The organism is Agrobacterium vitis (genome assembly GCF_037039395.1).
GTDB classification, from domain to species: Bacteria; Pseudomonadota; Alphaproteobacteria; order Rhizobiales; family Rhizobiaceae; genus Allorhizobium; species Allorhizobium vitis_E.
Genome location: NZ_CP146242.1, coordinates 2,126,344 through 2,180,000 on the forward strand (window position 1 = coordinate 2,126,344; position 53,657 = coordinate 2,180,000).

At 58.9% G+C, this 53,657-nt stretch carries 48 protein-coding genes, 1 tRNA gene and 1 pseudogene (2 of these 50 only partly in view); 28 read left to right on the forward strand and 22 right to left on the reverse strand.

All coding sequences use genetic code 11. The features are described from left to right. The 4 genes from V6582_RS12520 to argH form a co-directional block, all read right to left on the reverse strand. Positions 1-115, reverse strand: partial view of a TIGR02302 family protein gene (locus V6582_RS12520; RefSeq protein ID WP_234889728.1) — the 5' end (the start) only. Its footprint begins 2,594 nt before the window's first position; the window shows 115 of its 2,709 coding nt (coding positions 1-115); it begins with the start codon at positions 113-115; the stop codon falls past the left edge of the window. A 188-nt stretch (positions 116-303) separates the two neighbouring features. Next, positions 304-1,575, reverse strand: coding sequence for a diaminopimelate decarboxylase (gene lysA / locus V6582_RS12525; RefSeq protein ID WP_337739301.1), 1,272 nt, complete (start codon positions 1,573-1,575; stop codon positions 304-306). Between the two features lie 10 nt (positions 1,576-1,585). Then, positions 1,586-1,777, reverse strand: a complete 192-nt coding sequence (lptM, locus tag V6582_RS12530; protein WP_156632525.1) for an LPS translocon maturation chaperone LptM — start codon at positions 1,775-1,777, stop codon at positions 1,586-1,588. 94 nt (positions 1,778-1,871) lie between these two features. After that, the gene (gene argH / locus V6582_RS12535) at positions 1,872-3,275 is read right to left on the reverse strand and encodes an argininosuccinate lyase (RefSeq protein WP_156632526.1); all 1,404 of its coding nucleotides are present in this window, start codon (positions 3,273-3,275) and stop codon (positions 1,872-1,874) included. 24 nt (positions 3,276-3,299) lie between these two features. Here argH and tlpA point away from each other — a divergent pair, with 24 nt between their 5' ends. Continuing rightward, the gene (tlpA, locus tag V6582_RS12540) at positions 3,300-3,962 is read left to right on the forward strand and encodes a thiol:disulfide interchange protein TlpA (protein WP_156632527.1); all 663 of its coding nucleotides are present in this window, start codon (positions 3,300-3,302) and stop codon (positions 3,960-3,962) included. A 31-nt stretch (positions 3,963-3,993) separates the two neighbouring features. Continuing rightward, entirely contained in the window at positions 3,994-4,614 is a 621-nt protein-coding gene (locus V6582_RS12545) for a glutathione S-transferase family protein (protein WP_156632528.1), read from the forward strand. Between the two features lie 11 nt (positions 4,615-4,625). Here the strand turns inward: V6582_RS12545 and V6582_RS12550 are convergent, their stop codons facing one another. Then, positions 4,626-5,498: a 3-hydroxybutyryl-CoA dehydrogenase gene (locus V6582_RS12550; RefSeq protein WP_070153043.1), complete on the reverse strand. Its 873-nt coding sequence runs from the start codon at positions 5,496-5,498 to the stop codon at positions 4,626-4,628. 459 nt (positions 5,499-5,957) lie between these two features. Here V6582_RS12550 and V6582_RS12555 point away from each other — a divergent pair, with 459 nt between their 5' ends. Next, positions 5,958-8,405: a methyl-accepting chemotaxis protein gene (locus V6582_RS12555; protein WP_156632529.1), complete on the forward strand. Its 2,448-nt coding sequence runs from the start codon at positions 5,958-5,960 to the stop codon at positions 8,403-8,405. 188 nt (positions 8,406-8,593) lie between these two features. Here V6582_RS12555 and V6582_RS12560 read toward each other — a convergent pair whose 3' ends face one another. The 5 genes from V6582_RS12560 to V6582_RS12580 all read right to left on the reverse strand — a co-directional run bounded on the left by V6582_RS12560 (position 8,594) and on the right by V6582_RS12580 (position 12,625). Then, complete coding sequence (locus tag V6582_RS12560; RefSeq protein ID WP_156632530.1) at positions 8,594-9,523, reverse strand: electron transfer flavoprotein subunit alpha/FixB family protein; 930 nt, start codon at positions 9,521-9,523, stop codon at positions 8,594-8,596. A gap of 24 nt (positions 9,524-9,547) precedes the next feature. Beyond that, positions 9,548-10,297 carry an electron transfer flavoprotein subunit beta/FixA family protein gene (locus V6582_RS12565; RefSeq protein ID WP_071202881.1) on the reverse strand — a complete coding sequence of 250 codons (750 nt, stop codon included), beginning with the start codon at positions 10,295-10,297 and terminating at the stop codon, positions 9,548-9,550. A gap of 449 nt (positions 10,298-10,746) precedes the next feature. After that, positions 10,747-11,325, reverse strand: coding sequence for a cob(I)yrinic acid a,c-diamide adenosyltransferase (locus V6582_RS12570; protein WP_156632531.1), 579 nt, complete (start codon positions 11,323-11,325; stop codon positions 10,747-10,749). Between the two features lie 131 nt (positions 11,326-11,456). Continuing rightward, the gene (locus tag V6582_RS12575; protein ID WP_070164376.1) at positions 11,457-11,654 is read right to left on the reverse strand and encodes a twin transmembrane helix small protein; all 198 of its coding nucleotides are present in this window, start codon (positions 11,652-11,654) and stop codon (positions 11,457-11,459) included. 137 nt (positions 11,655-11,791) lie between these two features. Further along, a complete protein-coding gene (locus V6582_RS12580) occupies positions 11,792-12,625 on the reverse strand; it encodes an SDR family oxidoreductase (protein ID WP_156632532.1) in 834 nt (277 codons plus the stop codon). Positions 12,626-12,734: 109 nt separating this feature from the next. On the opposite strand from V6582_RS12580, the gene V6582_RS12585 reads away from it, so the two are divergent. After that, a complete protein-coding gene (locus tag V6582_RS12585) occupies positions 12,735-13,631 on the forward strand; it encodes a YihY/virulence factor BrkB family protein (protein WP_070164378.1) in 897 nt (298 codons plus the stop codon). Here the strand turns inward: V6582_RS12585 and gluQRS are convergent. Beyond that, positions 13,590-14,492 carry a tRNA glutamyl-Q(34) synthetase GluQRS gene (gluQRS, locus tag V6582_RS12590; RefSeq protein ID WP_156632563.1) on the reverse strand — a complete coding sequence of 301 codons (903 nt, stop codon included), beginning with the start codon at positions 14,490-14,492 and terminating at the stop codon, positions 13,590-13,592. The genes V6582_RS12585 and gluQRS overlap by 42 nt on opposite strands. A 38-nt stretch (positions 14,493-14,530) precedes the next feature. Between gluQRS and V6582_RS12595 the strand changes: the two genes are divergently transcribed. Together V6582_RS12595 and V6582_RS12600 are read left to right on the forward strand one after the other, a co-directional pair. After that, positions 14,531-15,184, forward strand: coding sequence for a DNA-3-methyladenine glycosylase family protein (locus V6582_RS12595; RefSeq protein ID WP_156632533.1), 654 nt, complete (start codon positions 14,531-14,533; stop codon positions 15,182-15,184). 98 nt (positions 15,185-15,282) lie between these two features. Beyond that, positions 15,283-15,840, forward strand: a complete 558-nt coding sequence (locus V6582_RS12600) for an HNH endonuclease (RefSeq protein WP_156632534.1) — start codon at positions 15,283-15,285, stop codon at positions 15,838-15,840. Here the strand turns inward: V6582_RS12600 and V6582_RS12605 are convergent. Both V6582_RS12605 and V6582_RS12610 read right to left on the reverse strand, forming a co-directional pair. Further along, entirely contained in the window at positions 15,837-16,349 is a 513-nt protein-coding gene (locus V6582_RS12605) for a disulfide bond formation protein B (protein WP_156632535.1), read from the reverse strand. The genes V6582_RS12600 and V6582_RS12605 overlap by 4 nt on opposite strands. Positions 16,350-16,372: 23 nt before the next feature. Beyond that, positions 16,373-16,963: a YqaA family protein gene (locus V6582_RS12610; protein WP_156632536.1), complete on the reverse strand. Its 591-nt coding sequence runs from the start codon at positions 16,961-16,963 to the stop codon at positions 16,373-16,375. Positions 16,964-17,200: 237 nt separating this feature from the next. Here V6582_RS12610 and V6582_RS12615 point away from each other — a divergent pair. Further along, positions 17,201-17,285 (forward strand) — tRNA-Leu (locus V6582_RS12615). Positions 17,286-17,360: 75 nt separating this feature from the next. Here the strand turns inward: V6582_RS12615 and V6582_RS12620 are convergent. Further along, positions 17,361-18,251: a GGDEF domain-containing protein gene (locus V6582_RS12620; protein WP_197434409.1), complete on the reverse strand. Its 891-nt coding sequence runs from the start codon at positions 18,249-18,251 to the stop codon at positions 17,361-17,363. Positions 18,252-18,604: 353 nt separating this feature from the next. On the opposite strand from V6582_RS12620, the gene V6582_RS12625 reads away from it, so the two are divergent. Then, complete coding sequence (locus V6582_RS12625; RefSeq protein WP_197434410.1) at positions 18,605-18,976, forward strand: hypothetical protein; 372 nt, start codon at positions 18,605-18,607, stop codon at positions 18,974-18,976. Between the two features lie 360 nt (positions 18,977-19,336). Further along, a complete protein-coding gene (locus V6582_RS12630) occupies positions 19,337-20,992 on the forward strand; it encodes an AMP-binding protein (RefSeq protein ID WP_156632538.1) in 1,656 nt (551 codons plus the stop codon). Positions 20,993-21,004: 12 nt separating this feature from the next. On the opposite strand, the gene V6582_RS12635 is transcribed toward V6582_RS12630, so the two are convergent. The 3 genes and pseudogenes from V6582_RS12635 to secA all read right to left on the reverse strand — a co-directional run bounded on the left by V6582_RS12635 (position 21,005) and on the right by secA (position 26,577). Beyond that, positions 21,005-22,288 carry a GNAT family N-acetyltransferase gene (locus V6582_RS12635; RefSeq protein ID WP_156632539.1) on the reverse strand — a complete coding sequence of 428 codons (1,284 nt, stop codon included), beginning with the start codon at positions 22,286-22,288 and terminating at the stop codon, positions 21,005-21,007. A gap of 20 nt (positions 22,289-22,308) precedes the next feature. Next, positions 22,309-23,713 (reverse strand): annotated as a pseudogene (locus tag V6582_RS12640) (lipopolysaccharide biosynthesis protein). 164 nt (positions 23,714-23,877) lie between these two features. After that, positions 23,878-26,577 carry a preprotein translocase subunit SecA gene (secA, locus tag V6582_RS12645; RefSeq protein WP_156632564.1) on the reverse strand — a complete coding sequence of 900 codons (2,700 nt, stop codon included), beginning with the start codon at positions 26,575-26,577 and terminating at the stop codon, positions 23,878-23,880. Positions 26,578-26,839: 262 nt separating this feature from the next. On the opposite strand from secA, the gene V6582_RS12650 reads away from it, so the two are divergent. The 6 genes from V6582_RS12650 (at position 26,840) to V6582_RS12675 (ending at position 31,402) form a co-directional block, all read left to right on the forward strand. After that, positions 26,840-27,715, forward strand: coding sequence for a peptidylprolyl isomerase (locus tag V6582_RS12650; protein ID WP_070164389.1), 876 nt, complete (start codon positions 26,840-26,842; stop codon positions 27,713-27,715). Between the two features lie 88 nt (positions 27,716-27,803). Continuing rightward, the gene (gene argJ, locus V6582_RS12655; RefSeq protein WP_156632541.1) at positions 27,804-29,045 is read left to right on the forward strand and encodes a bifunctional glutamate N-acetyltransferase/amino-acid acetyltransferase ArgJ; all 1,242 of its coding nucleotides are present in this window, start codon (positions 27,804-27,806) and stop codon (positions 29,043-29,045) included. Beyond that, positions 29,045-29,848: a GNAT family N-acetyltransferase gene (locus V6582_RS12660; protein WP_156632542.1), complete on the forward strand. Its 804-nt coding sequence runs from the start codon at positions 29,045-29,047 to the stop codon at positions 29,846-29,848. The genes argJ and V6582_RS12660 overlap by 1 nt, the downstream gene beginning before the upstream one ends. After that, positions 29,845-30,252: an 8-oxo-dGTP diphosphatase MutT gene (gene mutT, locus V6582_RS12665; protein ID WP_156632543.1), complete on the forward strand. Its 408-nt coding sequence runs from the start codon at positions 29,845-29,847 to the stop codon at positions 30,250-30,252. Before V6582_RS12660 ends, mutT begins: the two co-directional genes overlap by 4 nt. 510 nt (positions 30,253-30,762) lie before the next feature. Next, positions 30,763-31,083 (forward strand): hypothetical protein, encoded by a 321-nt coding sequence (locus V6582_RS12670; protein WP_156632544.1) that lies wholly within the window; start codon positions 30,763-30,765, stop codon positions 31,081-31,083. Between the two features lie 130 nt (positions 31,084-31,213). Next, on the forward strand, positions 31,214-31,402 hold the full coding sequence (locus V6582_RS12675; protein WP_349508869.1) for a Flp family type IVb pilin: 189 nt from the start codon (positions 31,214-31,216) through the stop codon (positions 31,400-31,402). A gap of 42 nt (positions 31,403-31,444) precedes the next feature. Here the strand turns inward: V6582_RS12675 and V6582_RS12680 are convergent, their stop codons facing one another. Continuing rightward, a complete protein-coding gene (locus V6582_RS12680) occupies positions 31,445-32,314 on the reverse strand; it encodes a methyltransferase domain-containing protein (protein ID WP_349508870.1) in 870 nt (289 codons plus the stop codon). Between the two features lie 316 nt (positions 32,315-32,630). On the opposite strand from V6582_RS12680, the gene V6582_RS12685 reads away from it, so the two are divergent. The 5 genes from V6582_RS12685 to V6582_RS12705 are packed head-to-tail and all read left to right on the forward strand — an operon-like array spanning position 32,631 to position 35,570. Further along, positions 32,631-33,392 carry a ComF family protein gene (locus tag V6582_RS12685; RefSeq protein ID WP_156632565.1) on the forward strand — a complete coding sequence of 254 codons (762 nt, stop codon included), beginning with the start codon at positions 32,631-32,633 and terminating at the stop codon, positions 33,390-33,392. A 47-nt stretch (positions 33,393-33,439) separates the two neighbouring features. After that, positions 33,440-33,694 carry a glutaredoxin 3 gene (gene grxC / locus V6582_RS12690; RefSeq protein WP_156632547.1) on the forward strand — a complete coding sequence of 85 codons (255 nt, stop codon included), beginning with the start codon at positions 33,440-33,442 and terminating at the stop codon, positions 33,692-33,694. A 9-nt stretch (positions 33,695-33,703) separates the two neighbouring features. Beyond that, positions 33,704-34,561 (forward strand): carbon-nitrogen hydrolase family protein, encoded by an 858-nt coding sequence (locus tag V6582_RS12695; RefSeq protein ID WP_156632548.1) that lies wholly within the window; start codon positions 33,704-33,706, stop codon positions 34,559-34,561. Continuing rightward, positions 34,558-34,986 carry a DUF1178 family protein gene (locus V6582_RS12700; RefSeq protein WP_156593015.1) on the forward strand — a complete coding sequence of 143 codons (429 nt, stop codon included), beginning with the start codon at positions 34,558-34,560 and terminating at the stop codon, positions 34,984-34,986. The genes V6582_RS12695 and V6582_RS12700 overlap by 4 nt, the downstream gene beginning before the upstream one ends. A 2-nt stretch (positions 34,987-34,988) precedes the next feature. Continuing rightward, positions 34,989-35,570 carry a DUF3291 domain-containing protein gene (locus V6582_RS12705; RefSeq protein ID WP_156632549.1) on the forward strand — a complete coding sequence of 194 codons (582 nt, stop codon included), beginning with the start codon at positions 34,989-34,991 and terminating at the stop codon, positions 35,568-35,570. Between the two features lie 5 nt (positions 35,571-35,575). Here the strand turns inward: V6582_RS12705 and ubiG are convergent, their stop codons facing one another. Then, a complete protein-coding gene (ubiG, locus tag V6582_RS12710; RefSeq protein ID WP_156632550.1) occupies positions 35,576-36,334 on the reverse strand; it encodes a bifunctional 2-polyprenyl-6-hydroxyphenol methylase/3-demethylubiquinol 3-O-methyltransferase UbiG in 759 nt (252 codons plus the stop codon). Positions 36,335-36,725: 391 nt separating this feature from the next. On the opposite strand from ubiG, the gene V6582_RS12715 reads away from it, so the two are divergent. Beyond that, positions 36,726-37,604 carry an SH3 domain-containing protein gene (locus V6582_RS12715; protein ID WP_156632551.1) on the forward strand — a complete coding sequence of 293 codons (879 nt, stop codon included), beginning with the start codon at positions 36,726-36,728 and terminating at the stop codon, positions 37,602-37,604. A gap of 154 nt (positions 37,605-37,758) precedes the next feature. Here V6582_RS12715 and V6582_RS12720 read toward each other — a convergent pair whose 3' ends face one another. Together V6582_RS12720 and mprF are read right to left on the reverse strand one after the other, a co-directional pair. Further along, positions 37,759-39,186 (reverse strand): virulence factor family protein, encoded by a 1,428-nt coding sequence (locus V6582_RS12720; RefSeq protein ID WP_156632552.1) that lies wholly within the window; start codon positions 39,184-39,186, stop codon positions 37,759-37,761. Continuing rightward, the gene (gene mprF, locus V6582_RS12725) at positions 39,183-41,795 is read right to left on the reverse strand and encodes a bifunctional lysylphosphatidylglycerol flippase/synthetase MprF (protein WP_156632553.1); all 2,613 of its coding nucleotides are present in this window, start codon (positions 41,793-41,795) and stop codon (positions 39,183-39,185) included. Before mprF ends, V6582_RS12720 begins: the two co-directional genes overlap by 4 nt. A gap of 506 nt (positions 41,796-42,301) precedes the next feature. On the opposite strand from mprF, the gene V6582_RS12730 reads away from it, so the two are divergent. The 7 genes from V6582_RS12730 (at position 42,302) to clpB (ending at position 52,132) form a co-directional block, all read left to right on the forward strand. Further along, entirely contained in the window at positions 42,302-43,576 is a 1,275-nt protein-coding gene (locus tag V6582_RS12730) for an aspartate kinase (protein WP_156632554.1), read from the forward strand. Between the two features lie 85 nt (positions 43,577-43,661). Further along, a complete protein-coding gene (gene ptsP, locus V6582_RS12735) occupies positions 43,662-45,926 on the forward strand; it encodes a phosphoenolpyruvate--protein phosphotransferase (RefSeq protein ID WP_156632555.1) in 2,265 nt (754 codons plus the stop codon). Between the two features lie 27 nt (positions 45,927-45,953). After that, complete coding sequence (gene prfA, locus V6582_RS12740; RefSeq protein WP_337739302.1) at positions 45,954-47,033, forward strand: peptide chain release factor 1; 1,080 nt, start codon at positions 45,954-45,956, stop codon at positions 47,031-47,033. After that, a complete protein-coding gene (gene prmC / locus V6582_RS12745) occupies positions 47,030-47,911 on the forward strand; it encodes a peptide chain release factor N(5)-glutamine methyltransferase (RefSeq protein WP_156632556.1) in 882 nt (293 codons plus the stop codon). The genes prfA and prmC overlap by 4 nt, the downstream gene beginning before the upstream one ends. 426 nt (positions 47,912-48,337) lie before the next feature. After that, complete coding sequence (locus V6582_RS12750; protein ID WP_156632557.1) at positions 48,338-49,210, forward strand: DUF4167 domain-containing protein; 873 nt, start codon at positions 48,338-48,340, stop codon at positions 49,208-49,210. A gap of 41 nt (positions 49,211-49,251) precedes the next feature. Beyond that, the gene (locus V6582_RS12755; protein ID WP_272950787.1) at positions 49,252-49,374 is read left to right on the forward strand and encodes a hypothetical protein; all 123 of its coding nucleotides are present in this window, start codon (positions 49,252-49,254) and stop codon (positions 49,372-49,374) included. Positions 49,375-49,525: 151 nt separating this feature from the next. Further along, positions 49,526-52,132: an ATP-dependent chaperone ClpB gene (clpB, locus tag V6582_RS12760; protein WP_156632558.1), complete on the forward strand. Its 2,607-nt coding sequence runs from the start codon at positions 49,526-49,528 to the stop codon at positions 52,130-52,132. 53 nt (positions 52,133-52,185) lie between these two features. Here clpB and V6582_RS12765 read toward each other — a convergent pair whose 3' ends face one another. Next, positions 52,186-53,657, reverse strand: the 3' portion of a protein-coding gene (locus V6582_RS12765) for a peptidoglycan DD-metalloendopeptidase family protein (protein WP_156632559.1). The gene runs 475 nt beyond the window's last position; 1,472 of the gene's 1,947 nt are visible here — the last part of the coding sequence; its start codon lies beyond the right edge, outside the window; the stop codon is at positions 52,186-52,188.

Sequence of the window (53,657 nt, forward strand, 5' to 3'; positions counted from 1 at the left end):
ACCGCTCACAAAACAGCACGAGCCTTGCCGTCCAGCGGTTCACGGCCAGCCTGCGGGCCAGCTTTTGATCGCTGTTCAAAGCCCCTTGGCTCTTTTTCGTGCCGGAAGCGGTCATGGGCAGTCTCCGGTTTCCTGTCATCTCAACGCTTATAGTGGGTATCGCAACCAATACGGTTCACGACAGCGTTGACATGTTAGGATAGCATTGTTTGTGGCGAAGACGAGGGGCAGGCCCGGCGCAGGGATGGTTTTTTCAGTCCTACCAGTAAATTGTGAACGCCGCGTCCCGCAAAAACACCCTGCTCAGGATGCCAGCCAATCGGGCAGGCTGTCCAACCGGATCATATCCTCATAGCTCGGCCTTGGCCGGATCACGTGGAATTGGTCGCCCTTGACCAGCACTTCGGGGACAAGCCGTCTGGTATTGTAAGTGCTCGATTGCACCGCGCCATAAGCCCCAGCCGAGCCGATGGCGATCAGGTCGCCGGGCCTTGGCATGCTCATTTCGCGGTCCAGCGCCAGATAATCGCCGGTTTCACAGACCGGCCCGACCACATCGGCGCGGATGCGCGGGGCGCTGGCCGCTGACAGCAGCACCGGGCGAAGCTCGTGATGGGCGTCATAGAGCGTCGGGCGGATCAGATCGTTCATGGCGGCATCGACGATGACGAAGGTCTTGTTGCCACCGTCCTTCACATAGATCACTTCGGTCACCAGAATACCGGCATTGCCGACGATCAGCCGGCCCGGCTCGGCCACGATCCGGCAGTCCAGCGAGGCCAATTGCTGCTTGACGATCGCCGCATAGGCCGCTGGGTCAGGCGGCGGATTGTTGTCGTCCTTGTAGGGAATACCAAGTCCACCGCCGACATCGACGTGGTCGATGGTATGGCCTTCAGCCCGCAGCGTGGTCACCAGGTCGCGCAGCAGCTTGAAGGCCTCGGCGAACGGCTGGAGATCGGTGATCTGGCTGCCGATATGCATGTCGATACCGGTGACCTTGATACCTTCGAGACTGGCGGCGCGGGCATAGACGGCGCGGGCGCGCTCATAGGAAATGCCGAATTTGTTTTCTTTCCGACCGGTGGAAATCTTCGCATGGGTACCGGCGTCGACATCCGGGTTGATGCGGAAGGAGACATGCGCCGTCTTGCCGGCTTTCAGCGCCCTTTGATTGAGAATGTCCAGTTCAGGCTCAGATTCGACATTGAAACAGTAAATCCCGACCTCCAGCCCGAGATCCATTTCCGACGGGGTCTTGCCAACGCCGGAAAACAGGATGCGGCTGGGAGGAATGCCGGCGGCCAGCGCCCGGCGCAATTCGCCTTCGGAGACCACATCGACACCAGCGCCCAATTGCCCAAGTGTTTTCAACACCGCCTGATTGGAATTGGCCTTGACCGCGTAGCAGACCATGGAATCGACGCCGTTGAAGGCCTCGGAAAACACCCGGTAATGGCGCTCCAGCGTTGCGGTGGAGTAGCAATAGAAGGGTGTGCCGACCGCCTTGGCGATCTCTGGAACGGACACATCCTCGGCATGAAGAATGCCATCGCGATACTGGAAATGGTTCACGGTGCGCCTGTCACAGAAGCGGATCGAGGAAGAATTTCTTCTCCGGCACCTTGGTCTGGGTCGGTGCGTCCGCCTTGTTCTGCTGGGCAACCGGCGTGCTCGGCTTGTCCAGATCGCCCTTGCGGCCACAGCCGGTGACCAGAATGCTGGCGGCACCGAGCAGGGCGGCGGAAATCATCAGTCTTCGATAGGAAACAGCCATAATATCCTGTCCAACGTAGTGGTGAGCCAATGTCTAGCCAAAAAACGTGACGTGTGCATCCCGATTTTTGTGATGGATCGATCGGGTTTGACGATCAGTTGCGGCTACGCCACCATTTGATCTGCTTGCGCACCTCGTCCGGTGCCGTGCCGCCATAGCTTTTGCGGCTGGCTACCGACGCTTCCACCGTCAATACCGAATAGATGTCGGCAGTGATGGCGGCATGAATGGCTTGCAAGTCCTCAAGCGGCAGATCGGAGAGATCGCAGCCTTTTTCCTCCGCCAGGGCGACAACCCGGCCCGTGACATGATGGGCATCGCGGAAGGGAAGTCCTGCCTCGCGCACCAGCCAGTCGGCCAGATCGGTGGCGGTGGAAAAACCGGAGCCTGCTGCGGCTTTCATCCGGTCGGCGCGCACGGTCAGGTCGCGGATCATCCCGGTCATGGCGGCCAGCGCCAGTTCCAGGCTTTCGGCAGCGTCGAAGACCTGTTCCTTGTCTTCCTGCATGTCCTTGGAATAGGCGAGCGGCAGGCCCTTCATAATGGTCAAAAGCGCGATCAGCGAACCATTGATCCGGCCCGTCTTGGCGCGCACCAGTTCAGCGGCATCCGGGTTCTTCTTCTGCGGCATGATCGAGGAGCCGGTCGAAAAGGCATCCGACAGCCGGATAAAGCCGAATTGCGGGGTCGACCAGATGACGATTTCTTCCGCAAGCCGCGACAGATGCACCGCCGAAATGGCGGCAATCGACAGGAATTCCAGCGCAAAATCGCGGTCTGACACGGTGTCGATGGAATTGCGGGTCGGTTCCCGGAAACCGAGCGCCTTGGCGGTCATGTGGCGGTCGATGGCATAGCCGGTGCCGGCAAGAGCGGCAGCACCGATCGGGCTTTCATCCAGGTGTTCGATAGCGTGGCGCACGCGTTGGCGATCCCGGCCGAACATTTCCACATAGGCCATGCAGTGATGGCCGAAGGTGACCGGCTGCGCTGTCTGCAAATGGGTAAAGCCGGGCATGACCGTGTCGGCATGTTCTTCGGCGCGGTCGAGAAAGGCGGCGATCAGGTCGGTCAGCAGGCTTTCGGCTTTTTGCAGCTCTTCCTTGACCCAGAGGCGGAAGTCCAGCGCCACCTGGTCGTTGCGTGAGCGGGCGGTGTGCAGGCGACCGGCGGCGGGACCGATCAGGTCGGCCAGCCGCGCCTCGATATTCATGTGAATGTCTTCAAGCTTGCGGGAGAAGGTGAATTTTCCCGCTTCGATCTCTGACAAAATCGTGTTCAGCCCGGTGACGATCTTGTCTTTGTCTTCGCCGGAAATAATGCCTTGATGGGCCAGCATGGTGGCATGGGCAATCGAGCCGCGGATATCCTGGGCATAGAGCTTCTTGTCGAAACCGATCGAGGCGTTTATCTCCTCCATGATGGCCGCAGGGCCGGAGGCAAAACGGCCGCCCCACATCTGGTTGGAGGATGTCGTGTCTTTGGTGTCCTCGGCCATGCTCAATAGATCCTGGAGACGTCGATGACGAAAAAAAGACCGCTGGGACTTCCTTCCGCCAAGCTGATTGCGTTTGCGGCGATTGCCGGTGTGTTGGCCGGCGCGGTTGCGGTATACGTGAAGGAGACGGGGTCTGGCAATGGCTCTGAAATCGCTGCCGCCCAAGGGTGTGAGACGGCGGCACAGGCGATCAAGACGCTTGACCCGTTGATCAAGGGCCAGGTTGCCGCCGTGGTGGCGGCCAATCCGCCGCGCCCGATTACCGGTCTCACCTTCAAGGATGCCAGTGGCGCCGACAAGAGCCTCCAGGATTTCAAGGGCAAGCCCCTGCTGGTCAATCTCTGGGCGACCTGGTGCCTTCCCTGCCGGGAGGAAATGCCCGCCCTCAATCGCCTGCAACAGGCCAAGGGCGGCGATACATTCGAAGTCGTGGCGATCAATATCGACAGCGGCAGCGACGAAAAGCCGAAAGCCTTTCTCAGTGACAACGGCATCGATCATCTCGGCTTTTACCGCGACAGTTCCATGGGCGTGTTCAATGCGCTAAAAAAACAGGGCCTGGCTTTCGGCCTGCCGGTGACGCTGGTTCTCGATGGCAAGGGTTGCCTGCTCGGCTCCATGAACGGTCCTGCCGTATGGGACGGTGAGGATGCCAAAACCCTGATCGATAAAATCATGTCTCTTTGAAAATGCTGGTAAAGATGGAAAGGGGGATGACATGTTGAAAATCTGGGGTCGGGCAAATTCGACCAACGTCAAGAAGATCCTATGGGTCGTTGAAGAGCTGGACCTCGTTTATCAGCGGATAGACGCTGGCGGCGCGTTCGGAGTCGTCAACGATCCCGCGTTTCGTGCCATGAACCCCAATGGGCTGGTGCCTGTGCTGGAAGACGGCGATGTGGTGCTGTGGGAATCCAACACTATTCTCCGGTATCTCGCGGCTCGGTATGGCGATGCTGCGTTCAATCCGATTGATCCGGTCGCCCGCGCGCAGGCGGAAAAGTGGATGGACTGGGTGACATCCACCATTGCCACACCCTTTCGCGATGTGTTCTGGGGCATGATCAGAACACCGGCAGCAGACCGCGATACGGCGAAAATCGAAGCGGCGGCCAAGGTTGTGGCCGGGCACCTTTCCATCGTCGATACGGTGCTGGCCAAACAGGATTATCTGTCCGGCGAGACGTTCGGTGTCGGCGATGTTCCGCTCGGATGCTTCATCTATGCATGGTTTGAAATGCCGATTGCCCGGCCTGAGCATCCACATCTGGCCGCATGGTATGAGCGGCTGAAAAGCCGCCCCGCCTATCAGAAAACGGTGATGAAGCCGCTGAGCTGAATGCCCTTGGATTACCGAGTCGGAACCGGGATTTCGCCGCGGTAATCATAGAAGCCGCGACCGGATTTGCGACCGAGCCATCCCGCTTCAACATATTTGACCAGCAGCGGGCAGGGGCGATATTTGCTGTCGGCCAGCCCGTCATGCAGCACCTGCATGATCGACAGGCAGGTGTCGAGACCGATGAAATCGGCGAGCTGCAAGGGGCCCATCGGATGATTGGCGCCGAGCTTCATCGCCGTATCGATGGCCTCGACCGAGCCCACACCTTCATAGAGCGTGTAGATCGCCTCGTTGATCATCGGTAGCAGGATGCGGTTGACGATAAAGGCGGGAAAATCCTCGGCGACGGTAATGGTTTTATCCAGCGACCGCACAAAATCCTTGGCAGTTTCGAAGGTTTTTTCACCGGTGGCAATGCCGCGCACCAGTTCCACCAGCTTCATCACCGGCACCGGGTTCATGAAATGGATGCCCATGAAGCGTTCCGGGCGGTCCGTGGATGCCGCAAGCCGGGTGATGGACAGTGAGGACGTATTGGTGGCGAGAAGCGCTTCCGGCTTCAGCACCGGGCAGATCTGGCCGAAAATCTTGCGTTTGACGCTTTCATCCTCGGTGGCCGCCTCGATTACCAGATCCACCTGTGCCAGGTCCTGCACGTCGGTGACGCCGGAAATGCGGGCCAGCGCCGCCTTGCGCTCGCTATCCTCCATTTTGCCATTGGCAACCTGTCGCGCCATGTTGCCGTTGATGGTGGCAAGCCCGGCTTCGATCCGTTCCTTGCTCAGGTCATAAAGCGTGACATCGTAGCCGGAGAGCGCCGATACATAGGCAATGCCGCAGCCCATCTGTCCCGCGCCGACAATTCCAACATTCTTGATCATCACGTCTCCCATCCCTGCCTCGGGGCTTTACCAGCACCCGCTTCCCATGTCGCTGCCGGGCCTTAAGCCTTGCAAGCCGTGGCTCACACGGAGTGTGCCTATGGCTCCTCCGGCGTGTCCTGGTCGACAGTGATAAAGCCATGTATCGGCGTTTTCCAGTCCTGATCGCAGCCCGTTGCTTTATTCCTGCCGCTACTTGGCCTCAGCCCCGGGGTTGTCCCGCTCCTGTCGGCTGAGCAGCCAGCGCTATCCCCAGCGCTTTAGGGTTATTTTAAGCCGCGACGATTAAAGTGGCAAAAGGGTGGCGGGGCTTTTTCAGGTAACGTCATAAGGATGCCTACAGCGCTCTGACGCATTCACTTCGTTCATGCTGTCATACGCTCACATTTTTTTATGTATCGATTGTTCAAACTCGGCTGAGGCCTTCGTTTGGATCGATGCACCAGGGGGAGAAATCACATGCGCATTGCGCGTAAGTTGCCACTGTTTGTCTGTTTGATCACGATTTTGTCGATCGGAGCAGCCAGCTGGGCCACGTTGATTCAAAGCTCCACCCTGGTCAAAAAAGAAGTAATGCAGAAGCTGGAGGCGACGGCTGACGGTCGACGTAACGAGGCCAGGCTTTATTTCGAAAATCTGGTCACCAATCTGCGGGCTTTTTCCAGCGTCGCCACGACGGGTGAGGCTCTTTACAAGTTCAAGGCGGACTGGCGCTATCTGGGCGAAAAGCCGCGCGACGCCCTCGTTGATCGCTACATCACTCAGAACCCCAATCCCGCCGGGCAGCGATTGCAGCTGGAGTCGGCCCGTATCGACACCTATGACAGTAACCATGCCAAGTTTCATCCTCTGCTACGCATGGCTTTGCAGCAATATGGCTATGCGGATGTGTTCCTGATCGATCCGAAGGGCAATATCGTTTATTCGGTGCAGAAAAACGATGAATATGCCGGAAATGTTGCCGATCCCACGCTGAAAGACGGTCCTTTGGCCCAGGCCTATGCCCAGGTCGCCAAGAGCGACGACCGGCAATTCTATGCGCTGTCCGATTTTACCCTGTATGGTCCGTCGCGTCAGTCGGTGGCCTTCCTGTCGACGCCGCTGTTCATGGGCGATATCAAGATGGGCGTGCTGGTCGTTGCCATTCCCTCGGAACGGCTGACCGCGATGTTTTCCAACCGGACAGGGCTTGGCGATACGGGTGAGACCATTCTCCTCGATTCCAATAGCATGATGGTCAATGATTCCGCGCTAACAGGTGAAAAAGATTCGCTTGTCACCAAGGTTGCCGCACCGATGCTGGCCGATGTCTTGAAGGGCGCCAAGGCGAGTGGTCATATCGATGGCTATCGCAACATGGTGAGCTATGCTGCGGCTATTCCTCTGTCCTTTGCCGGTCATAACTGGGCTGTCGTCGCGCTGATGAGCGAGAACGAGGCACTGGCCAATGTCGCGCATTTGCGTGATATCGTCCTGTTGATTGCCGCCGGTCTGCTGGTTCTGGCGATCACTGGCGCGGTCCTGTTTTCCCGCTCGCTGACCGGGCCGATCAACCAACTGGTCGACAGCATGAAACGGCTGGCCGATGGCGATACCGGCGTGACGCTGGTTGGTGAGAACCGGGCCGATGAAATTGGCGATATGGTGCGGTCCGTGGCGATCTTCCGCGATGCGGCCATCGAGAAGGGCCGGTTGCAATCCGCCGCCGAACAGGATCGGCAGACGTCGGAAGCTGAGCGCCTGGCCCGCGAAGCCGCCCGCAACGAGGAAACCGCACGGCTTCAGCAGGCCGTCGATATTCTCGGTGCCGGTCTGCAGCGGCTTGCCGCTGGCGACTTGACGACCACCATCGAAACACCGTTCATGGAAGGCCTCGACCGGCTGCGCACCGATTTCAACGATTCGATCCGGCGGTTGGCATCGACCGTGCGCCAACTGTCCGGCAGCACCGGCTCCATCAACGGAACCGCGACCGGAATGGTTTCGGCAACACATGACCTGTCGCGCCGGTCCGAGCAGCAGGCCGCGGCTATCGAGCAGACTTCCGCTGTGATCAACCAGATCATGGAAGCCATCCGCACATCTACCGAGCGGGCTGAAAATGCGAGACGCATGGTGGCGGATGCCAAGACTTCGACCGAACGCTCAGGAGCGATTGTCGGGTCCGCGATCGAAGCCATGGGGCGGATCGAAGAGGCATCGCAGGCCATTTCGCAGATCATCAATGTCATCGATGAGATCGCCTTCCAGACCAATCTTCTGGCCTTGAACGCTGGCGTGGAAGCGGCCCGTGCGGGCGAAGCAGGCAAGGGCTTTGCAGTCGTGGCCCAGGAAGTGCGTGAATTGGCGCAGCGTTCCGCCGGTGCCGCCAAGGAAATCAAGGAACTGATCAGCAAGTCCGGCGAGGCGGTGAAAAGCGGTGTTGGGCTCGTGCGCAATACCGGCGAAGCGCTGGGCGATATTGCCGGTCAGGTGGTGCATATCAACGAGGAAATCTCGTTTATCGCCACGGCTGTCGGCGAACAATCGGAAAGCGTGCGGGAAATTTCCACGGCCATCCGCCAGATGGAGGAAACGACCCAGCAGAATTCGCAGATGGCTGACCGGACCAATTCTGACATGTCGCGCCTGACCAGCGATGCTGAAGCGCTATCCAACCTGGTGTCGCAGTTCAGGGTCATGGACGGTGAGATCGTTCCAAACCCGGCGGCCTCTTCCTATCGTCCTGCGGCTTCGCAGCGACCGTCTGTCCCCAATGCCCGTCAGGCCGTCAGGCCAGCCGATCCGGCCAGCAGCCGTCCTTCCGCTTCGCCTGCCCGCGCCTTGATGGGCAAGCTGGCGGCTGGGTTGAAGACCGGCGGTGGCACGGCCGCCCCAAGCGGTGGCAACAATTGGGAAGAGTTCTGATCACTCTCCACTGTCCAAATAATCCCTGAAAAGCAAAAAGGCCGCAGAAATGCGGCCTTTTCCTTGTTTAGAGACTGTCAGGTTCATATTGAACAAGACAGTCTCTAAGTTCTTTTGTTTTCGTTTGTCAGGAAAACCGGATTCCACTTTTCCCTGACAAACTCTAAATTTCGTTGATCAAGGCGGGATCAAAGCGCCTTTTCAAACTCCGGCAGGGCCTCAAACAGGTCTGCGACGAGGCCGTAGTCTGCGACCTGGAAGATCGGGGCTTCCTCGTCCTTGTTGATGGCGACGATCACTTTGCTGTCCTTCATGCCCGCCAGATGCTGGATTGCGCCGGAAATGCCGCAGGCGATGTAGAGCTGCGGTGCAACGACCTTGCCGGTTTGGCCAACCTGCCAGTCGTTCGGCGCATAGCCTGCATCGACGGCGGCGCGCGAGGCGCCGACAGCAGCCCCCAGCTTGTCGGCTAGCGGCAGGATGACTTCCTTGAACTTCTCCGAGGAGCCCAGCGCGCGACCGCCCGAGATGATGATCTTGGCGGATGTCAGTTCCGGGCGCTCCGACGACGACAGCGCATCCGAGACAAAGCTGGACAGGCCGGGATCGGCAACCGCCGCCACAGCCTCGACCGCAGCCGACCCATCGGCAGCAGCGGCGGCAAAGGAGGCGGTGCGCACGGTGATGACCTTCTTGGCATCGCCCGACTGGACCGTCTGGATGGCATTGCCGGCATAGATCGGGCGCTTGAAGGTGTCGACAGAGATCACTTCAACGATTTCCGAGATCTGCGCTACATCAAGCAAGGCTGCAACGCGCGGCGCGACATTCTTGCCGACCGAGGTGGCGGCGGTGATGATCGTATCGTAGGCGGGCGCCAGCGATACGATCAGTGCTGCCAGCGGTTCGGCCAGTTGATTGCCAAGCTCGGCACTGTCGGCCAGCAGCACTTTTGAGACGCCCGACAGTTTGGCGGCGGCGTCTGCGGCGGGTTTGGCACCAGCGCCTGCGACGAGAACATGGATATCGCCGCCAATCTTGGCCGCTGCCGTCAGGGTCTTGGCGGTCTGTTCGGAAATGGTTGCGTTGTCGTGATCTGCCAGAAGAAGAATGGCCATTGTTCTATATCTCCCAATCCGAAATCAAAGCACGCCGGCTTCGTTTTTAAGCTTGTCGACCAGTTCGGCCACCGACTTGACCTTGATGCCTGCCTTGCGGCCACCCGGCTCTTCGGTCTTCAGCACCTTGAGACGTGGTGTGGTATCGACACCGAAATCGGCAGGCGTCTTCTTGTCGAGCGGCTTCTTCTTGGCCTTCATGATATTGGGCAGCGAGGCATAGCGTGGCTCGTTAAGGCGCAGGTCGGTGGTGACCACGGCAGGCAGTTTGACGGCAATGGTCTGCAAGCCGCCATCGACTTCGCGGGTGACATTGGCCGAACCCTCGCCGATCTCCAGCTTGGAGGCAAAGGTGGCCTGCGCCCAGCCCAAGAGGGCCGCGAGCATCTGGCCCGTCTGGTTGCTGTCATCGTCGATCGCCTGCTTGCCGACGATAACCAGGCCCGGGGCCTCGGCTTCGACGATGCCTTTCAGGATCTTGGCAACGGCCAGCGGCTCGACGGCATCCTCGGTTTCCACCAGGATGGCCCGGTCTGCGCCCATGGCCAGCGCCGTGCGCAAAGTTTCCTCGGCCTTGGCTGGACCGATGGACACCACGACCACTTCCTCCGCCTTGCCTGCTTCTTTCAGGCGCAGCGCTTCCTCAACGGAAATTTCGTCGAACGGGTTCATCGACATCTTCACATTGGCAAGCTCAACGCCTGAACCATCCGGCTTCACACGGATCTTCACGTTGTAGTCCACGACGCGCTTGACGGGCACGAGAATCTTCATGGGGTCCTTCCTTGCTTCGGTCCTTATGGCGGTTTTGCGCATCATGACACGCGGTGCCGCAACTGCTTGTTTCCTGCATCATTCCATAGATTAGCGTCGACTTAAGGAATGACGCACTGGTGTTTTTACGCACCCTTCAATGTGATAGCCCAGTTTATCTGCCAGTCGGAAACATCAGGGATCCGTTTCCAGGCAAACGCCAGACTGCGGCATTTTGCACTTCAGAGAATGTCAGTTGGCGACATGGATACGCATTTTTTCCTCCATTACAACGGCGCCATTCATTCTTGCGATGCTCCTCCCGCAGACTGACGGCTCGGAGGCCAGAATTACCTAACTTTTACGTTCACGTCAAATATTGCCTTTTTGGTCAACCAGAACCGGTCTATGCCCACAATCCGTGTTTCATGCCGGACCAGCGAGTGGCCCGCCTGCCTTGTCGGATGAGCCTACCGGTTTTTCCCCGGCACCCAGAGGACATCGGCCTTGCCGATCTCATTGGCATAGCGGGCGGCGACGAACAGGAAATCCGACAGCCGGTTGACATATTTCAGCGCTGGCGCAGAGACGGCCTCGCCGGGGATTTGCATCAGGTCGACCATGATCCGCTCGGCGCGTCTTGCGATGGTGCGGGCCAGATGCAGATTGGCGGAGGCTGGTGAGCCTGCGGGCAAGACAAAGGATTTCAGCGGTTCGAGATGGGCGTTCAGCGCATCGATTTCCTGCTCTATCCTGTCCACCTGGCTCTGGACGACGCGCAGGGGCTCCCATTCCAATTTTTCGCCGGTATCGGGGGTTGCAAGATCGGCCCCAAGATCGAAAAGGTCGTTCTGGATGCGAAACAGCATGGCGTCCAGCACCTCATCGCCTGTCGTATGCAGGCGGGCGACGCCGATGGCGCTGTTGGCCTCATCGATCGTGCCATAGGCATCGACACGCAGGTCGTGTTTGAACCGGCGCGGGCCGCAGACCAGCGCCGTGGTGCCGTCATCGCCGGTACGGGTGTAGATTTTATTGAGTTTTACCATGGAACCATTCGTCTTGAGCAAGCGGGCGGGACCCGCACGATTAGAGTTTGCCTTACAGCCCGCTCAAGAATTGCTGCTGGCCAGCGGCGATTATTGGATAGACTGCTAGGAAAAGTGGAGCCTGGCAGACGCTAGCGACCGCCGCCGGTGATCCACAATGTCAGCATGATCAGCACGACGGCAATGGCCTGAAGCAGCACACGCAATTGCATCAGCTTGTTGGAGCGGTTGGCATCGCCGCCCTTCATCATGTTGAACAGCCCGCGCACCAGAACCAGCGCGACAAGCCCCATGACGATAATGGCCAGAATGGTGGTGAATGAGGACATGATGCGCCGCTGACCTTATTATGGATGTCTATAGCATGTCGCATGATGAGGGCTTCACCTGACATGCTATAGGATTCTGTTTTCGCATGTCTTTTCCCCGAAACCGCTTCACACTTTCGGGAGACATGCCTATCCGATCAATCCAGCGCCCGCATCAACCGATAGAAGAGATCGGACGGCATCAGCCGTTTGAGTGCGACGCCCTGTTTTGCCGGCTTCGTGACCAGATAATGTGGTCGGGGACGCTTCGCGGTCAAGGCGTGTTGCAGCACTTTATACACGGCATCCGGTCCAAGCTTGTGGCGGTTTTTCGGACCGGTGCCTTCAAGGCGTGCCAATTGGCGCTGGTAATCTGCGGCATGGACTGAATTTTCCACGTCGATATTGCGTTTGATAGCCTCAAGGCAATTGGCGGTAAAACGGCTTTCTATCGGACCCGGCTCGATCAGGCTGACCATGACGCCGCTGCCGTCCAGCTCCATCCGCAGGGTGAGCGACAGGCCCTCCAGCGCAAATTTGGACGCCGTATAGGCGCCGCGCCATCGATAGGGGATGAGGCCGAGAATAGACGAGCATTGCACGATCCTGCCCGACCCTTGCGCGCGCATTACAGGCACGATCCGCCGTGTCAGGTCGTGCCAGCCGAAGACATTGGTCTCGAACTGTTCGCGAAGCGCCTCTGTTGGCAGGTCTTCGACCGCACCTGCCTGGCCATAGGCGCCATTGTTGAACAGCGCGTCCAGCCGCCCGCCGGTGCGCGACAACACGGTTTCAGTCAGGGCCGCGATGCTTGCCGTGTCGCGGTAGTCCATCAGCAGCGCTTCAAGACCGTCATCCTCAAGCGGTTTCAGGTCTTCCGCCTTGCGTACGGTGGCAAACACCCGCCAGCCATCCTGCTTCAGGGCGCGGGCGCAGTAGGCTCCAATGCCGGAGGAGCAGCCGGTAACGATAATGCTTTTCTCTGCGACCATATGAGGTTTTCCTCTTACAAATGCGATAGGGTCTCCCATATTCGACAGATATAGGCAATTGTGGCAGGCCGCTTGAGAAGCAGTCAGTGAAGAATGAACGGGAGACGGAATGCGGTCCTATCTGGGCAGGCTTTACAAGGTGGCCTTCGATGCGGTCTGGCATTTTACCGAGGACGATGGTTGGGCGATGGCGAGCCACGTGGCGCTCTCGATCCTGCTGGCCGTGTTTCCCTTCCTGATTTTCGGCACGGCGCTCGCCGGTCTTCTCGGGGCCAATACCTTTGCGCCGACCGCCATCCATTTTATTTTCGACACCTGGCCGGAGGAAATCGCCAAGCCGATTTCCGAGCAGGTGGTGCAGGTGCTGACCATTCCGCGCGGCGGGCTCTTGACGATTTCCGTGCTGGCGGCGGCCTATTTTGCCTCCAACGGGGTTGAAGCGCTGCGCACGGCGCTGAACCGTGCCTACCGGGTCACGGAAACCCGGCCCTGGTATATTACCCGACTTATCAGCCTCGGCTTCGTCATCATGGGGGTTGCCGCCTTCGCTGTGATCAGCGTGCTGCTGATCGCCGTGCCGATCGCGCTACGCTTTGCCGAGCGGCAATTTCCGCTTTTGAAGGATTTTCTGGCGCTGGTCTCGAATTGGAGCGTGCTTGGCACGTTGATCCTGCTGACCATCGGCCTGACGATTTCGCATCTGTGGCTGCCAGCCGACCGGCGCCGCCTGATCGACGTTCTGCCCGGCATCTGCCTGACACTGCTGCTCTGGCTGCTGGGGGCGCTGGCCTTTGCCGCCTATCTCGCCACCTTTGCCAATTACGCCGCCACCTATGCCGGTCTGGCCTCGGTTATGGTGGTGATCATATTTCTCTATATGCTGGGCGTGCTGTTCCTGATCGGGGCGGAATTTAACGCGGCGCTGATGAAGTTTTCCAGGCCGCGCACGCGATCACGGCGAATGTCAGATCGCAATCCCCACCAGCCGACGGATGTCGAGGGGTGACAGGCCCTTTGCCCGCAAATGCCGGAGCCCTGCCGATTGCAGGCTTTTCGACAGCTTGCGCCCATCCTCGTCTGTGATCAGCCGATGGTGCGTATAGGTCGGGGCGGGCAGGCCGAGCAGGCTCTGCAACAGCCGGTGGACAGCGGTGGCCTGATAGAGATCCTCGCCGCGCACCACATGGGTCACGCCCTGTAGGGCGTCATCCACGACTACGGACAGATGATAGCTGGACGGCGCATCCCAGCGCCAGAGAATGACATCGCCCCAGATCGTAGGGTCGGCGGTGATCCGCTGCGCCGTGTCGCCACGTCTTTCCTCCCAATGCAGGCTGCCGCCAAGCATGGAGAGCGCTTTGCCGGTATCCAGACGCAGGCTGTGGCGCTCGCCTCTGTCGATCCGTTGCTGCGCCAGTTGCCGGTCCATCTGCCGTTCGCCTGCCGGATAATGCCAGGCACCATCAGGGTCGCGGGGCCAGCCTTTGCCTTGCGCCTCTGTTGCCTGCGCTTGCCGCTTGATTTCGGCGCGGCTGAGAAAGGCTGGATAGACCAGATCCATGGCCTGAAGCTTTGCCAAGGCAGAACGATAGGCGTCGATATGCTCGGACTGGCGGCGCACCGGCTTTTCCCATGTCATACCGAGCCAGGCAAGATCCTCGTAGATCGCCGCCTCGAATTCAGGCGTGCAGCGGTCGATGTCGATATCCTCGATCCGTAACAGCAGCCGGCCACCGGCGTCCTCAGCCATGTCAGCATTGATCAGTGCCGAAAGGGCATGGCCGAGATGAAGATAGCCATTTGGGCTCGGCGCAAAACGAAAGACTGGTTTTTGCGGAACGACTAAGGGAGACTGGAAGTTGGACATGGTGTGTTTTGGCATGATTTGGCAGGTGAGGAAAAGAGATGGGCGAGACGATGCGTATTCGCAGCCAGGCGGATCTTGCCACCGGCCTTGAGGCCTTGCTTGGTATCGATCCCCGGCTGCATGCCATTGCCCGCGAAGCCGGGCCTTTGCCGCTGCGGTTGACAGAGCCGGGTTTCGAAGGGCTTGCCTTCATCATCGTCTCGCAGATGGTGTCGCGCGCCAGCGCCGACGCCATCTGGCGGCGGCTTTGCGGGGCGATGGGAACAGTCGAACCCGCCGCTTATCTGGCGCTGGGCGATACTGCTCTTTCACTCGGTCTTTCGCGCGCCAAGCATGCCTGCCTGAGCGGTCTGGCCTCTGCCGCGCAGGCTGGAGACATCGACCTCTTGGCAATCCTCGATCAGCCGGTGGAGACAGGCATGGCTGAGCTGACCCGGTTGCGTGGCATCGGGCTGTGGACAGCGGAAGTTTATCTGATGTTTTGTGGTGGTCACGCAGATGTGTTTCCGGCGGGTGATGTGGCGCTGCGGGCGGCGGTGGGGGACGGCCTCTGCCTTGCCGCGCGCCCGGATATCCGCGAAACCACCCGGATTGCGCTGGCCTGGCGGCCATACCGCGCCATTGCGGCACGGTTGTTCTGGGCATTTTATGCGGCGCGTTTACGACGCGAAGCGGCGCCGGTGCCGGTCTGATGGAGAATCAGTTCGCTGCTTATTTATTGGGCTTCACAATCCTGTAACAGCAAGCCTAATATAGAGGGAGCAGATGCCGAATCGATCAGGAGAACGCCTTGACGATTGCAGTTTCGCCCCAGTCCTTACCAGCGCTTGTGCTCAACGCTGATTATAGGCCACTGAGTTATTATCCCTTGTCGTTGTGGTCCTGGCAGGACGCGATCAAGGCGGTTTTCCTTGACCGTGTGAACATCATTGCCGAATACGATCACTCGGTCTGTTCACCCAGCTTTTCCATGCGGCTTCCCAGCGTGGTCAGCCTGAAAACCTATGTGCAGCCGACGCGCAATCCCGCCTTCACACGCTTCAACGTGTTTCTGCGCGACAAGTTTCAGTGCCAATATTGCGGCTCGCCTGACGATCTGACCTTTGACCACGTCATTCCCCGCGCCCATGGCGGCGAAACTACCTGGCAGAATGTCGTGGCGGCCTGTTCGCCCTGCAATCTGCGCAAGGGATCGAAATTGCCCAGACAGGCCAATATGTTCCCGGCTCAGAAGCCCTATCAGCCAAGCGTGCAGGATCTGCACAACAATGGCCGGTCGTTTCCGCCCAATTATCTGCATGAAAGCTGGGTGGATTATCTCTATTGGGATTCCGAGCTTCAGCCTTAAGCCTTTATCCGCCGTGCGCCCCAGAAGGCGACGGCGGCGAGAACGAGGCTTGTCAGGACATTCCAGCCGGCCAGCGACAGGCCGAAAATCCTCAGCGCTGCGTCCGTGCAGGACGGCCCCTTGAAACTGTTGAGCTGCGAGAGAATATCGCCGCTGCCGTTGAAGCCCGCGCCGCTGGTTGCCGAGCAGGCGCTTGGGCCCTCCCAGAAATGCCATTCAACGCCTGCATGGTAGACGCCAAGGCCAGCGCTGACGATCATGATCAGGCCAAGAAGCAGGATCAGGCTTTTCGTTACTCTGGCGGGTAGGTTAATGGTGGCTGCGATGACCGTCACCACTCCGATTGCAGCGCCGATATAATAGGGCTTGCGCTGCAACAGGCAAAGCTCACAGGGAATATAGCCGCCGAGATATTCAAAGGCCAAAGCCGAGCCGACGACCCCGGCCATGCCAAGGGTCAACACAAGGGCAGGGGCAAGACCGGGCCGGGTGGAAGAAAGCGTGGTCATGATGGTTCTCCAGTCCTCGTCGCTCAATGGACAAGGAGGCGATAGGCGACGAACAGGGCAATCAGCACGACAGCGCCGACGGCGGCGATCAGGCCGAGGCGTTTTTCAATGAAATGGCGGATCGGTTCGCCATAGCGGCGCAGCAACCAAGCCAGCAAGAAAAAGCGGCCTCCACGCGCGACGATGGCGGTCATGATGAACAACCAGATATTCACATGGGCGACACCCGACAGGATGGTGACCACCTTGATCGGCGGCAGATGGGCCAGACCGGAGGTGATCAGCAGCAGCACCACCGTCTCGTAATCGACAGACAGGCGCAGCTGGTCGAAGGCATCGGCCTTGCCGTAGAATTCCAGGATTGGCCGCGCAATGCTTTCATAGGCATAATAACCGAGAAACCAACCGGCTATACCGCCCAGAACCGAGGTGATGGTGGCAATGGTCGCATAGCGCCAGACCTTTTCCGGTTTGGCCAGCGCCATGGGCAGGAACAGCACGTCGGCAGGGACAAGAAAGATCGAGCTTTCCACAAAGGAGATTGTCCCAAGCCAGGCTTCCGCGGATTTGCGGGCGGCAAGCGACATGGTCCAGTCGTAAAGGCGTCGCAGCATGATCGCTCCTTGATCCTATGCAGAGGGTCTTTGCCATTGCGGCGCAGCATTCAGGATGACGAAAGACTGAATATCTGCCGTTCCGTCAAGTCTTTATGCGCAAAGCTCATGGGCTGTAAATGCGGCGAAAACAGCGATATTGCCCGGATGCCTAACTTTTGCGTGAAACCGGAAATTTGTAAAAAACCCGGTTGACCGACCCCCTTCCTCCGTGTAGTTCGTCCTTCTACTCTAAGTGCCCCTTTGGCGGAATTGGTAGACGCGCCTGACTCAAAATCAGGTTCCGAGAGGAGTGCTGGTTCGATTCCGGCAAGGGGCACCACTTTTAATCTCAATGATCGACGCTGGCCGAGTTACGCGCTCATTCTGAACTGCGAACCCGTGGCTGGCTTTTTCCTCACAAATAGCTGAGGGCGTTTTGAGGTTCGCAGTGGATGCGGTTGCGGCCATGCTGTTTGGCGCGGTAGAGCGCCATATCGGTGGCTGCCATGAATTTCTGGAAATTTGAAAAATGGTCGGCGGATTGGGCAAGGCCAAAGCTGGCGGTGATCCTGCCGGGCGCCAATGGTTCGAGGCAGATTTTCTCCAGGCAGATGCGCAGACGTTCGGCAATCGCCTGTGCTTGGACCAGATTGGTGCCGGGCAGAAGAATGCAGAACTCCTCGCCGCCGATCCGGCCTGCCAGGTCGTTTGGCCGTAGATTGTTGCGGATTGTCTGCGCTGCTGCGATCAATGCTTTATCGCCCGTTTCATGGCCGAATGCGTCATTGATGCCCTTGAAATGATCCAGGTCGAAGAGAAGAAGACACATGGGGTCGCCGCTGCGACAGGTCTCTTCAAGGGCCTCCGTCCCTTTTGCCAGAATGAACCGGCGGTTTGCCAAGCCGGTCAGGGGATCGGTATTGGCTTGAAGGGTCAAGGTTTTGAGAGAGCTGTCCAATTCTGTTACCAGGGCGGAAACCGCCTGGGCGACAGTGCCGATTTCATCTTTTGTCTTGACCGCGATGGCAACAGGTGACCCCTCCTGCCGGTATCGGGTTATGGACTGGTTGAGCTGGCGTAGCGGCTGAATGATCCGCCACAGGGACAGCAGGCAGCCAGCCGTTCCGGCCAAGGTCGATATCAGCAGGACAAGCAGAATGCTTGCTTCACTCAGCGCACCGCCACCAAGGACATGCGCGACCACCGCCAGAAGCGGCACGTGAATGGAGATAAAGCAGATTACAAAAATCTTTGTTATCAGCGACGAACGTATCGCCCGGGCCGTCATATGCGGCCATCCAATCATCCAATTTCTTTTGAGCATCCCTATAAACTTCAATCCCGTTTACAACCGGCAGGATAGATAGGGAAGATCGTGGCTTAAAAAAGCAAAACCCGGAGATTTTTAGGGTTTTTTGGAATTTCGGCCATGCAAGTCGCCACTGAAGCGCCAGTCAATTACACTCAAATTGTTTGTTCCCACAACAATTTTCGAGTGTACCTAAATGACCGTTCATCAGAACAAAGACATTGCCCGCTCATCGAACGGGCAATGTCCACCTTGTATCAAGGCAAAATCGGGAAGCTTATGGGGTACCCGTGCTGGTGCCTGTCCCTGAACTATTGCCTGTGCCGCTTCCAGGCGTAGCAGGTGCCGTTGTGGTGCTGCCTGTTCCGCCGGTGCCACCGGTCGAGGAACTGGTGCCGGGGGTTGATGTCGAGCTTCCGCTATTGGAGCTGCTGTCATCTCCGCAAGAGGCCAGAAGCCCGAGAAGAGCAACGACCGGTACGATTTTCTTCAGCATGTGTATCCTCCTTTTATGCTCCGCACGTTTTGAGGTGCGTGAGCCTTTAAACCAGGAAAATGCCGCAGATCTTCGCCGCAAAGGCGGCATGTCCGCGACGTTTCCGTGGTTTGGCATGGCGCTTTCACGGGCGCGTTACCGCCTTTCAACCCCTTTGGCTCAGAATTGTTCCAGCAAAAGTGGAACCGATTTTGCGACCGAAAAACCGACGGCTGACGATACCTGATGGTTTCATCCGGCGATTTTCAGGACATCAAGGCCTGACGCCCTCTCTCCATTGTGCATGGGACCACAGTATTTCCCCGGGCTGCTGCATAATGTTCGCCTTACGCCGGTTGGAGTTTGAGGTGAAAATTATGCAGCGGATATAAAGCGCTACAGTAAACCTGCTTGCGCCATAGGCGTTACACGGCGCTGTCGTGTGCGCTTGCGAGATGGATTGTGCGACTGCGAAAGGAATGATAGGTTTTTTAAGTGACGTTTTTCTCTATTTGACAAAAACGCTGATCCTGGATCTGCGGCAAACTCTCTGAATGTTTGGCCAGTGCAGGGGAATGCGACAGGGAACTCATTCAGGACAAGATCGATGTTTCTACCTGCCGGCGCTTCCTATGAGGCTCTCTGTCATGCGTTTTCCTGGTCCATACCAGCTCGGTTCAACATGGGACGGGCCGTGTGCGACGAGTGGGCGGCCCGGGAACCGGACCGGGTCTGTCTTGAGCATTTTTCACCTGACGGCGCGCATCAGACCTTAACCTATGGGGCGCTTGCTGCACGATCCAACGCATTCGCGGATGCCCTGAGCCAGTTCGGGATTGGTGCTGGGGAGCGGGTTGCCTTGCTCCTGCCGCAGGGGTTCGAGACAGTTATCGCCCATGTGGCGATTTACAAGCTTGGGGCAATCGCCCTGCCGCTGGCCTTGCTGTTTGGTGCCGATGCATTGGAATACCGGCTGAAGACGGCGGGCGCCTGCGCGGTCATCACCAATGATTTCGGTCTGTCGCGCCTGGAGCCCATCCGGACCAGCCTGCCGGACCTTCGGGAGGTTATTTCCATTGGCGAACCTTCGCCCGGCGTCCTCTCCTTCGAAAATCTATGGCAGAGCGGTTCCACCTCTTTTGAAGGACCGCAGACCGGACCTGATGATCCGGCGCTGATGATCTTCACCTCCGGCACCACTGGGGCGCCGAAGGGCGCACTGCACGGGCACCGCGTGCTTGCCGGTCACATTCCAGGCTTCCAGCTTGCCCATGACGGTCTACCTCAGCCGGGGGACAGGATCTGGACGCCTTCGGACTGGGCCTGGGCTGGCGGGCTTTTGAATGTGCTGATGCCAGCCCTGATGCTGGGTGTTCCGGTCGTGTCGTCGCCTGCCCAGAAATTCGATCCCGCCATGGCCTTTCGCATCATGGCGGAGATGAAGGTGCGCAATGCCTTCATTCCGCCCACCGCCCTGCGGCTGCTCAAAACGGTGGACAATCCACGCAAGCACTATGATCTTGTGTTGCGTTCCATTGGTTCGGCAGGGGAATCGCTGGGCCGGGAAACCTATCAATGGGTCAAGACGGCGCTCGGTATCACCCCCAATGAATTCTATGGGCAGACCGAATGCAATTTCGTGCTGTCATCGGCAGCCCGGCTGGGCGTTACCAAGGCAGGCGCCATCGGCAAGCCGGTGCCGGGCCACCGCGTGGCAATTATCGATGACAAGGGCAGGGAACTGCCTGTGGGCAAGGTTGGACAGGTGGCGATTGCCCGGCCCGATCCGGTGATGTTCCTGGAATATTGGAACGATCCGCAGGCGACCCGCCAGAAATTCATCGGCGACTGGATGCTGACCGGTGATCTCGGACGCCAGGATAGCGAGGGCTATGTGGAGTTTTTCGGTCGTGACGACGATGTCATCACCTCATCCGGCTACCGTATCGGCCCGGCGGAAATCGAGGATTGTCTGGTTGGCCATCCCGCTGTGCGTTTGGCGGCGGCGGTCGGCAAGCCCGATCCGATACGAACCGAAATCGTCAAGGCCTATGTGGTGCTCGCGCCGGGTTTTCAGCCTGGACCGGCCCTGGCCCGTGAAATTGCCGATTGGGTGAAGCAGCGGCTGTCCATGCACGAATATCCGCGTGAAGTGGAGTTTATCGCCGATATGCCGCTGACCACCAGCGGCAAGGTGATCCGCCGCCTGCTGCGTGAGCGCGATGAACCGCAACAGGCACAGCCGGGCATGATGACCGGCTGATATTTCGCAATATCAGCTGTCTTTTTGCCGCCTGCCCAGCACTTTATCACGCAGGATGCGGGCAATATTGCGGGTGTTGCGATAGAGATGCAATTGCGCCGCCACTTGGCGCACGTCGCGGTCGGCATTGCGTTTGAGGCCGATGACCATGGTTCCCATTTCTTCCCGCTCCTGCCAGAGCCTGCTCATCACTGGGTGATCGGGTACGGCGCAGGAATCGGTGCGCAGAATATTGGCATCGTCCAGATGCCATTCCGTCAATCGAGCCACCAGAAGCTTGCCGGGTGAAAAGCGGGCATAGCGCTCATCATAGGCAGTCTTCCACGTATAGGCTTCGGCGCCCATGATGAAGACAACCATCGACGCGATGGCCTTTCCATCGAGATCGAGCGTATGGATGCGGACCGCATCGCACTCTGCCAGATTGGTCATCGCCTCGCGGGCAAAGGCGGCACGCAGACGGTCCATGACAAGGGCGCTGCGCTTGCGGCCTTTCCAGCCGCTGGCCTCAAGCGCCAGGAATTCCTCCATGCGCACATGCAGATCCTGCGGCTGGCGGGCGACAGAATAGGTCAATTCGCCCTGCTGACCCAGCAGGCGCATCTGCCGGCGCATGTCGCGCCAGTGGGACTTGCCGATGGCTTGGCGCAGATAGGTTTCTCCATCCTCCAGGCTTTCGAGCATTGGGCGCTGGTAGGGATTGGTCACAGTCAGCGGCAGGTCACGGCTGATCGCCACGGCCCGTAGCAGTTTTGTCACCGCCCCATTCATTCGCAGATCCGGCAGGACCAGAACGGAGGGCAATTTGGCTTTGGTATCGCTCAGTCCCTCGAAAAGGTTATCCAGCGTTTCCACCGCATCCTCAGCATCGACCAGCGGCGTGCCAAGCGGGCCGAAAGGGTTGGACCAGACGCGAACAATCGATGGACCGACTGCAAATCCCGGTTTTTCCACGGAGAAAGGCATCAGCAACCGGATACGGCTGCGACCCTGCCGCTCGTCGCGAATCAGCGCCATGCGCACTTCGCGCTCGTCCAGACGGGGAATGGCGGGCGCCAGAAAGCGGGCGGAGAAGAAAACATTCTGCTCCAGCGCGCGGTTGGTCAGGTAGTCCATTTCCTTCTCAAGGTCGTAGCTGGTCTGGCGTGGATAGAGCCAAAGATCGCGGCCGGGGCGCCCGACGGCAATCTGGCCATCGGCGGGCGGACGGTTGACCGGCGCAGACACGGTATGCAGAATCGGACGTTCGGTGCTCGTTTCGCGGCTTGTATCGTCGGTCACCGGTAGTGTGTTCATATCCTACAACCTGGTTCGCTTCATGCGGGCCTGTCTTGCTTCATGCGAGACAACGGGTCGGCAAAGGCAAATAAGACAATGCCAAGCGCATAGCGCACGGCAACGTGTAACAAGATCGCTTCCACCAACATTGCCGAGGCGGCAGCCGTCGCCGCGCCGGTGAGGCCATAAAGCGGAATGAGAGTCACATTCAGCCCGATATTAGATGCTAAAGCAATCACATATAGTAGCACACACAATTTTTGTCGCCCGGCCATCGTCAACAGCATCTCACCGGGGCCGATTAGTGCTTTGGTCAGGGCGCCAGCAAACAGAATGGCCATCAATGGATAGCCTGCCGTGAAATTCGGGCCGAACAGACCGAGCAGCACTTCGCCTGCCGCCAGGACCAGAAGACCGATGACCAGCGACGGCCAGAAGCACCAGCGGGCCATTCTGCCCGCAAACAGGGCCAGCGGCCTGATATCATTTTCGTTCATCAGCGCTGAAAAGCGTGGTCCGGCTGCGGCCTTGACCGCGAAATAGACGAATTGCACCAGGGCCATGGTTTTTGCCGCGGCAAAATAGATCCCAACCTGGTCGGGCGGCAGGTAAAGCCCGACCACCATGACGTCGGAATTGGTCAGCAGGAACAGGAAGCCCTCGATCAGGAAAATCGGGATGGCAACGCGAAACCAGACCATGAAATCGATCCGGCGAGGCCCCCGCAGATATTTTCGCCGCAGACGCCAGTGAATGGTGGCGAACTGGCTGAGTGTCGTAACATAGGTGGCGACAAGGGCGGCCTGCATGGCGGTGGTGGCGGTGCGTGGCGCGCCCAGCATGACGGCCAGCAGCATGAAGGCAAGGATCAGCACTGGCCTGACGATATAGGTGGGGCTGAGGGCGGCAACAGGCCAGCTATTGGCTCGAGCCGTCCCGTCGAGCACATCGCCAAGCGCAATCATCGGCAGGGCGAACAGGCCGAGAAACAGCGGCGTCAGGTAATAACTGGCAATCCTATCTCCGAAAATATTCAACAGGATAAGACCGGTTACAGTCAGACAGACTGGCGAGGCCAAGAGCGAAGATCCGGATGGTGACGGTGATGCCACGGATTTCAGGAATTTCATCTCGAGCGTGATATTGCGGCAGAAAGCGGATGACGGTCGAATGAAAGCCCAGGCAGGACAGATTGCCGAACAGCACGACTAGGACCCAGACGAAGACGAAAATACCATATTCGAAATCGCCCATCAGCCGGGCCTGAACGATTTGCGAGAAAAAGGCGATGCCTGCGCTGACGATGCGGATGGCAAAGGCAATCAGCGCCATGCGCTGGGCGCGAGCCACGTCGTCCTGACCGGACAACGCGGCGACGATCCTGCGCAGCGGGCCATGCAGCCGGGCTGGTAGGAGATGTTCCACCCTCTGGATAACCGCCATGATAAACACGCAACACTCACAGGCACATATGCGACAGGGCATTCAGTCTTGGCAGCTTACGGTTAACAAAAGCCTGCCCGTGGGGGTTTGAATAGCCTATGCCTGGGAGAAATCGGCCAACACATCCGGCTGGCCGATTTTGATTTTCTTACGTCAGCACTGTCTTACGCCAACAGGGCGCCGTGGCAGTGCTTGAAACGCTTGCCGGAGCCGCAAGGACACATTTCATTGCGTCCGACCTTGCCCCAGGTCGAGGGATCGGCGGGATTGCGGTTCTCGGGGGCGACGACGCCATCTGCGGCGGCAAATTCGTCCTGGCCGGTCTGCGGGTCCTCGTGGTGACCATGCATGATCGGCAGGGTCGGCTCCGGGGGAGCTTCACGGACGATTTCCACCCGCATCATCTGGGCGGTGACGCCCTCGCGCATGTTGGCCAGCAGGGCCTGGAACAGTTCGAACGCTTCCGCCTTGTATTCCTGCAAGGGATCGCGCTGGGCATAGCCACGGAAACCCACCACCGAACGCAGGTGGTCGAGGTTGACGATATGCTCACGCCACAGGTTGTCGATGGTCTGCAACAGCACCGACCGTTCGATATAGGCCATGATTTCCGGGCCGAAGCGCTCGGTCTTCTCAGCCATCACCTCGTCGGCGGCTTTCTTGACTCGTTCGACGATATCGTCTTCAGCAATGCCTTCTTCCTGCGCCCAATCCTCGATGGGAAGGTCGAGGTTGAGGATTCCGGTCATCGCCGTCTTCAGGCCGGCCACATCCCATTGTTCGGCATAGGCCTTTTCCGGGATATGGGTGCGCACGATGGTGTCGATCAGCTCGTGGCGCATGTCGTCGATGGTTTCGGTCAGGTCTTCGGCATCCATCAGCTCGACGCGCTGTTCGAAAATCACCTTGCGCTGGTCGTTCAGCACGTCGTCATATTTCAACAGGTTCTTGCGGATGTCGAAATTGCGTGCCTCGACCTTTTTCTGGGCCCGTTCCAGCGCCTTGTTGATCCAGGGGTGGACGATGGCTTCGCCTTCCTTCAGGCCCAGCTTCTGAAGCATGCTGTCCATGCGGTCGGAGCCGAAAATCCGCATCAGGTCGTCCTGAAGCGACAGGTAGAATTTCGAACGGCCCGGGTCGCCCTGACGGCCGGAACGGCCACGCAGCTGGTTATCGATGCGCCGGCTTTCATGGCGCTCGGTGGCGATCACATAGAGGCCGCCTGCGGCCAGCGCCTTTTCCTTCAGGGCTTTGACTTCCTCGCGGATCGCCTGTTCCTTGGCATCGCGTTCGGGGCCGGGCTCCATGCCTTCCAGATCGCGCTCAAGCCGCATGTCGATATTGCCGCCGAGCTGAATGTCGGTACCGCGACCGGCCATGTTAGTGGCGATGGTGACGGCGCCCGGCACACCGGCCTGGGAGACGATATAGGCTTCCTGCTCGTGATAGCGGGCGTTCAGCACGCTGAAATCGGTAAATCCGCTCTGGCGCAGCATGGTGGCCAGCAGTTCGGACTTTTCAATCGACGTCGTCCCGACCAGGACCGGCTGATTGCGCGAGGCGGAAGCCTTGATTTCCTCAATGATCGCCTTGAACTTTTCTTCAAACGTCCGATAGACCTCGTCGTCCTCGTCGATACGCAGGATCGGCAGGTTGGTCGGCACTTCGATGACGCTGAGGCCGTAGATGTCCTGGAATTCCTCGGCTTCGGTATTGGCCGTACCGGTCATCCCGGCAAGCTTGGAATACATCCGGAAATAATTCTGGAAGGTAATCGAGGCCAGCGTCTGGTTTTCCGGCTGGATTGTTACCTTTTCCTTGGCTTCCAGCGCCTGGTGCTGGCCTTCCGAATAACGGCGGCCTGGCATCATCCGGCCCGTGAACTCGTCGATAATGACGATTTCGTCGTTGCGGACGATATAGTCCTTGTCGCGCTGGAACAGCTTGTGGGCCTTCAGCGCATTGTTGATATGATGGACGATGGCGACATTTTCGACGTCATACAGCGAAACGCCTTTGAGCAGGCCAGCGTCTTTCAGCAGGTTTTCCAGCTTTTCGGTACCGACTTCGGAGAAATTGGCCGATTTTTGCTTTTCGTCGATCTCGTAGTCTTCGGCGCTCAGCATCGGAATGAAGGCATCGATGGTGGTGTAGAGATCAGAGCGATCGTCGAGCGGCCCGGAAATGATCAGCGGCGTGCGCGCTTCATCGACCAGGATCGAATCCACTTCGTCGACGATTGCGTAATTATGGCCGCGCTGCACCATCTGGCCGCGCTCATATTTCATGTTGTCGCGCAGATAGTCGAAGCCAAGCTCGTTATTGGTGGCATAGGTGATGTCGCAGGCATAGGCCTCGCGGCGCTCGTCGTCGTTCATGCCATGGACGATGACACCAGTGGTCAGGCCGAGGAAGCTGTAGAGCTTGGCCATGATGGCGGCGTCGCGGCTGGCGAGATAATCATTGACCGTCACCACATGCACGCCCTTGCCGGACAGTGCGTTGAGATAGACGGCGAGCGTTGCCACCAGCGTCTTGCCTTCGCCGGTCTTCATTTCGGCAATGGCATTTTCATGCAGGATCATGCCGCCGATCAGCTGCACATCGAAGGGCCGCATGCCGAGCGCCCTGCGTGATGCCTCGCGCGCCACGGCAAAGGCCGGGATCAGGATGTCGTCGAGTGTCTTGCCCTTGGCAAGCTCACCCTTGAATTCTTCGGTCTTTGCGGCCAGCTCGGCATCGCTCAATGCCTTTATGCTGTCCTCCAGCGCGTTGATGGCGGCCACGCGAGGTTTGTTCCCCCGGATGCGGCGTTCATTCGAGGAGCCGAAAATTTTGCGGGCGATCCCACCAAGACTGACCATGTCCATGGTCCTTTCTGAATTCCGTCACGAGGTTGAAACCGAAGCCCCGGGTCTACTCCCGGTCGCTCACGGCCACATGACAGTGGAGATTGGCGTACCGCCTCCGGAAACTGCTCTGGACGCGGAGTTGCGTGACAGATAAGAGGGGGGTCGAATTATGTCAACGGGACAGCATGCACCACAAGTGCCACAATCGCGTGGTTTAGGGTGTTTTTGACCCGATTGACAGTTGCAATCGGCCTCTTTACCGAAGGGTTATTACATGCTGCGTTCTCACAAACTCGTCCTGGCGGCCTGCGCCGCCCTTGTGGCGCTGTCTTCCTACGCCCATGCCGACGATGCTGTCGTCGCCAAGGTTGGCTCGCTGGAAATCCACCAGTCCGAGCTGGATCTGGCCATTGCCAACCTCGATCCTCAGTTTGCCCAGATGCCGGATGACCAGAAAAAGGTTGCGGCTCTGTCTGGCGCCATCGATGTCAAGCTGCTGGCTGGCAGCGCTATCGGCGAAAAAATGCAGGACGATCCGGCCTACAAGCAGCGCATGGCTTTCATTGCCGACCGCGAACTCCACAATGCCTATTTCAAGAAGCATGTCGTGGATGTGACCACCGATGAGGAAGTCAAGGCGCGCTACGAGAAGGAAATCGCTGCTCTGCCGAAGGAGCAGGAAATTCACGCCCGTCACATTCTGGTGAAGACCGAGGATGAAGCCAAGGATGTGATCAAGCAGTTGGATGGCGGCAAGGATTTTGCCGAACTGGCCAAGGAAAAATCGACCGATTCCAGCGGATCGGACGGCGGTGATCTCGGTTTCTTCTCCAAGGGCCGTATGGTGCCTGAATTCGAAGAAGCTGCCTTTGCCCTGAAGCCCGGCACCTATACCAAGACCCCGGTCAAGAGCCAGTTCGGCTTCCACGTCATCAAGGTCGAAGAGATCCGCGACGCGGCTCCGCCGAAGTTTGAAGATGTGCAGCAGCAGGTTCGCCAATTGGTGATGCGTGACAAGTACCTGGCCCTGCTGGAAAAGGCCAAGACCTCTGAAAAGGTCGAGATCGTCGATCCGGCTCTGAAGAAGGGCTATGAGGACATCAGCAAGCAGCAGGCCGATCCGGACGCAGCCGCCGCGCCGAAGCCATAAGCAAGCGCTCATTCCGCCGCATCGCGCATAGGACGCGATGCGGCGGTTTCCTTTTGTCGTTTCGTCTTTTCCGGGGCCGTTTCCAGCTATGTCAGCCAGTGTTTCTCCTCTTGCGCCGAAATCTTTTGCCGACATGCCCGCGCTCCGCGGCGTCTCCATGGCAACTGCCGCAGCGGGCATCAAATACAAGAACCGTACCGATGTGCTGTTGATGGTGTTTGACCGTCCAGCCAGCGTTGCGGGGGTCTTCACCCGCTCCAAATGCCCGTCCGCACCGGTGGATTTCTGCCGGAAAAACCTGGTTCATGGCGTGGCGCGCGGCGTGGTGGTCAATTCCGGCAATGCCAATGCCTTTACCGGCACCAAAGGCCGGGCCGCGACCGAGCTGACGGCCAAGTCGGCGGCATCGGCGCTCCATTGCGCTGAACATGAAATTTATCTGGCCTCGACCGGCGTGATCGGCGAGCCGCTGGACGCGACGAAATTTGCCGGCGTGCTGGATGACATGGCCCGTGACGCCAAGGGCGATTTCTGGCTGGAAGCCGCCAAGGCGATCATGACCACGGATACCTATCCGAAGGTCGCCACCCGCAGCACTGAGATCGGCGGCGTCAAGGTGACGATCAACGGCATTGCCAAGGGTGCTGGCATGATCGCGCCTGACATGGCGACCATGTTGTCCTTTGTGGTCACAGATGCCGATATCGCGCCCGCCGCCTTGCAGGCGTTGCTGTCGGCGGGTGTCGGTCCAAGCTTTAATTCCGTGACGGTCGATAGTGACACGTCGACCTCCGATACGTTGATGCTGTTTGCGACCGGGGCTGCGGCCAGTGACGGCCAGCAGCGTGTTGAGACTGCCGACGATGCGCGTCTTGACGGGTTCCGGGCAGCGCTCAACGATCTCTTGAAGGATCTGGCCTTGCAAGTGGTGCGTGATGGCGAAGGCGCGCGCAAGATGGTGGAAGTTACCGTCAAGGGCGCCGAAAGCGACGCGGCTGCCAAGGTGATTGCCCTTTCGATTGCCAATTCACCGCTCGTGAAAACCGCTGTTGCCGGCGAAGACGCCAATTGGGGCCGGGTGGTTATGGCTGTCGGCAAGGCCGGTGAACTGGCCGACCGTGATCGTCTGGCGATCTGGTTTGGTGATGTCCGCGTTGCTGTTAACGGTGAGCGCGACCCGGATTATTCCGAAGCGGCAGCCACAGCAGTCATGCAGGGCGAAGACATTCCGGTCACGGTCGAGCTTGGGCTTGGGACGGGGACAGCCACGGTCTGGACCTGCGATCTCACCAAGGAATATGTGGCCATCAACGGGGATTACCGGAGCTGATGGCGGTGGATCAGTCACCGCACGCGGCAAACCTGCCGCAGGTTCGCAGGCTGGAAGCCGTCAGCTTTCGCGCCTGGCCCGCGGCCTCGGTTCAGTATGACGGCAGCTGGCAGGTCCGGCTGACGGGCGGGCATCCGTCGAAGCGGGTCAATTGCGTGGTGGCGCTGGACCGTTCCGATATCCGCGACATCCGCCTGCGGCTGGAAAAGGCGGAGCGCAAATTCGAATCCTATGGCCGGCCCATGGTGTTTCGTGAAACGCCGCTGGCGCCGCCGCAAGTGATCGATGTGCTGCGCGAGGATGGTTGGACCCGGTTTGACGAAAGCCTGGTCATGGCGCTCGATCTGGCGGAGCTTTGCGATCTCGATGTGATGGATCACCTACCGACCCAGGATATCGGTCGTTTCGTCGATGCCAGTCTGGCGCTGCGCAATGAGGATGCCGCGTCGAAGCCAGCGCTTGCCGAATTGATCAGCAATATCAAACCGCCGCTTGGCCTGTTTTTGATCGAGGTGCCTGACAATGGCCCGGTGGCAGCCGCCATTTGCGTGCAAGACAATGATCTTGCCGGATTGTTGCAGCTTGCCGTGGGGGAAGCCCATCGTGGCAAGGGCACCGGTCTTGAACTGACCTATGCGGCCTTGCGCTGGGCGCGGATAAGGGGCGCGAAGAGCGCCTGGCTTCAGGTGCAGGCCGATAACCGTCCGGCTCTCTCGCTCTATCAAAAGCTCGGCTTCAAGGAAGCCTATCGCTATTGCTACTGGCGTCACGAGGCCGCTGCCAAGGCAGAGGGCGAAGAATGACAGCGCGGCCCATTCTGCTGGTTGCCGCCTGCGCTCTGCTGGACAGCGACGGGCGCATTCTGCTGGCGCAAAGGCCGGAAGGAAAATCGCTGGCTGGGCTCTGGGAATTTCCTGGCGGTAAGGTGGAAACCGGCGAAACACCAGAGGAAACCCTGGTTCGCGAGCTGGAGGAAGAGCTTGGCATTGCCACGAAAATCCCTTGTCTCGCGCCGCTGACCTTTGCCAGCCACACCTATGAAACATTCCACCTGCTGATGCCGCTCTATGTCTGCCGTCGCTATGAGGGCATGCCGCAGGGGCGGGAAGGCCAGGCAATCAAATGGGTCAAGCCCCGCGATCTGCGGTCCTATCCGATGCCGCCAGCCGATGAGCCGTTGATCCCGTTCCTGTTGGATTTGCTATAGAGTTTGCCTTTAGAGCGTGTCAGGGACAACCGGAATCCGATTCCAATTTAGGGAATTATGCAGCAGGTTTGTGCTGTGGACCGGTGTGAAATGCCGGGATAAGCCCGCGAGATGGGTCATTGCTCACCGGTTTTTATCGGCGATTAATAGAAAGTTAATCCTCAAACCGGCATTATTCCCCCATCATGCACAGGCGCTTCGTGCATCGTCTTATGTGCGTTGGGCGTCGGACGGCATGATCGCATGGGGCGCGGTTTCGTTCGATAAAAAATAACGCAGTGATCTCAGGGCTTTACGGTTCTATCGTGCAGGATTTTGCCTGCTGCGGTGTGTTTGATGTCGAGACCCTCTTGGGCGCGATATCAAGAATCGAATCGGGTCATGGGGTTTGCAACAGGGGTTTTGCATCGTCAGTGATGCAAAGTTCCTGATCTTTCTGGTCGATTGTGGGGCAATCGTCCGGCGGGCCATGGTCCGGAAGGTAGCCCTTTGGATTTTGTGAGGTTGGCGATGACGCAGAAGGATTTCGGAAAGGGCGGACGGCAGTCGCGACGTGCGACTTCCAGGTCCGGCAGAGTTGGCGTTGTCAATCTCGCCTTGCTGTTTGCCGTCACGGCTGTAGCGGTCTCGTTGGTTCTGACGCCGATGCTTGCAGACAAGACCACGTCCGGCCAGTTGGCCGCGCGACCGTCTGATGTTGACCGGATGAGCACGGGCTCCATTCCCGGCGAGCGCGACGCCGGAAAGCGCTATACCATCCGGCGCAGCATCTTGCAGGAGACGCCCGGTTCCGTCTGTATCGTCAATCCCGGCAATGGGGATGCCTGCTGATAACCCTTGATGGTATGGGCTAGGCGGTCAATCCTCGAAATATTTGAAAACAAAGAGGCCTAGTGTTTTGCTATGGCAAAACGCTCGCTTCGATCACTCATGCGAGGGCGCATGGGTTTGGGCTAGGGGTATGATGGGGCTTTTACACCGGTTTTCCGGCTTGCCGGCGTTTTTTCGCCAAACATCGGGTGCAACAGCGATCGAGTATAGCCTGATCGCTGGGGTGATCGCGGTGACGCTTTATCTGGCGCTTGGCGTTTATTACGACGCGCTGGACAGGCTGTTTGATTCCATCATTGCCGCCATACCGCAAGCCTGACCAGCGGCGCTTTCAGGCTTGCGAAAAAGACTTGATGATCCTTTACGGTTTGCCGCCCAGTGCGTCGGCGAGGCGAATTTTCGCAGATCCTGGCTTGAGCGGTTTGGGCTGGCTTTCATGCGGGGCCCAGCCTGACATGTAGATGATCGAGAAACTGGCGCGAATGCGACCATCGGCATCGCTATAGCGTTCGGCATACAGTTCGGCGGCGCGCAGGAAAAACTGCCGCGTCAGCGGTTTGCGGCTGCGGGCGGCCAGCGGATTGGCCATGCCCATGGCTTTGAGATCGCGCATCAGCGCCAGAATTCCATCATATCGCACCGTATAGGTCTCGACATCGACAACCGGAAGGGCAAAGCCGGCCCGCTGTAACAATGCGCCCATGTCGCGCACATCGGCAAAGGGCATGACGCGGGGGCTTGCTCCACCGCTGATTTCGATCTCTGTCGTCAACAGCACATCGCGCAATTCGCCAAGCGTTCCGGCGCCGGGTAGCGCTGCCAGCAACAGACCGTCAGGCTGGAGCGTCCGGCGCATTTGGATCAGCAGGCCCGGCATGTCATTGGCCAGATGCAGGGCAAGTGGCGACAGCAGAAGATTGGCGCTTTGCTCGCCAAGTGGGAGATGCTCGATAGGGCCGGGGATCAGCGTTTCCCCCTGTCGGGCGAAGCGGCTGCCGGTTTCCACTCGCTGCAATTGGTCGATCCGTCCTGTTTCCAGACAGGCCCTCCCGACCCTGCCATCCATTCCATGCAATTCGACTGCGGTTTCAAACCGTCGCTCCACCACGGCCAGCCGCTCGGTCAGTTCTTGCGCGACGATATCCAGCAGGAAGCCCGCTCCGGCATCATCCGCGCCGAAGGCACGCTCGCGGTTGCGGACGACGAGATCAGGATCGAATAGCGGCTCCATGGGAACCTCCCGTTGTTGTTCTTCGAGAAACCAAGTGCCTACTGCATAATTGCGGCAATCGAAATCGATTTGCGGAGAAAATTACGCAATGGGGATCATACAGTCGCGTGTTTACCCCAGGAAGACGGGTTCTGGACGGGTCTGTGCTGAGCATGCTTTCAAGCGGCTTGAATTCTCTTGCGATTCGGATGCAATATGTATTTTCTTCTCCTTTATGGTGTGTTCATCCGGCTTGGATGAGATCGATTAGGGTATACCGCCGGGGATGCGGGCCAAAGGAGGCGGCATGGCACATATCCGGCAGGCCAGGGACGGAATGGTGGCTCTGGCGCATCGCGGTTTCCAGGCTACGCAAACGCTTGGCCGGTCGCTGCGCGATCTGGTCTATCCCCCTGGCTGCGCCACTTGCGGTCTGCCGGTTGCCAAGGCTGGCAGCCTGTGTTCCGATTGCTGGTGCTCGGTGCGGTTCATCGAGCGACCCTATTGTGAAATTCTTGGTCTGCCTTTCGGTTTCGATCCAGGCCAGGGCATGGTCTGCGCCGAGGCGATTGCCAATCCTCCGGTTTTCGACCGGCTGCGGGCGGCGGCTGTGCATGATGGTGCGGCGCGTGATCTGGTCCATCGGCTGAAATACGGTGACAGGACCGATCTGGCGCCGATGATGGCCCATTGGATGATACGGGCCGGTGGGCAGGAACTGCTCCGGGCCGATGCAATCCTGCCGGTGCCGCTGCATCGCTGGCGGTTGTTTTCACGGCAATATAACCAATCGGCGGAACTGGGCCGGGCCTTGGCCGGGCTTTCGAACAAGCCCTTCCTACCGGGAGTTTTGACGAGGGTGAAACGGACGCAAAAGCAGGTCGGGCTGACGGAGAAGGCCCGGGCAGACAATGTTCGTGGGGCTTTCAAGGTGGCGGAAAACCGCCGCGATCAGGTGTTTGGCCGTCATCTGGTGCTGGTCGACGATGTCTATACGACCGGGGCAACGGTCAGTGCCGCCACCCGCGCTCTGAAGCGGGCAGGGGCAGTGGAGGTCACGGTCTTGACCTTTGCAATGGCACTTGTAACACCTATATGAGATTGCAATAGCAATATGACATTATCATCAATCAACCGGAGACGAGCATGGCGTCGGTGATCATCTACACGCGGCAATATTGTGAATATTGCGCCCGTGCCAAAGCGCTTCTGACCACCAAGGGCGTGGCCTTTACCGAGATCGATGCGACTGGTAATGCGGTGCTGCGCCAGGAAATGGTCGATAAATCCGGTCGTAACACCTTTCCGCAGATCTTCATCGACGGCACCCATGTTGGTGGCTGCGATGATCTGCATGCGCTGGAACGGGCCGGAAAACTCGATCCGATGCTGGCGGCCTGAGGACATATCATGACCATTTTGGTTGCAGCCCTGCAAATGTGCTCAGGCACCGATATTGAGAAGAATGCAGCCACCATGGCGCGTCTGGTGCGCGAGGCGGCAGCAGCAGGGGCGATCTATGTCCAGACCCCGGAAATGACCGGGGCCTTGCAGCGTAACCGTGAAGCTTTACGGGCCATGCTGCGTGATGACGAAAATGACCTGATTGCCGTGACGGCGGCTGAACTGGCTGCGGAACTGAAGATCCATGTTCATGTCGGTTCGACAGCGATTGCCCGTGCCGACGGCATGATCGCCAATCGCGGCCTGTTGTTCGGGCCGAATGGTCGCCGGATCTGCACCTATGACAAGATCCATATGTTTGACGTGGATCTGGACAATGGTGAAAGCTGGCGGGAAAGCGCTGCCTATGCGCCTGGCAAGAACGCTTGCGTTGCAGATCTGTCCTTCGCCAAACTCGGCTTTGCGATTTGCTACGATGTGCGGTTTCCCTCGCTGTTTCGCACCGAAGCCATGGCGGGCGCCGACATTCTGACGGTGCCGGCGGCCTTCACCCGGCAGACCGGCGAGGCGCATTGGCATATCCTGCTCAGGGCGCGGGCCATCGAGAATGGCGCTTTCGTGATCGCCGCCGCCCAGGGCGGCACCCACGAGGACGGACGCGAAACCTACGGGCATTCGCTGATCATCGATCCCTGGGGGAAAATTCTGGCTGAAGGCCCGGAAGCGGGCGAGGCCGTGGTGATGGCTAAGATCGATCTCGAGTCCGTCAAGGCGGCACGGATGAAGATCCCCAACCTCAAGAACGGTCGCGATTTCAATCTCGACATGGTTCCAACGCTCGCCAAGGGAGGGCAGACGGTTTGATCCGCTATTCCCTCATCTGCGATCAGGCCCATGAATTCGAGGGCTGGTTTGCGCAAAGCGACGATTTCGACCGCCAGAAAGCCAGCGGCTTTTTGACCTGCCCGGTCTGTGCCTCCGCCTCCATCTCCAAAAGCCTGATGGCGCCGATGGTGTCGACGGCGCGCGGCAAGGAAGAACGCCAGAAGGTGGCCTATGACGCTGCCCAGCGTGAAGCCTTCCTGAAGTTGAAGGAGGCGGTTGCGACCGTCAGGGCCAATAGCGAAGATGTCGGTGAGCGGTTTCCCGAAGAGGCCCGCAAGATCCATTACGGCGAGGCCGATGCCCGCGGGATTATCGGCAATGCCAGCCCCGACGAGGCCCGCGCCCTGATCGAGGAAGGGATCGAAATTGCGCCTCTGCCGGTTCTGCCTGACGATGTGAATTGAGCATGTCATCCACTCATCATCTCGCGCTCTATAATTTCGGCCTGCATGTCGCGCCATCTGGAGATCCGGTCATTCAGGGCTTTGTTGACCGCGAGCCCCTCAATTTTGAAGCCGCTACGCGCTCCACGGGCTTTATCGGTCGTTCGGGTTATGAGGGCGAACCGGGGCCGGAAAGCTGGGGCGTGCAGATGTTTCCGCGTTTTATGGAAGGCAGCGGCTTTACCTCCGGTCCATCGTCTCTTTCGCTCTGGCAAGACCCGGAGACACTCATGGCTTTTTCCTATAATGGGGTCCATGCCGACGCCCTGAAACACGCGCGCCACTGGAATGTGAAGCAGACCTGGCCATCTTTGGTGCTGTGGTGGGTGCCAGTTGGCCGCAGGCCGCAATGGGCGGATGGGGTGGAAAGGCTCGAGCATCTCGCCGATCACGGCCCGACGCCCTTCGGCTTCACGTTCAAGCAGACTTTCGCTTGGGATGGTACGCCCTATCATCTTGATCGAGCGCGGATAAAGCAGCTTGCCAGCGACAATTGCTCTCGTCAGCAAGACTTGCTGGAACGTCTCGTCTCAATGCCGGTATGAGATGGTCACGCGGGGTTGGACGTCGGCCTGCGGGTCAGCATCATGTAATTGACATCGGTGTCGGAGGACAGATTCCACTGGTTCTGGAACGGGTTGAAGAATACGCCGACAGTCTCGGATACATTCATGCCTGCGCCGAGGATTGGCTTTTCCAATTCTTCCGGGCGCACCAGTTTTTCATATTGATGGGTGCCACGCGGCAGCCAGCGCAGCACATATTCGCAGGCGCCGATGGCCAGCGCTGCAGCCTTCAGGGTGCGGTTGATGGTCGAAATCAGCATGATTCCACCAGGTCGTACCATGGAGGCGCAGGTGGAGATGAAATAGTCAACATCGGCCACATGCTCAACGACTTCCATGTTCAACACTATATCGAAGCTTTCGCCAGAAGCGGCCAGGGCCTCGGCGGTGACGGCGCGGTAATCCACGCTTACGCCGGTCTGGGCGGCATGGGTCTGGGCAATGCCGATATTCTTAGCTGAGGCATCAGCACCCAGCACATCGGCGCCCATGCGGGCAATGGGCTCCGACAGTAAGCCGCCGCCACAGCCGATGTCGAGAACCCGCAGGCCGGACAGCGGCTGGTTGGAGCGCGGATCGCGCTGAAAATTTTCGCAGGCTTTGTCGCGGATATAGGCGAGACGCACCGGATTGATCTTGTGCAGCGGCTTGAATTTGCCGGTCGGGTCCCACCATTCGGCAGCCATGGCGGAAAAGCGGTCGACCTCGGCCTGATCGATGGTGCTCTTGGCGGTCTCGCTCATCGGGTTCTCCTGACTGGGCTGCATTCCATAACCTTGTTGATCCGGGCAGATATCTCAAGGCTCACTACCGCGTTTTACGCTGCCGCGCCATCCTTGAGGCGCAGCCGCTTCGCTGTCTCGTGTGTGAGGTCGGACGATCCAGACTTAAAGTCAAGGGTGAGCGACACTTTGTCATCTCTATAAAAACGGGGTTATCTCCATGGAAATGATCCACCCCAAAAAATAGGCCGCCTCAAAAAAGCCGGAGGACATTGCTTGACATACACGGGTCAAGTGCGGGTGGGGCGCTGGGGTGGAACAAATTGCTCCTGATGGCGTTACCATGCCGCATGAACCCAATTCCAATTGGCGGGACAAGCCAAGGTCAGGGACGGCCAAGGAGATCAGATCGATGAAACCACTTTACCTGTCGGCCTTTGCAGGGCTGATGGCAGTTGCCTTGCCGGCTGCCGCTGAGGCGGCCCAGGCATTTGCGACCGCGAATGTTAACCTGCGGGCTGGGCCCAGCACACAATATCCACCTGTTCTGGTCGTTCCAGCCGGTAATTCCGTGCGGATTTTTGGCTGCCTGTCTTCGGCCAATTGGTGTGATGTCGGTTATGCGGGCTATCGCGGCTGGATTTCCGGTAGCTATCTGCAGACCCAATATTCCAACCGCCGCGTCTATGTGGACCCGGATTATTACCAGCCGCTCGGCATTCCGACGGTGACCTTCCAGGTCGATAATTATTGGGACCGCTATTATCGCGGCCGCGATTTCTACCGCGAGCGGGATCGCTGGCGCCGCGCGCCCCCACCGCCACCGGTCTGGCATCGCGACGGTCCGCCGCCACGCTTCATGGGCGGTGACAATGGGCCTCCGGGCCGTCCCGATATGGACCGTCGTCGTGGACCGGACCCGAGAATGCAGGACCCGAGAATGGACGGCGACCGTGAGCGGATGATGCGCGACGATCGTCAGAGGCCTCGCCCAGATGATCGCCGACCAGATGATCGTAGATCAGATGACAGGCGTCCTGATGACCGGCGTCCCAATGATGCGCGTCCAGGTGATGCGCGTCCAGGCGATATACGCCGTGACGATCAGCGTCGTGACCAGATGCAGCCCCCACAAGGCCAGCGTCCTGATCGGCCAGACCGCAATGCGCCGGATGGAAACCGTCCGCCGCCGCCCCCACCGCCAGCGCCGGGTCAGGCTGCCCCGCCTCCGCCGCCACCAGCACCGGGTGCGGCCTGCGCGCCCAACACGCCGAATTGCCCGCCACGGTAATCGGCACGGATACGGGATACAGACATTGAAAAGGGCCGCTTTATGCGGCCCTTTTCATGCGGTTAATGTAAAGCTTGTCGCGCACTCTATATGGTGCGCAAGGGTCATATGGTGCGCAAAGGTAGAGCGGGATGTGACCGCCGGGCCTGCTTTATCAATCCAGCTTGCGGGTTTTCAGTCGATCCAGAAGCAGTTTGGCCAGGGCTTCATAGTCGCCATCGAAATGGTGACCGCCTTCAAGCTTGACGACATCGACCTTCTTGGGGTCGAGCTTGTGGCAACCGTCATCTTCCTCGTCATCTGCGCCATACAGGCATTGCACCAGGCCTGCCGGCATTTTGGCGACTTCCTTGGTTGGATCGCCGCCAGCGCCGCTGCTTTTCGCGCCCAGCCAGCCAGTCACCGAAATCTCGAAATCGGATGCCTGCGACATGGACAGCAGCGACACCTGATTGATTTTCTGGCGGATATTGTCCGGCAGAAGATTATAGACCGGGGGGGTAATGTCCGCGCCGAAGGAGAAGCCGACCAGCATCACATGCTTGACCTTCCAGCGCTTGGTGAAGGCGGTGATAATACGGGCGAGATCGTCCGCTGTTTCCTGCGGTTTGCGCTCCGACCAGAAATAGCGAAGCGAATCAACGCCGACGACCGGCAGGCCTTCACTCTGGAAATAGGAGGCCATTTCGCTGTCGATATCGCGCCAGCCACCGTCGCCGGAATAGATGATCGCCATCGTATCGAAGGCGGGTTTGTCGACATCCATCAGTGTCAGCGGCAAGCCGAGAGGCGAGGCTTCCTTGGCGGTGGCTGCGATCATCACGTCGATGCCATCCGACAGGGTCTGGGCGGCGGGCTTCTGGCTGTCGGCCACGTCGATGTCGGAATGGTCCTTCAGGAGATCGGCAACATGGGCACGCCCGGCAGGATCGGCAGACGGCGAAAACCGGACGCTGGCCGGATCTGGTAGCGCGCCGTCGGTCAGGCCATAGACGATGCCACCGTTCTTTTCGGTCTTTACCGCCGGAGTACAGAACTGCTCTGGCAGGGGAATGACGTCGCCGGGGTCGACCGCCAGCGTTTCGCCGATGGTCGCGTTGGGTGTCTGGGCCAGGATCGCCAGGGCCAGCGTACCGCCTTCGCCGATGCCCGCCACCAGCGGCGGCAGGTAATCCGCGCCACCAACATGCCGCTGGATCTGATGGGACAGATCCTCGATGTCTGAAACGGTATAGATGCAATCGTCCTCATCGGACGACTTCAGATCGGCTTGCAGGGATTGCAGATAACGCGGCGTATCGATGCCGACGACAATCGAGCCGTTGCTGCGCAATCTTTCCGCCTCGGCCTTCATCTTGTCGCTCCAGCCGTCCTTGTCGGACAACAGGAAAACGATGGATTTCGGCTTGTCGTCTGGCATGGCGATGACCGGATCGGGTATCGTGCCTGTTTCGTATTGCGGGTCCTCGGCCAGGGCGGGCTGCACGAAAACAGCTGTGGACGACGCCCATGCCAGAACGCCAGCGGCCAGACAATTGCGGGCCAGGTTGCCCTTGGTGAGACGATAAGTTGACGATTTCATTTCTTTACCACGCCTTTCAGACCGCCACCGATCAGGAGAGTTGCGTCCAGGAGCGCGATGACCGGACTGAGGCCGCCTGACACGGCGAGATAGCGGGGTTGCCATTCGGGATGAAACTTTGTCTTGAAAGCCCGAAGCCCCTTGAAATTGTAGAAGCGCTCACCATGCTCATAGAATGTGTTGGCAATGCGATCCCAGACCGGGGCCACATCGCGTCTCGACAGGCCCGATAGGGGCGCCATGCCAAGGTTGAAATGTCCGTAACCTTCGCTGCGCAGATGGGTCAGCAGGCTGACGAACAGATAGTCCATCGATCCCTTCGGCGCCTCCGGCGAAAAGCGCATCAGGTCGATGGAGGCCTCGGCCTTGGTTTCCGTTACCAGAATATTGGCAAAAGCGACGATCCGGCCTTCGAAACGCAGCACGATCACCGGCTGGCTCAGGATATAGTCATCAGTGAACGCACCGAGGGAAAAGCCCTTTTCCTTGGCGCGGTGCTGGGCAAGCCAGCCATCCGACACTGTGCGCAAATCCTCGAGAATTCCAGGCACGTCGGTGAGAGCGATGATTTCATAACTCAGCCCGTCACGTTCGGCCTTGGCGGCGCTCTGGCGCAGATTGGCCCATTTCCCGCCCTTCAGGTCGAAGCGGGAGAGATCGACGACCGCCAGTTCTCCCAGTTTAAAGGCCTGCATGCCGGCATCGGCAATCGCTGGCAGCAGCACGGGTGAGGCCTGATAGAAGACGGCCCGGCAGCCGGCCAGACGAGCCGATTCAACAAATTGCCAAACCAGTTCGTCGCGGGACTTTTTCGGCCCGACCGGATCGAGAAAGGCGATCCACGAGCGTCCCTGCTTGCCATACATCAGGAAAGCGAGGCCATCCGGTGAAAACATCACGGCCTTGTCGCCGGTGCGCACCAGATTGCTATCGGCCACATCCGACTTGCTGAGAATGGCCACGGCCTTCTCGATATCTTCCGGGCTTGACGGCGTCACGGCGGGCGCTGCGGGGCGTAACAGGCTGAAGACCGCCAGCGCCGACGAGAAGATGGTCAGGCCCAGCATGGCGCGCAGCGAGCGCGGCGCCTCTTCCGAAAACTCGAATTCCCACCAGAGAGAGCGGGTGTAATCGACATCGCGATAGACGAAGAACAGGATGAAGCAGGCAAAAATGCAGATCAGGGCGATGGCAGTCAGCCAGGACGATGTCAGCACCTGGCGAAACAGCGAGGCGGGGCGAATGAACAGCCGCTTGCTGGCGAACAGGCCGATCAGCAGGATGGCCAGCGCCGAGGCTTCCAGCACCGCAAAGGCTTTCAGCAGCGACAGGACCAGGGCGGTTGAGGCCCCGACCATGGCCGCCCACCACGCGCCGTCCAGCCGCTGGGCAAGGCCGCGCGCCGCGATGACCAGAAACAGCCCAAGCAAGCTGGTGAAGAAATGCGCACCTTCCACCACGGGCAGCGGCACGATGTTTTGCAGGAATTCCAGATTGCTTTCCGGCGTCGGCGTGACGCTGGAGAAAATCAGCATGACGCCGAGAATGAAGGTCAGGGCGCCGAGAAGTGCAGGTGATATTCGGGCCGCCGTGCGCCCGACCCCGGCCAGCGCCGGGGTTTTGGAATAATGGCGCAGCTCGGTGATCGTCACCAATACGATGGCCAGAATCAGCGGCAAAACATAATAGATCAGGCGGTAGACCACCAGCGAGGCAAGCACCGCGTCGATATTGGTGGTCGGGCCAAGGGCGGCGATGATGACGGTTTCAAACACGCCGATACCGGCAGGCACGTGGCTGAGCACGCCGATCCCGATGGCAATGGAATAGATCGCAAAGAAGGCCGGCCAGGAAATGGCGGCCTGTTCCGGCAAGAGCGCATAGACGACCGAGGCGGAAAAGGCCAGATCGGCTACGGTGACCAGAAACTGCCGCGACAGGGTCGGGGTATCGGCCATCCGCAGCGTCACGCCGGCAAATGTCAGGCTGCGGCGCTGGCCGATGACGATCAGCACGGCAAAGCCGAGGACGATGGCAATCGCCAGGCCGCGCAGCCAGAGCGGGTTGATATTCAGCAGCGGCGCGATTTCCGACGACATCGGAATAAGCGATAGCGCGGTGACAGCGGCAAGCCCCAGGCTGAAGGACAGGGTGACGAAGGCGATGACACGACCGATTTCATCCGGGGCAAGGCCTGCCCGCGAATAGGCCCGGTAGCGGATCGCGCCACCCGACAGCATGCCGAAGCCCGCCGCATTGCCAACCGCATAGGCACTAAAGGCGGTCAGCGCCACTTCCGCCATCGGACGCTTGCGGCCGATGAATTCCATGGCGTTCCAGTCGTAGAGACAAAGCGACAGGAAGCTGAGCGCGGTAAACACCACCGCCAAGAGGATCTGGTCATAGCCGGTAGTGGCCATGGCCGAGACGACGTCGTCATAGCTGACTTCTTCCGTCAGCCGGTAGATCGCCAGCGCTACGGCGGCGAAAATGACCAGCGTGAACACGGCGGCAATCGCCCTGCCATAATCGGCTAGGGCTGCCCGCCATCCGGACCTGGTCGGCGACTCCGCGCTTTCCTGGCTCTCGGATTGTATTTCGGCTGCCATGCGATCGTCCCTTTCATTGACTGCGTGTGATTGCCGCGACCGGTGCGCGGCAGCACTTCCTACGAAGCTTCATTGAAAATGACTCTTCGTATTCCCTTTGAAAACATCTCAAGCCTCTGACGCATTTGAGATATTTTCAATTTTTCCAAGTCGGGGATGCGCGAGCATCTTCAAGACTTGGTATTATATGTAGCGCCTATGCCCGGTTTGCATCCGCCGCATGACTTTCTTCTGAAACCCTGACAGGTTTAAGGAAATATGCGGTAAATCTTAACCGTATCGGGCATGTAGCCGTTCTCTACTGAATTATCGCTGAATGGGGTATCCCAAATTCATGACAAAAACGTTTGCATGGAGAGCGGCGACGATGCCGCCTCAATGCGATGAACTTGCCGTTGCACCTTGGCCCCGAATTGTCTAAAAGCCCGCCAGCCGCATTGTGAAATGCGGAGATTGGTTTCAGCCGGACATGTCCGGCACAGGTTTGAGGTCGAGACGGTCGGGCCATGGCGCGTATTGTGATGAAATTCGGCGGTACATCCGTCGCCAATCTTGAACGCATTCACAACGTGGCGCGGCATGTGAAACGTGAAGTGGATGCCGGCCACGAAGTTGCCGTCGTGGTTTCGGCCATGTCCGGCAAGACCAACGAATTGGTGGACTGGGTGCAGTCAATGCCCAAGGTCGCTGGTGCCGCTTCGCCTTTCTATGATGCGCGTGAATATGACGCTATCGTGGCCTCCGGTGAGCAGGTGACATCAGGTCTTCTGGCCATTGCCCTGCAATCGCTCGGCATCAATGCCCGCTCCTGGCAGGGCTGGCAGATTGCCATCAAGACCGACAATGCCCATGGCGCGGCCCGCATTCAGGACATCGACGGTTCCGATATCATCCGCCGCATGGGCGAGGGCCAGGTGGCCGTGGTGGCCGGTTTCCAGGGCATTGGCCCGGACAATCGCATCGCCACGCTAGGCCGCGGCGGGTCCGATACCTCGGCGGTGGCAATCGCTGCGGCCGTCAAGGCCGACCGTTGCGATATCTATACCGATGTCGACGGTGTCTATACCACCGATCCGCGCATCGAGCCCAAGGCGCGCCGCCTGAAAAAGGTGGCGTTTGAGGAAATGCTGGAAATGGCTTCGCTTGGCGCCAAGGTATTGCAGGTGCGCTCCGTCGAACTGGCCATGGTACACAAGGTGCGCACCTTCGTGCGCTCGAGCTTTGAAGATCCCGATGCTCCGGGCATGGGCGATGTGCTGAACCCGCCCGGAACGTTGATTTGCGATGAGGAAGAGATCGTGGAACAGGAAGTTGTGACCGGCATTGCCTATGCCAAGGACGAAGCCCAGATATCCCTGCGCCGGCTGGCCGACCGTCCCGGCGTCTCGGCGGCGATTTTCGGGCCTTTGTCCGAATCGCATATCAATGTCGATATGATCGTCCAGAATATTTCCGAGGACGGTTCCAAGACCGATATGACCTTTACCGTCCCCTCCGGCGATGTGGATAAGGCGCTGCAAGTGCTCTCCGACAACCAGGAGAAAATCGGTTTCGACGTGGTGCAGAGCGAAAAGGGCCTGGTCAAGGTCTCGGTGATCGGCATCGGCATGCGCAGCCATGCAGGGGTTGCGGCGACCGCTTTCCGCGCACTTGCCGATAAAGGCATCAATATCAAGGCGATCACCACCTCCGAAATCAAGATTTCTATCCTGATCGACGGTCCTTACGCCGAATTGGCTGTTCGCACTTTGCATTCCTGCTACGGTCTCGATAAGGCTTGATCAACGGGTGGGAATTTGCCACCCTTGATCACTACCTCCGGGCGCATTTCGCGCCTGGATTGTCATTATCGGGAGCATGCACGCGATGAGAGACCTTTCCGCAGGTCCGCGCGTCCTCCTCAAGCGGCTTCGCGAATTGATGGCGGAGCCCCTTGAGCCTCAGGAGCGTCTTGACCGTATCACTCGCCAGATCGCGAGCAATATGGTTGCCGAAGTCTGCTCCGTTTATGTGCTGCGCTCCGATGGTGTGCTGGAGCTCTATGCGACGGAAGGCCTCAATCCCGACGCGGTGCATCTGGCCCAGCTGAAAATGGGGCAAGGTCTGGTCGGCACCATCGCCGCATCCGCCCAACCGCTCAATCTTTCCGATGCGCAGGCGCATCCAGCTTTCCGCTATCTCCCTGAAACCGGTGAGGAAATTTATCATTCCTTCCTCGGCGTGCCGATTTTGCGGGCTGGCCGCAGTCTTGGCGTTCTTGTCGTCCAGAACAAGGCGCAACGGAATTATCGGGAAGACGAGCTTGAAGCGCTTGAAACCACGGCCATGGTGCTGGCCGAAATGATTGCCACTGGCGATTTGAAGAAGATTACCCGGCCTGGCCTCGAACTGGACCTGACGCGGGCCGTGACCATCGATGGCGATAGCTATAGCGAGGGCATCGGCCTTGGCCATGTCGTGCTGCACGAGCCGCGCATCGTCGTCACCAATCTCTTGAACGAGGATACCGAGACCGAGCTGAAGCGGATGGCCGAATCGCTCGGCTCCCTGCGCATCTCCATCGATGACATGCTGTCGCGCCGCGAAGTGGCCATGGAAGGCGAACATCGCGAGGTGCTGGAAACCTACCGGATGTTTGCCCATGATCAGGGCTGGGTGCGGCGTATGGAAGAGGCGATCCGCAACGGCCTGACGGCGGAAGCGGCGGTTGAAAAGGTCCAGAGCGATACCAAGGCGCGGATGATGCGCCTGACCGATCCCTATATGCGCGAGCGCATGCATGATTTTGACGATCTGGCCAATCGGTTGCTGCGGCAATTGACCGGATTTTCCGGCAGCAGTGCCGAAGGATTTCCCTCGGATGCGGTGATTTTCGCCCGTGCCATGGGCGCTGCGGAACTGCTCGATTATCCGCGCCAGAACATTCGCGGTCTGGTACTCGAGGACGGTGCTGTTACCAGCCATGTGGTGATCGTCGCCCGTGCTATGGGCATTGCCGTCGTCGGACAGGCAGCCGGTGCCGTGGCGCTGGCTGAAAATGGCGATCCCGTTATTATCGACGGCGATGACGGCAAGGTGCATGTGCGGCCGATGGTCGATCTGCAAACGGCCTATGAGGAAAAGGTCAAGCTGCGCGCCCGCCGTCAGGAACAGTTCAGGGCGCTGCGCGATGTCGAGCCGCTCAGCAAGGACGGCCAGCGAATCAAATTGCAGATGAATGCCGGATTGATGGTCGATCTGCCGCAATTGGCCGAATCAGGGGCCGAGGGCATTGGCCTGTTCCGCACTGAGCTGCAATTCATGATCGCGTCCACCATGCCCAAGGCCGATGAGCAGGAAGCGCTTTATCGCAATGTGCTGAAACAGGCGAAGGGCCGGCCCGTCACCTTCCGTACTCTGGATATCGGTGGCGACAAGGTTCTGCCCTATTTCCGCAGCCACGAGGAAGAAAACCCGGCTCTCGGCTGGCGCGCCATCCGTCTGTCGCTGGACCGGCCCGGCCTGTTGCGCACCCAGATGCGGGCGCTGTTGAAGGCTGCTGCTGGCGGTGAGCTGAAGATGATGCTGCCAATGGTGACGGAAGTGTCGGAAATCCGCGCCGCCCGCGAATTGCTGCAAAAGGAAGTGCAGCATATTTCCAAATTCGGCCATGGCCTGCCAAAGCGGCTGCAATTCGGCGTGATGTTGGAAGTTCCCGCGCTTATGTGGCAACTCGACGAGTTGATGCAGGAAGTGGATTTCGTCTCGGTTGGCTCCAATGACCTGTTCCAGTTTTCCATGGCGGTCGACCGGGGCAATGCCCGGGTATCCGACCGGTTCGATAATCTGGGCCGGCCTTTCCTGCGCATTCTGCGCGATATTGTCCGCGCTGCCGACCGGCACGATACGCCGGTAACGCTGTGCGGCGAGATGGCGGGAAAGCCGTTGTCATCCATGGCGCTGTTTGCTATCGGCTTCCGCTCGGTGTCGATGTCGCCGACGGCCATCGGTCCGATCAAGGCCATGCTGTTGCAATTGGATATCGGCAGGCTTTCCGCCGAGTTGAATGCGTTGCTGGACGACAACAGGCCAAGTGAGCCGATCCGGGCTTTCCTGACACGGTTTGCCGAACAGAACGGCGTTCCGGTCTGATTTCTGAAGAAAAACAAGAGGTAAAGGGTGGCGAAGCTTCCTGTCGATAAAATGCGCGAGCTTGAGCGCCGGTTTGGCGAAATCGAGGCGCGCATGTCCGCCGGGCCTGCTGCCGATGTCTATGTCAAGCTTGCCTCGGAATATTCCGAGTTGCAGCCGGTGGTCAAAGCCATCCGGGAATTGGGGTTGGCAGAAAAGGAAGTTGCCGATCTAAAGGCGCTTCTGGCCGACAAGGGTACGGACCGCGAGATGCGCGATCTGGCGGAAATGGAACTGCCGGATGTCGAGGCACGGCTCGAAGGACTGGAAAAGGAAATCCAGATCCAGCTTTTGCCCAAGGATGCCGCCGACGAGAAAAGTGCGATCCTGGAAATCCGTGCCGGAACGGGTGGGTCCGAAGCCGCGCTGTTTGCCGGTGACCTGTTTCGCATGTATGAGCGCTTTGCGGCGGGCAAGGGCTGGAAAGTCGAGGTCCTGTCTTCCAGCGAAGGCGATGCCGGCGGTTTTAAGGAAATCATCGCCACCGTGACCGGACGCGGGGTGTTTTCCAAGCTGAAATTCGAATCCGGTGTTCACCGCGTCCAGCGCGTTCCCGATACGGAGACCCAAGGGCGTATCCATACCTCGGCTGCCACCGTGGCGGTTTTGCCGGAGGCGGAAGAGATCGATATCGAGGTTCGGGCCGAAGACATTCGCATCGACACGATGCGTTCTTCCGGGGCGGGCGGCCAGCACGTCAACACTACGGATTCTGCGGTGCGTATTACACATCTGCCGACTGGCCTGGTGGTGACCAGCTCGGAAAAATCCCAGCACCAGAACCGGGCGAAGGCCATGCAGGTACTGCGCTCGCGCCTGTTCGACATGGAGCGCCAGCGGGCCGACAGCGAACGGTCGGCGGATCGCAAGAGCCAGGTCGGCTCCGGCGATCGTTCGGAGCGCATCCGTACCTATAATTTCCCGCAGGGCCGTGTGACCGATCACCGTATCAACCTGACCCTCTACAAGCTCGACCGGATGATGATCGGCGAAATCGATGAAGTGGTCGATGCCCTGATCGCCGATTATCAGGCTGGGCAATTGGCGCAACTCGGCGAACAGGCATGAATGGCGCACCGGTGACGCTGAAGCAGGCGCTTACTGCCGCCCGTCTCCGGTTTGCGCAAGCGGCTATCGCCGATGCGCCAAGCGACGCGCGGACCTTGATCGCCGGTCTTCTTGGACTGACGGCGACCGATCTTATCGTGCAGGACAATCGGGTTTTGAGCGCCGATGAGACGAGCCTGATCGAGGCGGCAGTCGAGCGGCGGTTGATGTTCGAGCCTGTCCACCGGATTTTGGGACGGCGGGCCTTTTACGGCCTGGAACTGGCTTTGTCGCCAGCGACATTGGAACCGCGGCCCGATACGGAAATCCTGATCGAGCGTGTTTTGCCGTATCTTCATGCGATGGTGGCGAAGCATGGCAGCGTCCGCCTGCTGGATATGGGGACGGGTACCGGCGCGATTGCATTGGCGCTTTTGCAGGAATGTCCGGCAGCTACGGCATTGGCGACCGATATTTCCGCCGAAGCGCTGGCAACGGCGCGGCAGAACGCCGCAGCCAATAACCTTGCAGACCGGTTCGAGACGCTACAAAGCCATTGGTACAAGGATTTGTCAGGCAGTTTTGACATCATTCTGTCGAATCCACCCTATATTGTCAGCAGGGTCATTGAAGATCTGGCCCCTGACGTTCGGCTTTATGATCCTGCCGTAGCACTTGACGGCGGCGCCGATGGGCTGGATGCTTACCGGGCAATTGCCGCTGGGGCCGCTGATTTTCTGAAGCCCAGCGGTCTGGTTGGGGTGGAAATCGGTTACGATCAGGCGATGGCAGTGACGCAACTTTTCGCAAACAATAGCTTCGTTCTTGTGGAAAGCGCGAAGGATCACGGCGATAATGATCGGATTCTGTTGTTTGCTCAGACCGGACCGCAACTATAGTGGTATTCACCAAGGAACTTTCTGCAATGCAAAGAAAGGGCTTGGTTTTCGAAAGGAAGCGGGATAGGTTGCAGACACGCACCGGGCAGCGGGGAATGAACAAGGATTCGTTTGGCTCTGGGTCGACCGCAAACATGTCTCCTTAAGGAGACGGTAGCGGCGCGAATGATCCTGGTGCGTGGATCAAATAATTTACTGCTTGATTCCTTAAGCCGAGGTCGGGTTAAGGGCAAAAATTATGCAGAATGTTAACGTGTTACAGTCGACCCTCACGCATTTTATAGAATGCAAGGAGCTGTGATAGTCACCAGCGGCCGTATGTTGCATTGGCGCAGTATGCCCCGCAGCGCGTGGAGCCCCGGTTCGATTTAGCGAACGGGCCGCGTCGCCCTCATATCAGCAAGACAGAAATCAGGTGAGTAATCGATGAGGCCAGGACAGCAAAACAAGCGCAGTCGGGGGCGTAGCAGTGGCGGAAGCAATAATAACAACGGCAATAATTTCAACCGCAAGGGCTCCAACCCGCTGACCCGCACCTATGACAGTTCGGGTCCTGACGTGAAGATCCGCGGCACGGCGCAGCATATCGCTGAAAAATATATGGCGCTGGCGCGCGATTCGCATAGTTCCGGCGACCGGGTCATGGCCGAGAACTATTTGCAGCATGCCGAGCATTATAATCGCATCATTGCCGCCGCCCAGGCGCAGATGCAGGAGCGGGTCCATCGCGACGATCGCGACTATAATGACCGCGACGGTTCCGATATGGATGGCGACGAGGGCGATAACGGTCTGGACCGTGGCTACCAGCCACAGCCTGAAATGCCGGTTCAGCAGCCCCGCATCCAGCAGGAACGGGTTCAGCCAGAGCGCGCCCAGCAGGAGCGTCCAGAGCGCGCGGAACGTCAGGACCGTCCAGAACGGGCCGAGCGGCCAGAACGCACGGAGCGTCCGGAACGCCGCGAGCGCACTCATCAGGACCGCCGTCCGCAGCCGATTGCCCAGTCGCAACCTGAGCTGGATATTGCCGGAAGCGGACCGCAGCCGGTGATTGAGCAGACCCCGGTTGAAGCTGAATTTGCCGCTGAGGAAAGCGCACAGCAGGCCAGCGCGAAGTCGGATCGGCCCCAAACCCGACGCCGCACGCCCGCTGCCCGTCCGCGCCGTCCGCGCCGCACGGCTGAAGAGATTGCTGCCGAAGGCGGTGAGGCCAGCGCCGAAGGCAAGCCAGCGGCCAAGGGTCGCGACAAGGCCAATAATGGCGATGCTCCGGCTCTTGTCGATATCGTTTCGGAATAATATCCATCGGTGATTGAACCAGACAGACTCTGGAATTGCCGATGACCACAATTAGCCCCTTCTCCCTTTCTGGAGCAGGGGCTTTTTCATTTTTTGGTGGTTTGTTTTCGGTTGCTTGCGCTTCATCAAGAGCGGGTGATTTTTTGTCGCAAGCCGCTCTTTAAAGGGCAAAATCGCCTCCCCATATCAGCTTTGACGAATTGAATAGAATCCCTTTAGAGGATTGGATTCAATCACCGGGCCTGCCGAATGGGGGCCTGATCCTCAAAACCCATGCCGTGCCTTGACGGGCGGCCTGGAGACTGGAGAGCGAAGATGAACGTTGAAAAATATTCCGAACGGGTGCGCGGCTTCTTGCAGTCTGCCCAGACGCAGGCGCTGTCGGAAGGCCACCAGCAATTTACCCCTGAACATGTGTTGAAAGTACTTCTGGATGATGAGCAGGGCATGGCCTCCTCGCTGATCAGCCGCGCGGGCGGCGATCCAAAGGAAGTCAGGATCGCCAATGACGCGGCACTCGCCAAGCTGCCGAAAGTGTCTGGCGGTAATGGTCAGGTCTATCTTGCCCAGCCCCTGGCCCGGGTGTTTTCCACCGCAGAAGACGCAGCCAAGAAGGCGGGCGACAGTTTCGTTACCGTCGAGCGGCTTTTGCTGGCCCTGGCGGTCGAAACCTCGGCATCCACATCCGCCAGCCTGAAAAAGGGCGGGGTTACGGCTGCGGCGTTGAACCAGGTGATCAATGATGTCCGCAAGGGACGCACCGCTGACACCGCCAATGCCGAACAGGGCTTCGACGCCTTGAAGAAATACGCCCGCGACCTGACGGCAGAGGCGCGAGAAGGCCGGCTTGATCCGGTGATCGGTCGCGACGATGAAATTCGCCGCACGATGCAAGTCCTGTCACGCCGCACCAAGAACAATCCAGTCCTGATCGGTGAACCCGGCGTTGGCAAGACGGCGATTGCCGAAGGTCTGGCTATTCGTATCGTCAATGGCGATGTGCCGGAAAGTCTGAAAGACAAGAAACTGATGGCGCTGGATATGGGCTCCCTGATTGCCGGGGCCAAGTATCGCGGCGAATTCGAGGAACGTTTGAAGGCGGTGTTGAACGAGGTTCAGGCCGATAACGGCGAGATCATCCTGTTCATCGACGAAATGCACACGCTGGTCGGCGCGGGCAAGAGCGATGGCGCCATGGATGCGTCCAACTTGCTAAAACCCGCACTGGCGCGTGGCGAATTGCATTGCGTTGGCGCGACGACGCTGGACGAATATCGCAAGCACGTGGAAAAAGACCCGGCTCTTGCACGGCGTTTCCAGCCGGTGATGGTGGACGAGCCGACGGTGGAAGACACGATTTCCATCCTGCGCGGCCTCAAGGAAAAATATGAGCAGCATCACAAGGTGCGGATTGCCGATTCGGCCATCGTCGCCGCTGCGACCTTGTCGAACCGTTACATCACCGACCGCTTCCTGCCGGACAAAGCCATCGACTTGATGGACGAAGCTGCCTCGCGTCTTCGCATGCAGGTGGACTCCAAGCCGGAAGAGCTGGATGAATTGGACCGCCGTATCATTCAGTTGAAGATCGAGCGGGAAGCCCTGAAGAAGGAAACCGATATCGCCTCCGCCGACCGCTTGAAGCGGCTGGAAAGCGAATTGGCCTCGCTGGAAGAAGAAGCCGATGCGCTGACGGCCCGCTGGCAGTCGGAAAAACAGAAGCTCGGTCTTGCCGCCGATCTGAAGCGTCAGCTGGATGAAGCACGTAACGACCTGGCCATCGCCCAGCGCAAGGGCGAATTCCAGCGCGCTGGCGAACTGGCCTATGGTGTTATTCCAGGCCTCGAAAAGCAGTTGACCGATGCCGAGGCAAAGGATGCCTCTGGCGCGGCCAGCATGGTGCAGGAAGTGGTGACACCCGACAATATCGCTCATATCGTCTCGCGTTGGACTGGCATTCCGGTGGACCGGATGTTGCAGGGCGAACGGGAAAAGCTGCTGAGAATGGAAGACGAGCTGGCAAAATCGGTGGTCGGGCAGGGCGATGCGGTGCAGGCCGTGTCGCGGGCTGTGCGCCGGTCGCGGGCCGGACTTCAGGACCCCAACCGGCCGATTGGCTCCTTCATCTTCCTCGGCCCGACTGGCGTCGGCAAGACAGAGTTGACCAAGTCGCTGGCTCGGTTTCTGTTCGATGATGAAACGGCGATGGTTCGCCTCGACATGTCGGAATATATGGAGAAACACTCCGTATCCCGGCTGATCGGTGCGCCTCCGGGCTATGTCGGCTATGAGGAAGGCGGCGCTCTGACGGAATCGGTGCGGCGCAAGCCCTATCAGGTCGTGCTGTTCGATGAGATCGAAAAGGCGCATCCCGATGTCTTCAACGTGCTCTTGCAGGTTCTGGATGACGGTCGCCTGACCGATGGTCAGGGCCGCACGGTGGATTTCAAGAACACGATCATCATCATGACCTCCAATCTCGGGGCCGAATACCTGACAGCCCTTGGTGAGAACGAGGATGTCGATAGTGTTCGCGACCAGGTGATGTCTGTGGTTCGGGCCTCTTTCCGTCCCGAATTCCTCAACCGTGTCGATGAGATCATCCTGTTCCATCGCCTGCGGCGCAGTGAAATGGGTGCGATTGTCGAGATCCAGATGCAGCGGCTCCTGGCTCTGTTGGCTGAACGCAAGATCACTGTCGATCTTGGCGGTGATGCTCGCGATTGGATGGCCAATAAGGGGTACGACCCGGTTTATGGGGCAAGGCCGTTGAAGCGGGTGATCCAGAAATACTTGCAGGACCCGCTCGCCGAGCAGATCCTGTCAGGCGAAGTGCTTGATGGTAGCGAGGTGAAAATCACCGCCGGTTCGGATCGGCTACTGATCCAGCCGGTCAAGCCGATGGATCAGGTCGCAGCCTAAGACCTTCCCAGCATCAGTGGTGGCGGCCTTCGGGCCGCCATTTCCATGTCATATCAATTGTTGGCGGCAAGCTGCCGATTTTTCTCGGCACTGCTCAGCAGATCGTCAATGCGCTGCCGTTCCTGCTCGAATTTTGCCAAGGTGCCACCGTTCAGCGACTTGCCGTCCGGCAACCGGACCTTCATCGGATCGACCTTGGTGCCGTTGACGATAATTTCGTAGTGCAGATGCGGGCCGGTGGACTCGCCGGTCGTCCCCACCCAGCCGATGACCTGACCCTGGCGGATCTTTGCCCCGGCAACGACGCCCTTGGCGATGGCGCTTTGATGGTTATAGGAGCTTTCATAGCCGTTCGGATGGCGAATAATCGTCTGATTGCCATAGCCGCCGGAATCCCATCCGGCTTTTTCAACCGTTCCGCTGCCGGCAGCAATGATCGGCGAACCGGATGGCGCGCCCCAATCGACACCGGTATGCATGCGCGAATAACCAAGGATGGGATGCCGGCGCATACCGAAACCTGAGCGGAACACGCCATTCGGGACCGGATTGCGCAGCAGGAACTGGCGATTGGTCTTGCCGTTTTCGTCAAAATAATCGACGGAATTGTCGGACGGGTCCTGGAAGCGATAGAGTGATGTCGTTGTGTCGCCAAAACGCGCCCGCAGGAAAAGCAGTTCTGAATCTGCGGCTGCTTTGCCGCTTTCATCCGCAGCCGAATAGAAAACTTCCAACCCGTCGGTTGGCCTCAGCGGCGCCTGTAAATCCACGCTGCTGGCCAGCAGCCGAACCATTTGCCCCGTCAGTTCCTTGCTGAGCCCATAGGAAAGGGAAGCCCGGTAAATCCCATCATAAATACTGGGTAAGTCACGATTTGCCATGACGGGAGGGCTGTTTTCGTCAAAGGCCGTTGCAATCGCATCCAGCATGGGCGGCTCGGACCCTTCAACCAGATGGCTCTGGTCATCCACCGCCATTGTGACCAGATGCTTGCCGCCACGGTAAGCGCTGAACCGGACCACACGGGCCTGTTCTCCGCGCTGAATAATGCCGAGGCGCAGAACATCGCCGGACTGGAGAGAAGGGCTTCCCAATTTTTCGCTGAGGCTGTCGGAAATCGCTCTGGCTTTGGCTTCGGGGTAGCCCGCACCGGTCAAGGCGGCAATGATGGTCTGCTCGCGGCGAACCGGAATAATATCGTCGGCATATTCGTCGGTATCCGGCGTAACGGGGTCCGGTGTCGATACGCTCAGATTTTGCTCAACGACGCGGGCCGAGAGGCCGGGATTTATGTCGAGATCGGCATCCGGATCGGCAAAGCGCTCTGGGTCTATATAATAGAGCCCGGAAACCTGTTGCGTTCCTTCCGTCAATACGGAGCCATTGGATCGCACGTTTTCTTCGACCTCGTCCGAAGTCATGCCTGGCGCCGCCTTGAAAGGCGTGCCGTTTACAGGAAAGGCAACCGTCTTCAGGCTTATTTCGGAATCGACGTTCGAACCGTAGATTGTTCCGGTGCGCGGGG

What these genes read in the sequence shown, in the direction of transcription:
- V6582_RS12650 (WP_070164389.1), top strand. Translation starts at nt 26,840, where the DNA reads ATGCTGCGTTCTCACAAACTCGTCCTGGCGGCCTGCGCCGCCCTTGTG.
- V6582_RS12720 (WP_156632552.1), bottom strand. Translation starts at nt 39,186, where the DNA reads ATGAAATCGTCAACTTATCGTCTCACCAAGGGCAACCTGGCCCGCAAT.
- V6582_RS12580 (WP_156632532.1), bottom strand. Translation starts at nt 12,625, where the DNA reads ATGGTCGCAGAGAAAAGCATTATCGTTACCGGCTGCTCCTCCGGCATT.
- V6582_RS12670 (WP_156632544.1), top strand. Translation starts at nt 30,763, where the DNA reads ATGACGCAGAAGGATTTCGGAAAGGGCGGACGGCAGTCGCGACGTGCG.
- lptM (WP_156632525.1), bottom strand. Translation starts at nt 1,777, where the DNA reads ATGGCTGTTTCCTATCGAAGACTGATGATTTCCGCCGCCCTGCTCGGT.
- V6582_RS12750 (WP_156632557.1), top strand. Translation starts at nt 48,338, where the DNA reads ATGAGGCCAGGACAGCAAAACAAGCGCAGTCGGGGGCGTAGCAGTGGC.
- ubiG (WP_156632550.1), bottom strand. Translation starts at nt 36,334, where the DNA reads ATGAGCGAGACCGCCAAGAGCACCATCGATCAGGCCGAGGTCGACCGC.
- V6582_RS12635 (WP_156632539.1), bottom strand. Translation starts at nt 22,288, where the DNA reads ATGAACACACTACCGGTGACCGACGATACAAGCCGCGAAACGAGCACC.
- V6582_RS12565 (WP_071202881.1), bottom strand. Translation starts at nt 10,297, where the DNA reads ATGAAGATTCTCGTGCCCGTCAAGCGCGTCGTGGACTACAACGTGAAG.
- mprF (WP_156632553.1), bottom strand. Translation starts at nt 41,795, where the DNA reads ATGGCAGCCGAAATACAATCCGAGAGCCAGGAAAGCGCGGAGTCGCCG.
- V6582_RS12550 (WP_070153043.1), bottom strand. Translation starts at nt 5,498, where the DNA reads ATGATCAAGAATGTTGGAATTGTCGGCGCGGGACAGATGGGCTGCGGC.
- V6582_RS12695 (WP_156632548.1), top strand. Translation starts at nt 33,704, where the DNA reads ATGACCATTTTGGTTGCAGCCCTGCAAATGTGCTCAGGCACCGATATT.
- tlpA (WP_156632527.1), top strand. Translation starts at nt 3,300, where the DNA reads ATGACGAAAAAAAGACCGCTGGGACTTCCTTCCGCCAAGCTGATTGCG.
- ptsP (WP_156632555.1), top strand. Translation starts at nt 43,662, where the DNA reads ATGAGAGACCTTTCCGCAGGTCCGCGCGTCCTCCTCAAGCGGCTTCGC.
- V6582_RS12630 (WP_156632538.1), top strand. Translation starts at nt 19,337, where the DNA reads ATGTTTCTACCTGCCGGCGCTTCCTATGAGGCTCTCTGTCATGCGTTT.
- V6582_RS12585 (WP_070164378.1), top strand. Translation starts at nt 12,735, where the DNA reads ATGCGGTCCTATCTGGGCAGGCTTTACAAGGTGGCCTTCGATGCGGTC.
- V6582_RS12715 (WP_156632551.1), top strand. Translation starts at nt 36,726, where the DNA reads ATGAAACCACTTTACCTGTCGGCCTTTGCAGGGCTGATGGCAGTTGCC.
- mutT (WP_156632543.1), top strand. Translation starts at nt 29,845, where the DNA reads ATGACAGCGCGGCCCATTCTGCTGGTTGCCGCCTGCGCTCTGCTGGAC.
- V6582_RS12555 (WP_156632529.1), top strand. Translation starts at nt 5,958, where the DNA reads ATGCGCATTGCGCGTAAGTTGCCACTGTTTGTCTGTTTGATCACGATT.
- V6582_RS12685 (WP_156632565.1), top strand. Translation starts at nt 32,631, where the DNA reads ATGGTGGCTCTGGCGCATCGCGGTTTCCAGGCTACGCAAACGCTTGGC.
- V6582_RS12560 (WP_156632530.1), bottom strand. Translation starts at nt 9,523, where the DNA reads ATGGCCATTCTTCTTCTGGCAGATCACGACAACGCAACCATTTCCGAA.
- V6582_RS12705 (WP_156632549.1), top strand. Translation starts at nt 34,989, where the DNA reads ATGTCATCCACTCATCATCTCGCGCTCTATAATTTCGGCCTGCATGTC.
- gluQRS (WP_156632563.1), bottom strand. Translation starts at nt 14,492, where the DNA reads ATGTCCAACTTCCAGTCTCCCTTAGTCGTTCCGCAAAAACCAGTCTTT.
- argH (WP_156632526.1), bottom strand. Translation starts at nt 3,275, where the DNA reads ATGGCCGAGGACACCAAAGACACGACATCCTCCAACCAGATGTGGGGC.
- V6582_RS12620 (WP_197434409.1), bottom strand. Translation starts at nt 18,251, where the DNA reads ATGATTGGATGGCCGCATATGACGGCCCGGGCGATACGTTCGTCGCTG.
- clpB (WP_156632558.1), top strand. Translation starts at nt 49,526, where the DNA reads ATGAACGTTGAAAAATATTCCGAACGGGTGCGCGGCTTCTTGCAGTCT.
- V6582_RS12680 (WP_349508870.1), bottom strand. Translation starts at nt 32,314, where the DNA reads ATGGAGCCGCTATTCGATCCTGATCTCGTCGTCCGCAACCGCGAGCGT.
- grxC (WP_156632547.1), top strand. Translation starts at nt 33,440, where the DNA reads ATGGCGTCGGTGATCATCTACACGCGGCAATATTGTGAATATTGCGCC.
- V6582_RS12675 (WP_349508869.1), top strand. Translation starts at nt 31,214, where the DNA reads ATGATGGGGCTTTTACACCGGTTTTCCGGCTTGCCGGCGTTTTTTCGC.
- V6582_RS12595 (WP_156632533.1), top strand. Translation starts at nt 14,531, where the DNA reads ATGGGCGAGACGATGCGTATTCGCAGCCAGGCGGATCTTGCCACCGGC.
- V6582_RS12605 (WP_156632535.1), bottom strand. Translation starts at nt 16,349, where the DNA reads ATGACCACGCTTTCTTCCACCCGGCCCGGTCTTGCCCCTGCCCTTGTG.
- V6582_RS12575 (WP_070164376.1), bottom strand. Translation starts at nt 11,654, where the DNA reads ATGTCCTCATTCACCACCATTCTGGCCATTATCGTCATGGGGCTTGTC.
- V6582_RS12570 (WP_156632531.1), bottom strand. Translation starts at nt 11,325, where the DNA reads ATGGTAAAACTCAATAAAATCTACACCCGTACCGGCGATGACGGCACC.
- argJ (WP_156632541.1), top strand. Translation starts at nt 27,804, where the DNA reads ATGTCAGCCAGTGTTTCTCCTCTTGCGCCGAAATCTTTTGCCGACATG.
- prmC (WP_156632556.1), top strand. Translation starts at nt 47,030, where the DNA reads ATGAATGGCGCACCGGTGACGCTGAAGCAGGCGCTTACTGCCGCCCGT.
- V6582_RS12660 (WP_156632542.1), top strand. Translation starts at nt 29,045, where the DNA reads ATGGCGGTGGATCAGTCACCGCACGCGGCAAACCTGCCGCAGGTTCGC.
- V6582_RS12610 (WP_156632536.1), bottom strand. Translation starts at nt 16,963, where the DNA reads ATGCTGCGACGCCTTTACGACTGGACCATGTCGCTTGCCGCCCGCAAA.
- V6582_RS12755 (WP_272950787.1), top strand. Translation starts at nt 49,252, where the DNA reads ATGACCACAATTAGCCCCTTCTCCCTTTCTGGAGCAGGGGCTTTTTCA.
- secA (WP_156632564.1), bottom strand. Translation starts at nt 26,577, where the DNA reads ATGGTCAGTCTTGGTGGGATCGCCCGCAAAATTTTCGGCTCCTCGAAT.
- V6582_RS12545 (WP_156632528.1), top strand. Translation starts at nt 3,994, where the DNA reads ATGTTGAAAATCTGGGGTCGGGCAAATTCGACCAACGTCAAGAAGATC.
- V6582_RS12730 (WP_156632554.1), top strand. Translation starts at nt 42,302, where the DNA reads ATGGCGCGTATTGTGATGAAATTCGGCGGTACATCCGTCGCCAATCTT.